This is a genomic window from Streptomyces sp. NPDC056987 (genome assembly GCF_042673865.1).
Lineage (GTDB): Bacteria > Actinomycetota > Actinomycetes > Streptomycetales > Streptomycetaceae > Streptomyces.
In genome coordinates, this window is sequence record NZ_JBHURV010000008.1 from 111,629 (window position 1) to 169,299 (window position 57,671).

Sequence of the window (57,671 nt, forward strand, 5' to 3'; positions counted from 1 at the left end):
CGGCAGTCGATAACCTCGTGTGCATGTCACGTCGTACGCCGCTGCCGCCACCCCCGCCCCCTGAGCATCTGCGCTCCTGGCCCGACCGCGCGGCTCTGCTCGCGGACCGGGCCGGGGTGCTCTCGTATCTCGGCGGTCGCAGCCTCGGGCCGGTCGAGTTGGTGCGCTTCTGGCTGCTGGTGCTGGGGGTGCAGTTCGGGTGGTTTCTGGTCGGCCAGGTGCTGGTCTCGCTCGGCAACGGGGCGGATCCACTCGGCGTTATGTTCGCCGTGCCGTTCCTCGCGATCGGGCTGGGCGTGCTGGTCACGGCCGTGGTCTTCCTCGGGCTGTCGGTCCGCGAGGAGCGTGCGGTGCGCGGGCTGATGACGCGGTGGGCGGCGCTGGACAGCGACCCGGAGGCCGACAGCGGGCTGCGGATGGCGGGGCGCAGCCTGAGCTGGCTGCTGACGTCGTTCGTGGCCGGCGCCGCCGGGCTCTGCATCGCGTTCGTCGTACCGGCCATGGCGGAGCGGGGCGAGGACACGTACGCGGAGGTGGCGTACGCGATGGGCGTGGGCACCATCTTGTGGATCGCCGGACTGATCGGCGTGACGCGGGCGGTGGGGCACTACCGGTGGGCGGTGCGGCTGGTCGCACCGGGGGTGGCCCGCTGAGGCGGCGCATGTCGAGACGGCCCGCTGGGACGGTGCGCCGAGGCGGCCCGCCGAGACGGTGCGCGCACGCCCGGACGGGACCGCTCCCCGTCGCCCCGCTACCCTCTGCCGCATGATCAACCGCCGGTCCCTGCCGCCGCCCCCGCCGCCCGAGGAACTGGGCTCCTGGCCCGATGACGCGGCGCGCCTCGCCGACCGGTCCACGGCGCTGGTGGAGCTGAGCAGGCGTGGCCTGGGGATCGTACGGCTGGTGCTGCTGTGGCTGCTGGGAGCGGTCGCGGTGCTCGGCTGGGCGTGCGTCGGGCTGGCCGTCCAGAGCTTCGGGGAGGTCGGCTTCGACCCGGTGAGCGGGGTCGTGGCGCTGATCCTCGCGGCGGTCCTGTTGGTGCCCGCGGCGATCGCCCTCGGCTTCTGGCTGCACCGGGGCCATGTCGTACGGCGGCGCCTGGAGGCGTGGGCGGCCCTCGACCCGGCGCCCGTGAGCGAGGCGCAGTCCCTGGCGCACCGGAGGTCGGTGCTGTGGCTGCTGCCCTCGGTGGCGCTCTGCCTGGCGGGGGTGGGCCTGGTCGGAGCCGCTCTGGCCGAGGCCTCGTCGCGGACGGCGAAGGTGAGCAGCACGACGTACCTGGTCGGGCTCGGGGCCACGGTCCTGCTCACCGGGGTTCTCGGCCTCGCCCAGTCGTTCTCGCAGCGGCGCTGGTCAGCGCAGTTGCGCCATACCGTCCCGGTCCGCCGGGGCGGAGGCGCGCATCGCTGAGGCTGTTCCTACCGGCGCCGTCCTATCCTGAAGAGGGAACGCATACGCCATTCAGGTGTAAGGGGCGGCCGATGGACTGGCTTTGGTGGATTTTCGTCTTCTTCATCGTGGGCGGGTTCGGCTGGGTGGCCGACACGGGCCGGACCGCCCTCAAGACCCGGCATGAACGAAAAATCGAACGCTTCAAGCTGGCGGAGGGCGAGCGCCAGGCCGAGCGTCAGGCTCTGGAAGAGGCCCAGAAGCTTCCGGAGCCGGTCTGCGGCTGCTCACACCACCTGGCGAAGCACGACCGGCAGGGCAAGTGCCACGAGGACGTCGAGACCCCGACGGAGTGGGACGAGAACAAGAAGCCACTGCGGTACGAGCTCAGGCAGTGCAACTGCCAGCAGTACGTCGGCCCGCAGCCGCTCTCCCAGATCTACGCGGACGAACTGACGGACCTCGGCTGACCGGCCTGATCCGCCGTTCATGGCGTGGCCGGGTGGCCCAGGAGCATGGTCGGGGCGCCTGCCACGCGGGTCAGGAAGACCGTGGCCGTGTGCGGGCCCTTGAGCTTGAGGCGGCGGCGCAGCTCCTCCGGTTCCACCGCCGAGCCGCGCTTCTTCACGGTCAGGACGCCCACCTCGCGGGCGCGCAGCAGGGCCTTCAGCTTCTTGAGGTTGAAGGGGAGTTCGTCGGTGATCTCGTAGGCGGTGGCGTACGGGGTGGGGCGCGGCTCGTCGGTGGTGACGTACGCGATCGTCTCGTCGATCAGCCCCCCGTTCAGCTCCTCGGCGACCTCCGCGACGAGATGGGCCCGGATGACGGCGCCGTCCGGCTCGTACAGGAAGCGGCCGACCGGGCGGACGGGCGGGTCGGGAAGGCCGCGTCCCGCGAGGGTGAGGGGGGCGGTGGGGGAGTTGGTGGTCGTGCGGGGGGAGAGGAGGGTGGCGCGGCGGAGGCCAGGTGTGACGGGGGCGACGGGTGCGGAAGGGGTGGGAGGTTGCGGTGTTCGCTGCCCGGCGTACCAGAGCACCGCCTCCTTGACGTCGCCGCCGTCCGAGATCCACTCCGCCTCGAAGTCGTCCGGGACCAGCTCGTGCGGAATGCCCGGTGCGATCTTGATGGCGCCCGCGCCCACTTGCCGTACCGCCTCCACCGCCCAGGACAGCGGCGGCGAGTACGCCTCCGGATCGAAGATCCTGCCCCGGCCGCCGCGCCGCGCCGGGTCGATGAAGAGGGCGCCGGCCCCGGTCAGGTCGTACTCCAGGACGTCCGCGCGCGTCACCGTCGCGGGCGGGGCGCCGGGGGCCAGGGTGCGTACGTTCGTACGGGCCATCTCGCAGGTCAGCGGGTCGAGATCGACGGCGGAGACGGCGAAGCCCGCCCGCGCCAGTTCGATCGCGTCGCCGCCGATGCCGCAGCAGAGGTCGGTGACCCGGGGCGCGTCCCCGCCCGTCGGCGCCGCGAGGGTGCGGAACCTGGCCGCCCGGTAGGCGGCGACGGAGCCGCGCGTGGCCTGTTCGACGCCGTTCGGCGTGAAGTACATGCGGTACGCGTCCGTCGCGCCGAACTTCGCCACCGCGCGCTGGCGCAGCCGCGCCTGGGCCAGCGCCGCGGAGACCAGTTCGGCCGGGTGGTCGCGGCGCAGCCGGGTCGCGAGGGCGAGTTCGCCGGCCGGGTCGTGGTCGCGCAGCTCGGCGAGGAGGGCCTGGCCCTCGGCGGAGAGCAGCGGCGCGAGAGAAGGGGAGGCGGGGGCGCGGTCGGTCACCCGGTCCATTGTGGGCCAGGCGGGGGATGGTGCGCGCCGGGCGGCGGTGTCGGCCGGGTGGAGGCGCCGGGCGCTGACAGGATGCGGCGCCATGCAGCTAGTAAGACAAAAAGACCAAAAGGAAGTGGTACGGGTACGGGTCACCCCGGAGGCGCCCCGGAACCCCCGGGCGCCCCGGCGGCGCGGCAAGCGGTGCGCGGCCGCCCTGGCGACGCTGCTCGTCGCCGCGGTCGGCTCGGGTTGCGCCGCCGGGACCGGTGACCCGGGGCACTCCGCCTCCGCCGGGCACGACCGGCCCGGTGAACACGGCGAGCACCGCGAGCATGGTGGGCAGGGCGAATACGGTGAGCAGGGCGAGCGCGGCCGGGCGGCCTCCGGCGCGCCCGGCGGGCAGCAGGAGGGCGGTGCGGGGACGCTCTCGTACGCCGAGCAGACGCGCCGTACACAGGCCGCGCGCGCCATCGCGGCGAAGAAGTGGGGACTCGCCGGTACGCCCCTGGCCGCGCCCCCCGCGCCCGCCGTCAAGCCGGAGATCACCAACCGCAAGGGCTTCGAGATCGAGGAAGAGGCGGAGGGCGAGAACCTGCCGCCCGTCTTCACCACCGTTCCGGTCAAGGACCGGGTCGTCTTCCTGACGATGGACGACGGTTCGGAGAAGGACCCCGAGCTGCTGCGGATGATGACCGAGCTGAAGATCCCGTACACCGCCTTCCTCAGCGACTACGTCATCAACGACAACTACGGCTACTTCCAGCAGATGCAGGACCGCGGGGTCACCATCCAGAACCACACGCTCAACCACCCCTACCTGCCCGGGCTCTCCTACGAGGAGCAGCGCACGGAGATCTGCGATCAGCAGGACAAGCTGGGCAAGCGGTACGGGAAACGCCCCACGCTCTTCCGGCCGCCGTACGGCAACTACAACCACGACACGCTGCGCGCCGCCAAGACCTGCGGGGTGCGGGCCGTGCCGCTGTGGACGGCCGAGGCGTACCCCGACCACATGGAGTGGCGCGAGTGGGACCGGGACCTGCACCCCGGCGACATCGTCCTCACCCACTTCCGCGGCCGCGAGGACTGGAAGGGCACCATGCCCGACATGATCCGGCACGTGATGAAGGTGATCACGGACAAGGGGTACGCCGTGGCCAGGCTGGAAGACTACGTATGAGCCCCGGGCACCGGCTGCTGGCCGGAGTGCTGGCGGCCGGTGCGCTCCTCACCGCCGGCTGCGCGCAGTCGGTGGACCCCATCGAACGGCTCGGGCGCAAGGCGGCGCAGCGGGTCGGCCCGCGGGCGTGGCAGGCCCCGTCGATCGCGGGAGTCTCGCGGGGCCCCGGGGTCCCTGGTGTCGCCGGCGCCCCTGGATTCTCCGGTGTCCCTGGAATCACCGGTGTCCCCGGTATTCCGCGGGTGGCGGTTCCGGAGCCCGTCTCGCGGGCCGTCGTCGTACGCCGGAGCTGCGGGCGGTCCGCGCCGCCGGGGCGGACGGGGAAGTGGACGGGAAAGCGGACGGGGAAGCGGACCGCGACGTGCCGGGGGCCGGCGCGCCCGGCCCGTGGGGCGGCCGGTGGCGTACCCGGCACACCGACCCGCGCACCGCGCGCCCCCGGCGCAGCCGACGCACCCGACACGCCCGACACGCCCTGACCGTGCCCGAACTCGCGTCCGGAACCATGCCCTCTCCGCTCGCGTTTCCCTCTCGGGAGTTCACGCCGCGACCATCCGTATTGGCACTCCGCTTGACCGAGTGCTAATCGCGGTCATAGTCTCAGGCCTGGCACTCCCCACTGGAGAGTGCCAAAGCGCGACTGACGGATCCGGCACCCGCGACGACGGGTCCATCTGGTCGCCACCCTCAGACAGTTAACCCCGTGAGATCTCCGAAGGGGGAGGTCGGATCGTGACGACCGCCAGCACCAAGGTTGCCATCAAGCCGCTCGAGGACCGCATTGTGGTCCAGCCGCTCGACGCCGAGCAGACCACGGCCTCTGGCCTGGTTATCCCGGACACCGCCAAGGAGAAGCCCCAGGAGGGCGTCGTCCTGGCCGTGGGCCCGGGCCGTTTCGAGAACGGCGAGCGGCTCCCGCTCGACGTTTCCGTCGGCGATGTCGTTCTGTACAGCAAGTACGGCGGCACCGAGGTGAAGTACAGCGGCGAGGAGTACCTCGTCCTCTCGGCTCGCGACGTGCTCGCGATCATCGAGAAGTAACTCACCGAAGATTTACTTTTGCTTTTGAGCTGCGCCCCTGGCCCCCCTGCGAATGCCGGGTGGACAGGGGCGCAGCTCATTTGAGAGGACAGAGAAGCTCCCATGGCGAAGATCCTGAAGTTCGACGAGGACGCCCGTCGCGCCCTTGAGCGCGGCGTCAACAAGCTTGCCGACACGGTGAAGGTGACGATCGGCCCCAAGGGCCGCAACGTCGTCATCGACAAGAAGTTCGGCGCCCCCACCATCACCAACGACGGCGTCACGATCGCCCGCGAGGTCGAGCTCGACGACCCGTACGAGAACCTCGGCGCCCAGCTCGTGAAGGAGGTGGCGACCAAGACCAACGACATCGCGGGTGACGGCACCACCACCGCCACCGTGCTGGCGCAGGCGCTGGTCCGCGAGGGTCTGCGCAACGTCGCCGCGGGCGCTTCCCCGGCCTCCCTGAAGAAGGGCATCGACGCCGCGGTCAAGGCCGTCTCCGACGAGCTGCTCGCGACCGCCCGCCCGATCGACGACAAGTCCGACATCGCCGCCGTCGCCGCGCTCTCCGCGCAGGACGAGCAGGTCGGCGAGCTCATCGCCGAGGCGATGGACAAGGTCGGCAAGGACGGTGTCATCACCGTCGAGGAGTCCAACACCTTCGGTCTGGAGCTGGACTTCACCGAGGGCATGGCCTTCGACAAGGGCTACCTGTCCCCGTACATGGTGACCGACCAGGAGCGTATGGAGGCCGTCCTCGACGACCCGTACATCCTGATCCACCAGGGCAAGATCGGTTCGATCCAGGACCTGCTCCCGCTGCTGGAGAAGGTCATCCAGGGCGGCAGCTCCAAGCCGCTGCTGATCATCGCCGAGGATGTCGAGGGCGAGGCGCTCTCCACTCTCGTCGTCAACAAGATTCGCGGCACGTTCAACGCCGTCGCGGTCAAGGCCCCCGGCTTCGGTGACCGCCGCAAGGCCATGCTCGGCGACATCGCCACCCTCACCGGTGCGACCGTCATCGCCGAGGAGGTCGGCCTCAAGCTCGACCAGGCCGGCCTGGACGTGCTGGGCTCCGCCCGCCGCGTCACCGTCACCAAGGACGACACGACCATCGTCGACGGTGCGGGTGCCGCCGACGAGATCACCGGCCGCGTCAACCAGATCAAGGCCGAGATCGAGACCACGGACTCCGACTGGGACCGCGAGAAGCTCCAGGAGCGCCTCGCGAAGCTGGCCGGCGGCGTGTGCGTGATCCGCGTCGGCGCTGCCACCGAGGTGGAGCTGAAGGAGAAGAAGCACCGTCTGGAGGACGCCATCTCCGCGACCCGCGCCGCGGTCGAGGAGGGCATCGTCTCCGGTGGTGGCTCCGCTCTGGTGCACGCCGCCAAGGTGCTGGAGGGCAACCTCGGCAAGGAGGGCGACGAGGCCACCGGTGTCGCGGTCGTCCGCCGCGCCGTCGTCGAGCCGCTGCGCTGGATCGCCGAGAACGCCGGCCTTGAGGGCTACGTCATCACCTCGAAGGTGGCGGACCTGGACAAGGGCCACGGCTTCAACGCCTCCACCGGCGAGTACGTCGACCTGGTGAAGGCCGGCGTCATCGACCCGGTCAAGGTCACGCGCTCCGCCCTGGAGAACGCCGCGTCCATCGCCGCGCTGCTGCTCACGACCGAGACCCTGGTCGTCGAGAAGCCGGCCGAGGAAGAGGCCGAGGCGGGCCACGGCGGCCACGGCCACAGCCACTGACGTCCTCCGCGGCCTGACCGCCGCCGCTTCCGCGGAGGCGGTCGCCCGTCGCGGGGATTCCCCGGGCGCGGGCCGCGGTGAGAACGGACCCGAGGTGACAAGCAGCCGGGCCCGGTACCCCCTGGAGGGGTGCCGGGCCCGGCTGTCGCCGTGGTGCCATGTCACTGCGGACCGTACTTGCGCCCCGCCTTCGACGTGATCCCGCCGAGCAGCCCGCGCGGGGCCAGCTTCGCCGCGCCCATCAGCGCCTTGTAGCGCGGATCCGGTACGGACACGGTCTTCCCACGCGCCAGATCCGCCAGCGCGGCCGCCACCAGCTTGTCCGCGTCCAGCCACATCCACCCCGGGATGTTGTCCGTGCCCATCCCGGCCCGGTCATGGAACTCGGTCCGCGTGAAACCGGGGCACAGCGCCATCAGCCGCACCCCCGTGCCGGCCAGATCCCGCGCCGCGCCCTGGGTGAACTGCACGACCCACGCCTTCGAGGCGCCGTACGTCCCCCGCGGCAGGAACGCGGCGACCGACGCCACATTGACGACCCCGCCCCGCCCGCGCGTCCGCATCCCCGAGACACCGGCCGACGTCAGCCGCAGCACCGCCTCGCAGTGCACCTTCAGCATCGTCAGCTCGTCCTCCATCGACACGTCGAGGAAACGGCCCTTGCTGCCGAAGCCCGCGTTGTTGACCAGCAGATCCACCGCGTGAATCCGGTCCGAGAGCCGCTTCTCCACCGCCTCGATCCCGGCGTCCGTGGACAGGTCGGCGGTGAGCACCTCGGCCTCGATGCCGTGCAGATCGTGCAGTTCCGTGGCCTGGTCCCGCAGGCGCTCGGTGTCGCGGGCCACGAGCACGAGATTGTGCCCGTCCGCCGCCAGCCGCCGCGCGAAGGCGGCGCCGATGCCCGCCGTCGAGCCCGTAATCAGAGCAGTCGTCATACGCGCACGGTAATGCCTGTGCCGCGGCGCCCCGGGCCCCGGCGGGGCCCGGGGCCTCCCGTCCGGGTCTCGTCCGGGTCCTGCCGGGCCCGCCCGGTCCGAACGCGGGCCTTACACGAGACCGCCGTGCTTCGCCACATACGCCCGCGCCACCCGCAACTCCTCCCCGTGCAGCGCCTCCCCGGCCGCGAGGACGCGCGGCAGCAGCTCCCGTTCCGTCGTGCTCGCCCGGAACGCCAGGGCCACCGTCACCTCGTGGTCCGGCCGGTGGACCACCTCGATCGGGTCACCCGCGCGGATCTCCCCCGGAGTGATGACCCGCAGATAGGCGCCCGTCACCGCCTGCCGCGTGAAGCGCCTGACCCAGCCCGCCTCGCCCAGCCACGCCTGGAACGTACGGCACGGGATCCGCCCGCTCGTCGCCTCCAGCACCACCTCGGAACCGATCCGCCAGCGCTCCCCGATCAGCGCCTCCGTCATGTCGAGGCCCGACGTCGTGAGATTCTCGCCGAAACTGCCGTTGGGGAGCGGCCGTCCCAACTCCCGCTCCCAGTAGTCGAGATCCTCCCGCGCGAACGCGTACACCGCCTGGTCGCTGCCGCCGTGATGGCGCAGGTCGCAGACCGCGTCACCGGAGAGTCCGCTCGCCCCCTCGCCCTTGGGGCCCGGATCGGCCACCCGGACGGGACCCTCCGCCGGGCGCTTGTCGATACCCGTGAAACCGCCGGGCGTATCCGTGTACTCCACGGACTTCGGGCGTCCCACATTCACGGTCAGAAGCTTCATGCCGCCACGCTAGTCATACCGGCTCCCGTGATCCACTCATCACCGGCGCGCACGGTGCGCCATGAGCCTTCTCGGGCCGGGCACTCGTCCCCCTGTCCCGCACGGGTACGAGAGGCGTGCAGGAACGTTTCTTCCTTTGGGGGGGAGGCTGCGTTCAGTCGCTCTGCTGAGGGTTTCCCGGCCCGGCTCCCGGGGCCGGCCCCGGCCCGGAGCCCGATGTGGCGGAGTGTGCCGTGATCAGCCGGGTGCGCGCCCGTCCCATCAGCTCTTCCCGCTCGTCCTCCGTCAGCCCGCCCCACACTCCGTACGGCTCCCGTACCGCCAGCGCGTGGGCCGCGCACTCCGCGCGGACCGGGCACCGCATGCACACCTCTTTCGCCGAGTTCTCACGCGCGCTTCGTGCCGCGCCCCGTTCCCCCTCCGGGTGGAAGAAGAGCGAACTGTCCACACCGCGACAGGCGGCGAGCAGCTGCCAGTCCCACAGATCTGCGTTCGGTCCGGGAAGGCGGGAGAAATCTGCCATTGCTCATGTCCCCTTGAAACCGTGCTGAGGCGGATACGCGCCGCTTGGACGCCGGGTACGAGCCCGGCGCGTGCCCGCTCCGGTGCTCCCGACCGTACATCTACTATGTAAGTAGATGTAAATATGACTCATTGCGAATCTAGCTACAGACACCAGTAAAAGTGAAGAAAAGCCGCTAAATGGGGCATGGCTCCGATGGGGTACCGAAAGACGTGCGCCGCTCTCCTCCGTGTGCGTCTCCTCACGGGGAGTGCCGAACTGGGCCGTCGGACCCGTAACTCTTTCGAGTGACCGTCGTTGAGTGTGCGAGGCGGTTGAGAGAATGAGCGATCGGGCACATGTCCGAGAGCGTCAATCGCACAGGTGACGACATGTATCCAGCCTGGAGGCCCAAGGTGACGCGCACTAGCTGCGGAGGACGGTCATGACATCCGTCCTCGTCTGCGACGACTCCCCGCTTGCCCGAGAGGCGCTCCGCCGCGCGGTCGCGACCGTGCCCGGTGTCGAGCGCGTGACGACCGCGGCCAACGGCGAGGAAGTCCTCCGCCGCTGGGGTGCCGATCGGTCGGATCTCATTCTGATGGATGTACGGATGCCCGGTCTCGGCGGCGTCGAGACCGTCCGCCGGCTGCTCTCGGCCGACCCCGGCGCCCGGATCATCATGCTCACGGTCGCGGAGGATCTGGACGGGGTCGCGCTCGCGGTCGCCGCCGGGGCCCGCGGCTATCTGCACAAGGACGCCTCGCGCGCCGAGCTGCGCGCGACGGTCACACAGGCGCTCGCCGACCCGACCTGGCGGCTCGCCCCGCGCCGGCTCCGGTCCGCCGAGATGGGCGCCGCGCCGACGCTCACGGCGCGTGAGATCCAGGTGCTCGAAGGCATGAGCCACGGCCGTTCCAACGCCGAGATCGGCCGTGAGCTGTTCCTTTCGGAGGACACGGTCAAGACGCACGCCCGGCGGCTCTTCAAGAAGCTGGGCGCCTCCGACCGCGCGCACGCGGTGGCGCTCGGTTTCCGCTGGGGCCTGGTCCGCTGACGTACGGACGGCCTTGACCCCTCGCCCGCCGGCGTTCTCCGACGGCGGGCGAGGGTGTGTTCGCGGCGCCGCGTACGGTGCTTTCCGGGCGAAGGGTGAGACAACGTACGCCCGTACACACCCGTTTCCCGCGCTATGCCGCATCCTTGAGATGTGGACTTCCACGGGGACGAGTCGGACGAGCGCGAGGGGAGAGCGCAGGAGATGAGTTCTGCCGCACCCGCTCATAACGCTTCGGTGCACAACTACGGACGCAGTGCCACCGATCAACAGCCGCCAAGGCACCATGGACCGATGCGCGAAGACGAGCCCACGGTGATTGGTGCGCTCGTTCACCGCGCCGTCGACGGCGACGAACGGGCGACCCACGATCTGCTGGCCCGCGTGCACCCGCTCGCGCTGCGTTACTGCCGTACGAGACTCAGCCGGCTGCCGGGTGACGCGCGCCACTTCGTCGAGGACCTCGCGCAGGAGGTCTGCGTTGCCGTGCTGATGGCGCTGCCCCGCTACCGCGACACCGGACGGCCCTTCGAGGCGTTCGTCTTCGCCATCGCCGGACACAAGGTCGCCGACCTCCAGCGGGCCGCCATGCGCCACCCGGGATCCACGGCCGTACCGTCCGACGAGATGCCCGAGCGTCCCGACGACTCGCTGGGCCCCGAGGAGCGCGCGCTGCTCAGCAGCGACGCCGAATGGGCCAAGAAACTGCTGGCCAACCTGCCGGAGAACCAGCGCGAGCTGCTGGTCCTGCGCGTCGCCGTCGGGCTCACCGCGGAGGAGACCGGGCAGATGCTGGGCATGTCCCCGGGAGCGGTACGGGTCGCCCAGCACCGCGCGCTGAGCAGGCTGCGGGCCCTCGCCGAGCAGTGAGGCGGAGCCTCCCGGGCGGTGCTCCGGAGCCTCCCGGGCGGTGCGCGCGGTGCCGAGGGGTGGCGCGCGCGGGCACGGGGAGTGCCCGGGGCGGATACGGGGAGTGCCCGGGGCGTACGGGGCCGTTTGCCGTACGAACGTACAAAGCCGGATCGGTGATCTCAAGCGTGGAATGAGAGGCCCGCGGAGGCCGTTAGCATGGACATCCGCACCGATCAAGGCCATTTGGGGAAGGTGTCATGACTGCAAACGTCGACGGAGTGCCCGAGAAGTTCGCGACGCTCGGGCTGACATACGACGACGTGCTGCTGCTGCCGGGCGCCTCGGAAGTGCTGCCGAACCAGGTGGACACCGCGTCTCTGGTCTCGCGGAACGTCAAGGTGAACATCCCGCTGCTCTCCGCCGCGATGGACAAGGTCACCGAGTCCCGCATGGCGATCGCCATGGCCCGCCAGGGCGGCGTCGGTGTGCTGCACCGCAACCTCTCCATCGCGGACCAGGCCAACCAGGTCGACCTGGTGAAGCGCTCCGAGTCCGGCATGGTGACCGACCCGATCACGGTCCACCCGGACGCGACGCTCGCCGAGGCGGACCAGCTCTGCGCGAAGTTCCGGATCAGCGGCGTCCCGGTCACCGACCGCGCGGGCAAGCTGCTCGGCATCGTCACCAACCGTGACATGGCCTTCGAGGCGGACCGTACGCGCCAGGTGCGCGAGGTCATGACCCCCATGCCGCTGGTCACCGGCAAGGTCGGCATCTCCGGCGTCGACGCCATGCAGCTGCTGCGCCGCCACAAGATCGAGAAGCTGCCGCTGGTCGACGACGCGGGCATCCTCAAGGGCCTGATCACGGTCAAGGACTTCGTCAAGGCCGAGAAGTACCCGCACGCGGCCAAGGACTCCGAGGGCCGGCTGCTCGTCGGCGCGGCCGTCGGCGCCAGCCCGGAGGCGCTGGAGCGCGCCCAGGCACTGGTCGCGGCGGGCGTCGACTTCCTCGTCGTGGACACCTCGCACGGCCACAACAGCAACGCGCTGAGCTGGATGTCCAAGATCAAGTCGAGTGTCGGTGTCGACATCATCGGCGGCAACGTCGCCACCCGGGACGGCGCCCAGGCGCTGATCGACGCGGGCGTGGACGGCGTCAAGGTGGGCGTGGGCCCCGGCTCGATCTGTACGACCCGTGTCGTCGCCGGCATCGGCGTCCCGCAGGTCACGGCGATCTACGAGGCGGCCGTGGCATGCCAGGCGGCCGGGATCCCGGTCATCGGCGACGGTGGCCTCCAGTACTCCGGCGACATCGGCAAGGCGCTCGCCGCCGGGGCGAGCACGGTCATGCTCGGCAGCCTGCTCGCCGGGTGCGAGGAGTCGCCGGGCGAGCTGCAGTTCATCAACGGCAAGCAGTTCAAGTCGTACCGCGGCATGGGTTCGCTCGGCGCGATGCAGTCGCGCGGCCAGGGCCGCTCCTTCTCGAAGGACCGCTACTTCCAGGCCGAGGTCGCCTCCGACGACAAGCTCGTCCCCGAGGGCATCGAGGGCCAGGTCCCCTACCGCGGCCCGCTCGCCGCCGTACTGCACCAGCTGATCGGCGGACTGCGCCAGACCATGGGGTACGTGGGCGCGGCGTCCATCGACGAGATGGAGCGCAAGGGCCGCTTCGTACGGATCACGTCGGCGGGGCTCAAGGAGAGCCACCCGCACGACATCCAGATGACGGTCGAGGCGCCGAACTACACGGGCCGCTGAGGCCACGATCGCGGCTCTTCGCCGAGAGGGGGCTCTGATGCTCTACGCCGTGAAGTACAGCGAGGAAGCCGCCCGCGTACGTGACGGACTGCCGGCGGACCGCCGGGCCCTTCTGGAGCGTGGCCTCGCCGTACTGGCGCAGGAGCCCCGCCCGAAGATGTCGGTGCCGCTCTCGGAGGACGAGTCGACGCGCTCGCTCGCGCTGACGCCGAACATCGGAATCGAGTACCTGGTCAGTGATGGCCTCCTCCTCGTACTCGTCGTCCACGTGATCGACTTCACCCAGGTCCTCCTGGAGGAGTGACCGCGGGGATACTGGCACGGCAGACATAGAGGGAAAGGCCACACATCGTGACTGAGATCGAGATCGGGCGCGGCAAGCGCGGCCGCAGGGCGTACGCCTTCGACGACATCGCCGTCGTCCCCAGCCGGCGCACCCGGGACCCGAAGGAGGTCTCGATCGCCTGGCAGATCGACGCCTACCGGTTCGAGCTGCCGTTCCTGGCCGCTCCGATGGACTCCGTGGTCTCGCCGAGCACCGCCATCCGCATCGGCGAGATGGGCGGTCTGGGCGTCCTCAACCTGGAAGGCCTGTGGACCCGGTACGAGGACCCGCAGCCGCTGCTCGACGAGATCGCGGAACTGGACGAGTCGAGCGCGAACCGCAGGCTCCAGGAGATCTACGCCGAGCCGATCAAGGAAGAGCTGATCGGGCTGCGTATCAAGGAGGTGCGGGACTCGGGCGTCGTCACGGCCGCCGCGCTCTCGCCGCAGCGCACCGCGCAGTTCTCCAAGGCGGTCGTGGACGCCGGGGTCGACATCTTCGTGATCCGCGGTACGACGGTCTCCGCCGAGCATGTCTCGGGAGCCGCCGAGCCGCTGAACCTGAAGCAGTTCATCTACGAGCTGGACGTCCCGGTCATCGTCGGCGGCTGTGCCACGTACACCGCCGCGCTGCACCTGATGCGGACCGGCGCGGCGGGCGTGCTGGTCGGCTTCGGCGGCGGCGCGGCGCACACCACCCGTAACGTGCTGGGCATCCAGGTCCCGATGGCGACGGCCGTCGCGGATGTCGCGGCGGCCCGCCGCGACTACATGGACGAGTCCGGCGGCCGGTACGTCCACGTCATCGCGGACGGCGGCGTCGGCTGGTCCGGCGACCTGCCGAAGGCGATCGCCTGCGGCGCGGACTCGGTGATGATCGGCTCCCCGCTGGCCCGCGCGACGGACGCGCCGGGCAAGGGGCGCCACTGGGGCATGGAGGCCGTCCACGAGGACGTGCCGCGCGGCAAGCTGGTGGACCTGGGCATCGTCGGCACGACGGAGGAGGTCCTGACGGGCCCCTCGCACATCCCGGACGGGTCGATGAACTTCTTCGGCGCGCTGAAGCGGGCGATGGCGACGACGGGCTACAGCGAGCTGAAGGAGTTCCAGCGCGTCGAGGTGACGGTCGCGGACTCGCAGCACCGGCGCTGAGCGCGCGCTCTCTTCCTTTTCCGAGCGAACAGGTTCCGAGCGAACAGGTTCCGAGTGAACAGGCCACCTCCTGAGGAGGTGGCCTTTCTCGTGCCCCGCGCTCGCTGTCCGCTCCTGGTGTGGCGCAGATCACTCCGTACCGAGAACCCTTTCGAAAGGCCCGGCGTCTGGCTCGTGTGAGAGCACGCAGGAGAGCACCGCACCAGCTCGACGAGGAACGCCTCGTCCGCCGGGTGAGCAAGGGCGACCGCGAGGCGTTCGACGAACTGTACCGGCGTACGTCGCCGTGGCTGGCGGTGCGGCTTCGCCGCCGCTGCGCGGACGAGCAGATCGTCGCCGAGGTCATGCAGGAGACGTATCTGGCCGTGTGGCGCGCCGCGGGCGCGTTCGCCGGGAGCGCGGTCGACGGGACCGCCGCCGGGTGGCTGTGGACGATCGCGGCACGCCGCCTGGTGGACGCCTTCCGGCGCCGCGCCCACCACGCCGACCTGCCGGCCGAGGTGTTCGAGCAGGCGAGCGCGCCCGCCGCGGAGGAGGTGGCACTGGCCAGGACCGTGGACGGCGATGTCGGTGACGCCCTGCGGCGGCTGGCGCCGGAACTCCGGCAGGTACTGCAGGCCACGGTGCTCGACGGGTTCTCCGTGAGGGAGACCGCCGTACTGCTCGGGCTGCCCGAAGGCACGGTCAAGACCCGGGCCCGCCGCGCCCGGATCGCGATGCGAAAGGCGCTGACATGAGCGTGGAGCACGCTTCCGCACGGCTGATCCACCAGTACGCGCGGGGTGACACCCTGATCGCCACCGACGAGGTGTGGGCCCTGGAGTCGCACCTGGAGGGGTGCGGGTCCTGCCGCGAGCGGCTGGCGGCCGCGGTCGCCACGGAGTCGCCGGAGCTCACGTCCCTGCTGAGCACCGTGCGTTCCGGTCTGGAGCCTCTGCTGGACGAGGCCGCTCCGATGCCGCGCCGGCGCCGGTGGACGCGGCTGTCGGCGTGGCTGACCCCGGTGCTGGCCCCGTGGCTGTTCATGCCCCTGTGCCTGACGCTGATCGCGCTGCTGCTGGAGGCCGTCGCCCCGGACTTCGGGGAGGTGTCGCCGCTGCTGCTGCTGGCTCCCGTCCTCCCGCTGGTCGGTGTCGCCGCTTCCTGGTCACGTCATCTGGACCCGGCGCACGAGCTGACGGCCGCCACACCGAGGGCCGGGCTGTATCTGCTGCTGCGACGCACCACGTGCGTGCTCGCGCTGCTCATCCCCGTACTGCTGGTGGGCGGGATGGTGACGGGGGTCGCCGCCGCGCAGTGGCTGCTGCCCGCGCTGGCCTTCGCCGCGGCGGCGCTGGCGCTGGGGAGCGTCATCGGGGTCAACCGCGCCGTCGTCTCCCTGGGGGCCGTGTGGGGGGCGGTGATCCTGGCGCCCGCCCTGATCACCAGCCGTACGCCGTTCGTCCTCCGGCCGGAACAGCTCCGGGTGTGGGGGCTGCTTCTGGTCCTCGGCGTCGGCCTCCTGATCGCCCGCAGGGGCGTGTACTCCGCACGGGGCGGCTCCCATTGACATGGGGCGGCTCACATCGAACACGAGAAAGGGTCACCGTATGACAGCCGCAGCCGCGGCGAACTCGGCCGACATCGCGCCGAAGACGTATGCGTGGGAAATCCAGGCGAAGGATCTGAAGGTACGGGCCGGGCGGAAGAAGATGGCCGTCGACGGCCTCGATCTCTCGCTCGGCCTCGGGGCCCACGGCCTCCTCGGCCCCAACGGGGCGGGAAAGACCACCCTGATCCGGTCGCTGTCGACCGTACTGCGCCCCGCCGCGGGCGAACTCGCCCTGTTCGGGACCTCCGTGGGCGGGCTGACCGACCTGCGGGCGCTGCGTCGCCGTATCGGCTACCTGCCGCAGGAGTTCGGCTACTACAAGCGCTTCACCGTGCGGGAGTTCGTCGAGTACATGGCCTGGCTGAAGGAGGTGCCGAAGAGCGAGATCCCCGCCGCCGTCCAGCGGGCCGTGGAACGGGTGGGTCTCGCGGACCGCGCCGACCAGCGGATGAAGTCACTCTCCGGCGGCATGGTGCGACGGGCCGGGATCGCCCAGGCCATCGTCAACGACCCCACCCTGCTGCTGCTCGACGAGCCCACGGTGGGCCTCGACCCGGCGCAGCGGCTGCGCTTCCGTGAACTGCTGCAGGAGCTGGGCCGGGAGGCGTGCGTGATCGTCTCCACCCACCTGGTCGAGGACGTCGCCGCCGCCTGCTCCGACGTGGTCCTCTTCGCCGACGGCCGCCTCGTCTTCCAGGGCACCCCGGACGAACTGGCCGCGGCGGGCGACGCGAAGCAACCCGGCGACAGCCCGCTGGAGCGCGGCTACTCGGCGCTGCTCAGCGGCTCCGGGCAGGACTCCGGGCAGGACTCCGGGCAGGAAAGGAACACCTGGTGAACGGCCGCGTACTCCGTATCGAGCTGAGGCGTTCCGCCGCCCCGTGGGCGGGCCTGGTCGTCGTGGCGGGCGCCCTGGGGCTCCTCGCGCTGCTGGACGACCCGTGGTGGGGAGGCACCGCACCGGGTACGTCGCAGTGGACACCGATGGCGCTGCTGACCCGTACCACGCTCTACTACGTCCTGCCGCTCGTCGTGGGTGTCGGGGCGCTGCACGGGATGCGTGACGCCCGCTCCCGTACGACCGAGCTGCTGACGACCACCCCGCGGCCCGCGTGGAGCCGTGCGATGCTCCCGGCGGGCGCGACGGCGATCGCGCTGGTGTCGGGCTTCGGTCTGCTCACCCTGTGGGGCGGCGTCCAGGTGTTCATGTCCGGCACCTCCTACACCCACCTCGGGTGGCTGCCGATCTCCCTCGTCGGGGTGCTGGCCCTGGTGGCGGGGGCCTGGTTCGGCATGGGGGTGGCCCGCGCGCTGCCCTCCGTCCTCACCCCGCCGCTCCTGGTGGTGGCCTGCCTCGCGGCGATCATCCTGACCCAGCAGAACGCGGACGGGGCGCTGCCGTCGGGCGCCGCGCCGAACCGGGTCTCGCTGCTGTCGCCGGCTTCCCCGCAGCCGCGGGAGATGCTGCTGACCCTCACCGGCCAGGTCCACCTGGGCCAGACGCTCTGGCTGCTGGGCCTGCTGGCCACCGGGTTCGCGCTGCTGGTGGCCGTGGGGCGCCGGGCCCGGCTGCTCGCGCTGACCCCCGTCCTGGTGGGCGCCGTCCTCGCCCTGTCCGTGCTCCCGGCCGAACCGCGCCAGTCGTACGTCGTCGACCAGGCCGCCGCGGCACTGGTCTGCGACGGGCCGGTGTGTGTGACGCGGGTGCACCGGGAGGCCCTGGACGAGATGGCGCCGCGGGGCGAGGAGGCGCTGCGCGTGCTGCGCCAGGCACTGGGCGACCGGGCCCCGGACTCCGTACGGGAGGAGACCGCGCTGCGCGGGTCCCTCGACACCCGGAAGCCGTCGGCCGACACGGTGCTCGTGGACTTCGACGACCCGCTCCTCGCCGGACGCGAGGGCAAGGACCTCACCCGCTATCTGGTCGCGCAGGGGCTGGCGCCGAACTGCTACGCGCGCTCCGTCCGGGAGAGCGGCACTGTGGGGGACGTCGTCACCCAGAGCGTGGCCGCCGGCTGGGCGCTCGGGGACCGCGCGCTCGTACCGCTGGAGAAGGCGACGGAGGACGCGTACGCGAAGGAGGCATGGAAGGAAGGGGAGGCCGCGTGGGACAGCCTCTCCGTGGCCGGGCCGGCCGAGCAGCGCGCGCGGATCGCCGCGATGCGCAAGGAATCCCTGGCCTGCTCGTTCGACGGTATGAAGGCGCTGAAGGGGGGCGCGTCCCGGTGAGATGGCTCCTCCTCCACGCGCGGGCGCGGCAGGCACCGGCGTCGGCCGCCGCCCTCGCGCTCACCGCGCTGCTGGTCCTCTATCTCGCCCCGGGGGACGGGGACGCGGCCGTCGACCCGCGCGTGCCGCTCCTCGCCATCGGCCTGGGAGTGGCCGCGGCCGCCGTCGGGCTCGGCGGTGCCGACGTCGCGCTGGAGCGGACGGCGGCGATCCGGTGGGCGGTCCGCCGGGCGGCGCATGTGCTCCTGATCGCCGCGCTCGTCAGCGCGGTGCTGATGCTCTCCGGGGTGGCGGGGCCGGGACTCGCGCCCGTCGAGTCGGTCGTCCGAGGCAGCGCCGGGCTGACCGGTCTGGCGGCCCTGGGGGCGACACTGTGCGGGTCGGTCCACGCGTGGGCCCCGCCGATGGGCTGGCTCGGTTTCACCCTCTTCCTGCCCGCTCCGTCCGGCACCGTGGGGGAGATCGCCGGCTGGATGCTGCTGCCGCCGGGTACGGAGGTGGCCACCTGGACCGCGTCGCTTCTGCTGGCGGGGGGCACCGCGCTCTACGCCGTGGTGGGGGAGCGGCGGTGACGCGGGGGACGGTGACGCGGGGGCGGTGCGGCGGTGCCGCCCCCGGGGCCGGTGACGCGGCCTCAGAGGCGGTACGCCGCCCCGGCCGGGCTCGCGCCGCGCGTGTCCAGCAGGAGCTGCGCCTTGACCGCCAGGCCCTGGAGGTCGTACGTGCGGTGGTGCTGGAGAAGCACCGTCAGGTCCGCGTTGGCGGCGGCCTCGTAGAGGGAGTCCGCGCGGGGCACGGGCTGTTCGCGTACGCGCCAGTCGGGGACGTACGGATCGTGGTAACTGACCGCCGCGCCCAGGTCCATCAGCCGGCAGGCGATCTCCGTCGCCGGTGAGCTCTGCTGGTCGGCGAGGTCCGGCTTGTAGGTGACGCCCAGCAGCAGCACCCTGGCCCCGCGCGCCGACTTGCCGTGCTCGTTGAGGAGGGCGGCGCAGCGCTGGATGACGTACTGCGGCATCCGGTCGTTGATCTCCTGGGCGAGGCCGACCATCCGCAGCGGATGGCCGGGCGTACGGCCCGCGTGCGGCAGATAACCGGGGTCCATCGGTACGCCGTGGCCGCCGACGCCCGGTCCCGGCCGGAACGCCTGGAACCCGAAGGGCTTGGTCTCCGCGCAGCGGATGACGTCCCAGAGGTCTACGCCGAGGTCGTGGCAGAGCACGGCCATCTCGTTGACGAGGGCGATGTTGACGTGCCGGAAGTTGGTTTCGAGGAGCTTGACCGTCTCGGCCTCGCGCGGGCCGCGGGCCCGTACGACCTTGTCGGTCAGCCGGCCGTAGAAGGCGGCGGCGGACTCGGTGCAGGCGGGGGTGAGGCCGCCGATCACCTTGGGGGTGTTGGCGAAGCCGTGGGTGCGGCTGCCGGGGTCGAGCCGGCCCGGCGAGTACGCGAGGTGGAAGTCGCGGCCGGCGCGGAGCCCCGAGCCCTCTTCGAGGAGGGTGCGGAGGAAGCCCTCCGTGGTGCCGGGCGCGGCGGGTGACTCCAGCAGCACGGTGGTGTGCGGGCGCAGCCGGGCGGCGAGGGCGCGGGCCGCTGTACCGAGGGCGGTGAGATCGGGGGTGCGGTCGGCGCCGAGGGGGGTGGGCGCGCAGATCACGGCGGTACGGACCCGGCCCAGCTCGGCCGGGCTGGTGGTGGGCCGGAAGCCGCCGGCGAGCATCCGGCGGACGTCGGAGGCGGTGAGCGGGCCGTCGACGGGGGTGTGGCCGGCGGCGAGTTGCGCGACGGGGCGCGGGTCGGTGTCGAAGCCGACGGTCTGGATCCCGGCGGCTACGGCGGCCTGGGCGAGGGGCAGTCCGAGATGACCGAGTCCGATGACGGCGAGATCTGCGGGCATGGCGGTGGCCGTCCTTCCCTTAGCCGGAGTGGACAGTGAGCGCAAGCCCTGTGGACAGAACGAGCGAGCGCACTGTCAGACTAGGCGTAAATATGACCGTTATGCGGCATTGCGTGGCCGGGGAGTCGCGCCGTTCGTGGCGGTGTCCGCCCGTCGGTCGTACGCCACCGGCATCTCGTTCGTACGGCACCGGCATCCCGTTCGTACGGCGCCCGCTTGCCAGTCGTACGGCGTCGGCTTCGCGAGGACGGGTCCGGCCGGGGTTATCCACAGCCGGTGGCTGAAGTCGGTGAGTGCGGACAGAATCGAGATGTGAGCCCGACCACGTGGGGGACGACGGGAGGCAAGCGGTGAGGACAGCGACACTGGGACCCGCGGAGCGTGTCCAAGCGCTCGCGGCGATGGCCGAGCGCGAGCTGGACGTACTGGTCGTGGGCGCGGGTGTGGTCGGAGCGGGGACCGCGCTCGACGCCGCGACCCGCGGTCTGGCGACCGGACTCGTGGAGGCGCGGGACTGGGCCTCCGGCACGTCGAGCAGATCGAGCAAGCTGATCCACGGCGGTCTGCGCTATCTGGAGATGCTCGACTTCGCGCTCGTGCGGGAAGCCCTCAAGGAACGGGGGCTGCTGCTGGAGAAGCTGGCGCCCCACCTCGTGAAGCCGGTGCCGTTCCTGTATCCGCTGAAGCACAAGGGCTGGGAGCGGTTCTACGCGGGCTCGGGCGTCGCGCTGTACGACGCGATGTCCGTCTCGTCCGGGCACGGCCGGGGCCTGCCGGTCCACCGCCACCTCTCCCGGCGGGGCGCCCTGCGCGTGGCACCCTGCCTGAAGAAGGACGCCCTGATCGGCGCCTTGCAGTACTACGACGCCCAGATGGACGACGCGCGCTTCGTGGCCACCCTGGTCCGCACGGCGGCCACGTACGGCGCGCATGTCGCCAGCCGGGCGCGCGTCACCGGCTTCCTGCGGGAGGGGGAGCGGGTGGTCGGTGCCAGGGTGCGGGCCGTCGACGGGGCCGTGGCCGGCGGGGAGTACGAGATCCGGGCGAAGCAGGTCGTGAACGCGACCGGGGTGTGGACGGACGACACCCAGGCACTGATCGCCGAGCGCGGGCAGTTCCATGTCCGCGCGTCCAAGGGCATCCATCTCGTCGTCCCCAAGGACCGGATCCATTCGACCACGGGGCTGATCCTGCGGACGGAGAAGTCGGTGCTCTTCGTCATCCCCTGGGGCCGTCACTGGATCGTGGGCACCACGGACACCGACTGGGACCTGGACAAGGCCCATCCCGCGGCCTCCAGCGCCGATATCGACTACCTGCTGGAACATGTCAACGCGGTGCTGCACACGCCGCTGACGAGGGACGACGTCCAGGGGGTGTACGCGGGGCTGCGTCCGCTGCTCGCCGGCGAGTCCGACGCGACGAGCAAACTGTCGCGCGAGCACACGGTCGCGCATCCGGTGCCAGGCATGGTCGTCGTCGCGGGCGGCAAGTACACGACCTACCGGGTGATGGCCAAGGACGCGGTGGACGAGGCGGTGCACGGCCTCGACCAGCGGGTGGCGGAGTGCGTCACGGAAGACGTGCCGCTGCTCGGCGCCGAGGGGTACCACGCGCTGTGGAACGCGCGGGCCAGGATGGCGGCGCGCACGGGTATCCACGTGGCGCGCGTGGAGCACCTCCTGAACCGCTACGGGACCCTGGTCGAGGAGGTGCTGGAGCTGATCGCCGCGGATCCGGGACTCGGCGAACCGCTGGGCGGCGCGGACGACTATCTGCGCGCGGAGGTGGTGTACGCGGCGTCGCACGAAGGGGCCCGCCACCTCGACGACGTACTGACGCGGCGGACCCGGATCTCGATCGAGACCTTCGACCGGGGGACGCGCAGCGCCCGGGAGTGCGCGGAGTTGATGGCGCCGGTGCTGGGGTGGGACAAGGGCCAGATCGAACGGGAGGTGGAGCACTACGAGAAGCGGGTGGAGGCGGAGCGGGAGTCGCAGCGGCAGCCGGACGACCAGACGGCGGACGCGGCGCGGCTGGGCGCGCCGGACATCGTGCCCACCTGATTTCGGGGAGTTTCAACCGTTGCAGAAGTGACGGGAGCAACGGGAGTTGAGTCATCGGCAGCTCTCCGCCGTACTGACCACAAGCGCGTGTGGGCAGCGCGCGCCGTGGGTGGTCGGGTGTGTCAACTCGCCCTCGATTGAGACGGGAGGGGGGACATGGGAGATACTCCCGTAACTCCCCTCGGGCTCCACACGTCACATCATGCTCAGCCGTTACCGGGCATCTGTTCCGTTTTCCGAACGGGTGCCTGACCGGCGGGGTGCTGGGCCGGGCCCGGGGTAGTGGCAGGGTGGGGGCCCGGGAGCAGTCGTCGTCCCGGAGTGAGGGACAATGAAGGCTCTGCCAGGGCGCGTTACGGCACCGCGTGGTGAGGGCAGTCGCGGGCCAGGATCAGGGATCGCAGAGGGGACGCATGTCGGAGTCGGAGCAGTCGCGGGACACGGCGGAGGAACCTCGGCAGGACGCGGGGAAGAGCGCCGCCGGCAGCCCGGAAGGGCGCCTGCTCGCGGGCAGGTACCGGCTCGGCGGGGTGCTCGGGCGCGGTGGCATGGGCACGGTGTGGCGGGCGCTCGACGAGACGCTCGGCCGCACGGTCGCGGTGAAGGAACTCCGCTTCCCCTCCAGCATCGACGAGGACGAGAAGCGCCGGCTCATCACCCGCACGCTGCGTGAGGCCAAGGCGATCGCCCGGATCCGCAACAGCGGCGCGGTGACGGTCTTTGACGTCGTGGACGAGGACGACCGGCCGTGGATCGTCATGGAGCTGGTCGAGGGCAAGTCGCTCGCCGAAGCCGTGCGCGAGGACGGGCTGCTGACGCCAAGACGGGCCGCCGAGGTCGGGCTCGCCATTCTCGACGTGCTGCGCTCGGCGCACCGCGAGGGCATCCTGCACCGCGATGTGAAGCCGTCGAACGTACTGATCGCCGAGGACGGCCGTGTCGTCCTCACCGACTTCGGGATCGCGCAGGTCGAGGGCGACCCGTCGGTCACCTCGACCGGCATGCTCGTCGGCGCCCCGTCCTACATCTCCCCGGAGCGGGCCCGTGGCCACAAGCCGGGTCCCGCCGCCGACCTCTGGTCGCTCGGGGGACTGCTGTACGCGTCGGTGGAGGGCAGCCCGCCGTACGACAAGGGCTCGGCGATCGCCACGCTGACCGCCGTGATGACCGAGCCGCTCGACCCGCCGAAGAACGCGGGCGCGCTCACCGAGGTCATCTACGGGCTGCTCGCCAAGGACCCCGAGCAGCGGCTCGACGACGCGGGCGCGCGGGCCCTGCTGGAGGACATCGTCCAGGCGCCGGAGGCGGAGCCCGAGCCGCCGCTCGACGCCACCCGGGTCGTCCCGATGCCGGTGCTGCCCGAGGAGCCGGCCGAGCGTCCTGCCCGTAAGCCCGCCGGAGAGTCGGCGGGCGACCGGGTGCGCGGCGCGCTCCGCCCGGCGCGGAAGACCCCGGTGCCGGCCTCGGCCGCGGCGGTCTCCGTCGGCTCGGCGGCCACCGCCTCGGCGTCCGCGGGGCCGGCACCGGAGCCCGCGGCGGCCCCGTACCGGCCGGCCACGCAGCGCGCCTCCATCACCGACGTGGTGCCCCGGCGCACGCTGGTGATCATCGCGGTCGTCGCCGCGGTCGCGCTGATCTCCACGGTCCTGATGGTCGCCCTGACCGGCGGTGACGAACAGGACGCGGGCGCGGGCCAGGCAGGCGACCGTAACAGCGAGGCGCCGGCCGTCCCCAAGGCCGCCGGTGCGAGCGGCAGTCCGGACGACGAGGGCAAGAGCACGGCCGAGAAGGGCAAGGACGCCGTCGCCACGGGTGGTTCGCACTCCGACGACGACTCCGACTCCAACTCCGGCAAGGGCTCGTCCGACGACTCCGACGACGACGGGAAGCACGGCGACGGCAAAGAGGACGACGGCGACGGCTCGGAGGCGGGGCTGCCCGACGGGTACACCACCGTGAGCGACGGCCGGTTCCGCTTCACGATGGCGATGCCCGAGGACTTCAAGCGGACCGCGATAGCCGGCGCGAACTCCGGTGGCATCTACAACGCGTCCGAGGGCGCGTTCCCGCGCGTCCAGGTCGACTTCAACGCCAAGCCCACGGACGACGCCGCGGCCGCGTGGCGGGGGGCCGAGCCGGCGGTCGCGGGCAGTAGCAGCAACTACAAGCTCCTCGGCATCAAAGAAGTCGAGTTCAACGGCTACCCGACCGTCGCGGACTGGGAGTTCGAGCGTCAGCAGGGCGGCGAGCGGATACGGGTGCTCAACCGGGGCTTCAAGATGGACGGCACGCACGGTTACTCGATCATGGTGAGCTGCAAGGCGAGCGAGTGGGACGACACGGAGTGCAGGACCCTCCGCGAAACCGCGCACGCCACATTCGCGTCCAAGGACTGAGCGGGACGAACGGACGGGTGAGTTCCGGCGGCGGACGGGAAGGATGCGGAATACCGGATGCGAACGTTCCGCAGCGGGTTGCCGAGACCCTGCGGCATGTTCCCCCGCCGCCACGTATCGTGAGAACTCGCGAACCGTACGCATCCACAATGAGCCGGTAAACGACCGGAATTGGCGGTTACGCGGGTCTCCGTGACCAGGAGACGGCCTGTTTGTGGGGAGGCGTCGTGGACGAATACGCGGGTCGAGTGCTCGCAGACCGCTATCGCCTGCCGTTGCCGCCCTCCGACGAGTACGAACTCGTCGAGACGCGCGCGTTCGACACGTACAGCGGACAGGAAGTCCTCGTCAGGCAGGTGCCGCTGCCGGAGGTCGTGGAGGCCGAGGTCGTGGAGACCGACGGCGGAGCGTCCCGGCGCGTCCACGGGCGTTCCTCGGCACGAAGGCATACGGATCCGGCGGTACGGCGGGCCATCGAGGCCGCGCAGAGCGCCGCCCAGATCCCCGATCATCCGCGCCTCGACCAGGTCTTCGACGTCTTCGCGGAGTCCGGTTCGCTGTGGATAGTGAGTGAACTGGTCGCCGCCAGGCCGCTGGCCGCGCTGCTCGCCGAGAAGCCGCTCAATCCCTACCGGGCGGCCGAGATCGCCTCCGACGTGCTCACGGCCGTACGCGTGGTGCACGCGCACGGCTGGACGCACCGGAACATCACCGTCCGTACCGTGCTCGTCTGTGACGACGGGCGGGTCGTGCTGACCGGGCTCGCGGCGGGCGCGGCCGAGGAGGCCCTGTGCGGCTACGCGCCGGTGCCGGAACCGCCGGATCCCGATCCGGAGCCCGCCCTCGAACCGGATCCTGACGCCTACTCGGGGCAGGCGCAGGGGCAGGATTCCGATCCGGTCGACGGGACGGGACGGCTGGGCGCCCAGGGGCACTTCGGCCCGGACGGGCAGCTCGGCTCCGAGGGGCGGCTCGGGCTGCCCGAAGGGTTCGCGCCGTCCGGCGCGGTGCCCGGTGCCACCGGCCAGGGACCGGCGTACGAGCCGGGGCCGACGGCGGGCCTGCCCGGCTCCTCCGGGCGCGCCGAGCTGGAGAAGGCGCGCCCCGACTCCCCGTACCGGGAGGGTGGCTCGTCCGGTACGTCCGGTGCTTTTCCCCGGCCGCAGGGCGCGACCCCGGGGGTGCCGGCCCCGTTCGGCGGCCAGCCCGCGCTGCCGAGCGGTAACGCCTCGGGGGACATCCGCGCCGCGCGCGCCGGCGCCATCGCCGCGTACCGCGCGGGCGCCCGCGCCGCCGCGCGGGCCGGCGAGGACCAGAACACCGGCAGGACCGTGGTGCCCCCGCTTCCCGAGCCCGGCACCGGCACCGGTACCGGCTCCGTGGGTACCGGGACCGTGGGTACCGGGACCGGCGCGGATTCCGGTGCGGGCGGAACGGCGGACAGCGGCACGCGGAACGGGCCCCAGGTGGCGCCGCGCGGGGCCGGTCCCGAACCGGACTGGTGGGCCCAGCCGCGCGGCTTCTCGGCCGCCGATCCGGACGGTGACGCAGACGCGGACGAGGACGACGACCCGCCCACCCCCTACCGCCCCCAGCTCGCCGGGACGTGGCGCGACGGCCCGGCGTCCTGGAACGACGCCTCGGGCTCCGTACCCGCCGGCGGCGGAGGTCTTCCGGGGGGCGGCCTCCCGGGTGGCGGCCCAGGGCCGTACGGCACGGGCGGCGCCGCCTCCGGGCTGCCCGCGCACGGCGACGCGGACCACCGGCCCGGTACCGACCTGGTCATGGCAAGCGGCGGCGACACCCCGTACTCCGGCACCGGTCCGGGTACCGGCGCGGGCTCCCCGGCAGGCTTCGGGCCCGGCGCCGGGGCGGGCGACGTCGGGGCGGCCCGGACGAGCCTCGGCACCGGCCGGTGGGACGAGGTCATGTCGAACAGCGCCTCGCCCGCCTACCGCGGCCCGGCCACGCCCCTCGCGGCCGAGCGCGCCCGGCAGGCCCGGATCGCCGTCGTCGGCGCCGTCACGGAGCGCTGGTCGCCTGAGCAGGCCGGTCCCGTACACGAGAACTGGCAGCTCGCGCCGCCGATCGGACCCGCCACCGACCTGTGGGCGCTCGGCGCGCTGCTCTACCGCGCGGTGCAGGGTCATGCCCCGTATCCGGAGGAGAGCGCCATCGAGCTGGTGCAGCTCGTCTGCGCCGAGCCGCCGGCGTTCGCCGAGGAGTGCGGCCCGCTGCGGCCGGTCGTCGAGTCGCTGCTGCGTCAGGACCCCACCGAGCGGCCGGATTTCGAGGAGCTGCGCGGCTGGCTGCGCTCGCTCGTGCGCTCCGCGCCCGAGCCGGAGGCAGGGCTGGACGTCGTCCCGCTGCTGTCCGAGGACGCCACGCGGCTGCCGATAAAGCGGCGCAGGGGCGAGCTGGTCCGCCGGCGCCGGCGCCGGGACCTGGGGCGGCACCGCCAGAAGAAGGGCAACGAGCGCAAGGAGAAGGCGGGGAGGGCGGAGAAGGCCGGGAAGTTCGAGACGGCGGGCAGGCCCGCCAGGGGCGACGCCGAGGAGCTGAGGCGGTACGAGGCGCCGCTGGGGCCCGGGACCGAGGAGCTCTTCCACCGGCAGGACCGGCAAGGCAGGCAGGACCGGAACGACCGCTTCGACGACCGCTCTCCGGACGGCGGTCTGGACAGCATGCTGAACGCCGGGTCCGACGACCGGCCGGGCGGCCGGTCGGGAAGCCGGCGGGACCGTGACGACAAGAGGCGCGGCCCGCGCTCCCTGGGCCGCAATCTGCTGGTGCTGATACTGCTCCTCGTCGTCGGCGCCGTCGTGTACGCCGTGATGTTCCTGCCGAAGGCCGATACGACCCAACAGCAGGGGCAGCGCGTCAGCGAGGCGTCCCCGGGCGCCTCCTCCGCGCCGCGGTCCCCGGATCCCACCCCGACCGGCGAGGCGTCCTCCGGCACCCCGACGGGCAGCCCGAACACCTCCGCGCCACAGACCTCGGGCCCCGCGGACAATGTCGCCGACGGTTACGAACTGCGGGACGACACCGAGGGTTTCCGCACGGCGGTCGACAAGGACTGGCAGCGGCGCCCCATCAACGACAGCGGCCAAGTCCGCTACGTTGGAGGAGACTTCACCCTGATCGTCGTCCCCGGCCGGGACAGCGTGGCGGACAACGGCGACGACCCGCTCGCCTATCAGCGTGACAAGGAGCGTGAGCTCCAGCCGTTCCGCGACTCCTCCTGGTCCAGCGCCACCGGACTGCGCCGGATCGACGTGGGCAGCCAGGCCATGGCGGAGGGTCAGTACACCTGGCAGGACAGCAGCGGACGCCAGGTCTACGTACGGAACTTGGCGATGATCATCCAAGGCCGCTACCACATAGTGCAGGTCATCGGCCCGGACGACCAGCGTGACAAGGTCTCCGAGATATACCAACAGGCCACCGGTACCTACCGTGTGACGGGCTGAGAGGACCCGAGCTTCCCGTCACAGTGTTCCCTCCGTACCCTGTGGTCCCAAGGAACGGGGCTGGGACGTGGAGCATTCGCAGAGTATGAGCGCGGACACAGGCACGGGCGCGGCTACGGGTACGGAGGCGCCCCGGGCGGGCATCGAGAACGGGCCGGTGCTCGCCGGGCGTTACCGGCTGGGCGACGCCATCGGCAGCGGCGGCATGGGCAAGGTGTGGCGCGCGCACGACGAGGTGCTGCACCGCACGGTCGCCATCAAGGAACTGACCGCGGGGCTCTACGCCTCCGAGGCGGACCGGGCCCTGCTCCACCGCCGCACCCAGAAGGAGGCGCGCGCCGCCGCCCGGATCACCCACCCGGCCGTCGTCACCGTCCACGACGTCCTCCACCACGACGACCGGCCGTGGATCGTCATGGAGTACGTCGACGGCCCCTCCCTCGCCGACGCCACGAAGGACTCCGGCCGGCTCGACCCCCGCGAGGTGGCCAGGATCGGCCTCGCGGTCCTCGGCGGGCTGCGCGCCGCGCACTCCGCCGGGGTGCTGCACCGCGATGTGAAGCCGGGCAACGTCCTGCTCGCGCGGGACGGCCGCGTCCTGCTCACCGACTTCGGCATAGCGGCGATCGAGGGCGACGCGACGATCACCAGGACCGGCGAAGTGGTCGGCTCCATCGACTATCTGGCGCCCGAGCGGGTACGGGGCAAGGACCCCGGCCCCGCCTCCGACCTCTGGTCGCTGGGCGTCACCCTCTACACGGCCGTGCAGGGGACCTCGCCGTTCCGCCGCAGTTCGCCGCTGACCACGATGCAGGCGGTCGTCAGCGACGAGCCGGCCCACGCCGACCGGGCCGGCGCCCTCGCCCCGGTCATCGCGGCGCTGCTCCGCAAGGACCCGGTGGGGCGGCCGGACACCGCCGAGTGCGAGCGCATGCTCCGCGAGGTGGCCGGGGGGCGGAACCCGGACGGGACCGGGGCCCCGGGGGCACCCGACGACCGGGGCGAGGCACCGACGTACGTGGCGACGCGCGTCGTGCCGACGGGCACCGACAAGCACGACAAGCACGTTGAACACGTCGGGCCCGCCGAGCACGCCGCGTACCCGGGGAGCCCCGGCCGGCCCGTCGACTCCGGTCGCCCGTACGGCAGTTCCGCCACCGCGCACGTGCCCCGGGCCGAGCCGATGCCCGCCGCCGCGCCCCCGCCCGTACCGAGGCCGGCGCCGACCCCGGGCCCGGCCGCGACGGCCCCGGGCCGCCAAGGGCGCCGCCGCTGGCGCACGGTGGCCGTGGCGGTCGTCGCGGCGGCGGCCCTCGGCGGTGGCGCCGGCTTTGTCGCCCTCCAGCTCTCGGGCGGCGGCTCCGGCACGGCGGACGGCGCGACCGGGACCAACACCTCGGCCGGGCAGTCGGACGGCGGCGCCGCCGACGAAGACGACGAAGGCTCCACCGGCGGCTCCGTCGCCAAGGGCTGGAAGCGCGTCACGGCGCCGGAGGGCTTCAGCATCAACGTGCCCAAGGGCTGGACGCGGCTGACGGACAGTACCCAGATCGACTACAGCCCGGACGGCGGAGTGACGCTGCTGCGGATCAGCATAGGGGCGCCGGACTTCGAGACCCCGATGCTGCACGCGCAGAGCATGGAGCAGAGCCTGCGGGAGCGGCTGGACTACACCCTGATCGAGCTTCAGCCCAACCGGTACCGGGACCAGGCGCAGGCCGCGCTCTGGGAGTTCACCTGGATGGAGACGGGCGACCGTCCGGGCAAGCGGCACGCCATCGACCAGATCTACTACTCGGACGACAGCTCCACGGAGTACGCGATCTACATGTCGGGCCCTGAGAAGGGCTGGGCCAAGACCCGCAAGCAGTTCGACGCCGTCCTGCGCAGTTGGACGGAGCCGCCGGCAGGATCCGGCGATGCGAGTGCGACCGGTGCATCCGGCGCGTCCGGCGGCTGAGGCGGAAGCTGACAGTACGCGGCAGTACGCAGCAGTGCGCGGCCGGCGGCGGACACGGCGTACACGGCGCACGGCACGCGGAGGACACGGCATGTACGGCCCCGCCTCCGGGCCGGATCCCGCGCCCCGATTGGCTGTTACTGCCGGGTATTCAAAGCCTCGTCCACGGAATACGCTCGGTGCCATGACGGACTCGCAGGCCCCTGCCCCCACCTCCGCCGCCGATTCCGGCTCCGGCACCGCGCCCGACACCACGACCGGGGCCGCGACCGGCACCAACCCGGTGGCGCCCGTCCCGGCCGGCGTCCGTACGGCGGCCGATGTGGTGACCCCCGAGGTGGTCGCCCAGCTCACCCGCGGCGTCGTCGGCTCGGGCCGCACGGCCGGCCACACCCCGTTCACCGGGGAGAAGCTCGCGGACCTGCCCGAGTCCACCCCCGAGGACGTGGCGACCGCCTACGAGCGGGCCCGCGCCGCCCAGCCCGTCTGGGCCGCCCTCCCGGTGCGGCGGCGGGCGGCGGTGCTGCTCCGCTTCCACGATCTCCTCCTCCAGCGCCAGGCCGAGGTGCTCGATCTGATCCAGCTGGAGACCGGCAAGGCCAGGCTGCACGCCCACGAGGAGGTCCAGGCGGTCGCCGTGGCCGCGCGGCATTATGGGCGCAGGGCCGCCTCGTATCTGCGTACGAAGCGCCACACCGGCGCCGTGCCGCTGCTGACCCGGGTCAGCGAGGCGCGCCTGCCGCGCGGGGTCGTCGGCCAGATCGCGCCGTGGAACTATCCGCTGGAACTGACCGTGGGGGACGCGCTGCCCGCGTTCGTCGCGGGGAACGCCGTCGTCATGAAACCCGACACGGAGACCGCGCTCACCGCGCTGTGGGCCCGTGACCTGCTGATCGAGGCCGGGCTGCCCGCCGAGGTCTTCCAGGTCGTCCTCGGGGAGGGGCCCGTCATCGGCCCCGAGGTGGTCCGGCACGCGGACTACGTCTCGTTCACCGGGTCCACCAGGACGGGCCGCGAGGTGGCCAGGGGCGCCGCGGACCGGCTGGTCGGCGTCTCCCTCGAACTGGGCGGCAAGAACGCCATGCTGGTGCTGGCCGACGCGGACGTGGAGAAGGCCGCGGCGGGCGCGGTGCGCGCCTGCTTCTCGTCGGCCGGCCAGCTCTGCATCTCCATCGAGCGGCTGTACGTGCACGAGTCGGTCGCCGACGCGTTCGTGGAGCGGTTCGCCGCCCGGACGAAGGCGATGCGGCTCGGCAGCTCGCTCGCGTACGGCGCCGACATGGGCTCCCTCGCCGGGGAGCGGCAGCTGGCGGCCGTCGTGCGCCATGTCGAGGAGGCCGTCGCCAAGGGCGCCACCGTCGTCGCGGGCGGCGCCGCGCGCCCCGACATCGGGCCCTACTTCCATGAACCGACCATCCTCGAAGGCGTCGAGGCGCCCATGGCGGTCTGTGCCGAGGAGACCTTCGGCCCGGTCGTCTCGCTCTACCGGTTCGGCGACGAGGACGAGGCGATCGACCTCGCCAACAGCACGCCGTACGGACTGAACGCGAGCGTCTGGACCCGGGACGCGCGCCGTGGCCGCGCGGTGGCGGCCCGGCTGCGCACGGGCACCGTCAACATCAACGAGGGGTACGCGTCCGCGTACGGCAGTGTCCAGGCACCGATGGGCGGAATGAAGGAATCCGGTCTCGGCCGGCGCCACGGCGCCGAGGGCATCCTCAAGTACACCGAGGCCCGGACGGTGGCGGAGCAGCGGATCATTCCGATGGGGCCGTCCTTCGGGATGGACGACGAGAGGTACGCGGCCTTCATGAGCCGGAACCTGCGAGCGATGAAGGCGCTGCGGCTGCGCTGACGAGGAGAGCCGGTGGAACGGAAGAAGGACGCATACGACCCCGACCATGACCATGACGCCGGGTACGACTACGACGTGATCGTCGTCGGCTCCGGCTTCGGCGGCTCGGTCTCCGCGCTGCGGCTGACCGAGAAGGGGTACCGGGTCGGAGTCCTGGAGGCGGGCCGGCGCTTCACCCGTGAGACGCTCCCGAAGAACTCCTGGGACATCAGGAACTATCTCTGGGCCCCGGCCCTCGGCCTGTACGGCATCCAGCGCGTCCATCTGCTCGGCAACGTGATGGTGCTGGCGGGCGCCGGGGTCGGCGGCGGCTCGCTCAACTACGCCAACACGCTGTACGTGCCGCCCGCCGCCTTCTTCGAGGACCCGCAGTGGGCCGCCATCACCGACTGGGAGCAGGAGCTGAAGCCGTACTACGACCAGGCACGGCGCATGCTCGGCGTACGGCTCAATCCGACGACGACCCCCTCGGACGTCCACCTCAGGGCGGCGGCCGAGGCGATGGGCGTGGGCGACAGCTTCCGTCCGGCCCCGGTCGGCGTCTTCTTCGGGGACGGCGCGGACGCGGCCGGTACGGCCACGGCCCGCCCCGGGGCGACGGTGGACGACCCGTACTTCGGCGGTACGGGACCGGCGCGCCGCGCCTGCACCGAGTGCGGGGAGTGTATGACGGGCTGCCGGCACGGCGCGAAGAACACCTTGACCGAGAACTACCTGTACCTGGCGGAGCGGGCCGGAGCGGTCATCCACCCCATGACCTCGGTGACCGCCCTCACGGAGGACGAGGCGGGCGGCCTCCGCGTCACCACCGTGCCGACGGACCAACGGCGCGTGGGGCGTACAACAAGCCGTTCACGTCGTACAACAAGCCGTTCGAAGGGGGGAACGGGCGGCCCCGGAAAAGAGTTCCGGGCCCGTCATGTCGTGGTCGCGGCCGGTACGTACGGCACCCAGACCCTGCTGCACACGATGCGCGACGGGGGCCTGCTGCCACGCCTCTCGCCCCGGCTCGGGGCCCTGACCCGTACCAACTCCGAGGCACTGGTGGGCGCGCAGACCCTGGACCGGCGCTACCGCGCACGCCACGGCGCGCCGAGGGTCGACTTCACCCGGGGCGTCGCCATCACGTCCTCCATCCACCCGAACCCGACCACGCACATCGAGCCGGTGCGGTACGGCAAGGGGTCCAACGCCATGGGCGCGCTCAGCATCCTCCAGGTGCCGTACGGCGACCACCGCGTCCGGAACTGGCTCGGGAACGCCGTGCGCCATCCGGTCCAACTGCTCCGGTCGTTCTCGTACCGCAGATGGTCGGAACGGACGATCATCGGACTGGTCATGCAGACGCTGGACAACTCCCTCACCACCTACCGCAGACCGGGTGGCCTGGGCAAGGGCCTGCTCACCGCCCGTCAGGGCCACGGCGCCCCCAACCCGACCCAGATCCCCGAGGCCACGCGCGCCGCGACCCTCGTGGCCGAGGAGATCAACGGTTTCCCCGGCAGCAACGTGGGCGAGCTGATGGGCACCCCGCTGACCGCGCACTTCCTGGGCGGTTGCGTCATCGGGGCATCGGCGGAGGAGGGCGTGATCGACCCGTACCACCGGTTGTACGGGCACCCCGGGATCTCCGTGGTCGACGGCTCGGCGGTCTCGGCGAACCTGGGCGTCAACCCGTCGCTGACGATCACGGCCCAGGCGGAACGCGCGATGTCCTTCTGGCCGAACAAGGGGGACCGCGATCCGCGCCCGGAGCAGGCCGCGGGGACGCCGTACGTGCGGCCCGCCGCCGTGGAGCCGCGGTCACCGGTGGTCCCGGCGGGGGCGTTCGGCGAGCTGAGGCTGCCGTTCCTGGGGATACCGACGGTCCCGCCCCGAAAGAACTGACGAGGACGCAGAGAGGCGCTGCACCCCCCTCCGAGTGCAGCGCCTCCCCAGCTTCAGCGGTTCCGTTCCGCCCGCGGGTGTTACGCGGCGGCGTCCCCGTCACGACGGCGCTTCATCGCGAACACCACACCGGCACCGGCGACGACGGCGATCCCGCCCACCATGCCGATGACGGGAACCGTCGAGGAGGAACCGGTCTCCGCGAGGTGGCCCTGCGGCTTGATCTCGGTGTTGCCGACCGGCTTCGCCGGGATCGGCTTCTTGCCACCGGTCTGCGGCCGCGGCTGCGGCTGCGGCGTGGCCTCGCCGGGGTTGCCCGCGTCCGTACCGGCGGCGGCGATGTCGAACTCGTACGACGCGAAGTCGTCCGCCAGGACGCAGTTGCCCTTGTCGTCGGCGTAGACGCCGACGCCGATGACGTAACCGAAACCGGCCGGGGCGGACTTGTCCACGCTCAGGCGCAGGTCGACGGAGAACGACTCCTTCGCCCGGATGTCGGTGTAACCGACGTAGCCGGCGCCCTCGTCGTTGTCGTCCAGGGAGATGTTGATCCACTGGCCCGACACCGGGTCCTTGTACTGGAGCGTCAGGTGGCTGGAGGTGTCCTCCCAGGTCTTCTCGTCGATCTGGGAGGCGAAGACGGCGAGGTCGACGCGGGTGTAGACGTTCTTGCCCTTGTTCGACACATTGAACTTGAACCCGTGGAAGCCACTGCCCGCGACGATCCGCTCCGGCAGGCCGGTCAGGCTGGTCTTGAGGTTCTCGTCGAACGCGAGCTCGCTGTCGTCGTCGCACTCGATCGGGCCGGCGGGGGCCTCGCCGGTCGAGGTGGCGGACGGTGCGGCCGCCGGCGAACTCTGCGAGGCGCTGGGCGAGGGCTTCCCCGCCTCGGGAGCGCCCTCCTCCTCGGGCTCGGTGGGCGGAGTGGCCGGGGTCTCCTCCTCGGTCTCCGGCGGTGCCGGGGCCTCGTCGGTCGGCGGTGTTTCCACGACGGGCGGCGTCTCGCCGGTCTCACCGGCGCCGGCCTCGGGCGTTTCGGTGTCGGGCATCTCGGACCCGGGTGTCTCGGCGGAGGTCTGCGGGGTGGCGGGGTCGCCTTCGGTCGCGAACGCGGCGGGCGCCGCGAAGAACGCGGCGGGGGCGATGACGGCGGTCGCGGCTGCGACCGCCATGGCGCGGCGGAGCTTCATGAAAGACCTCAGCGAAATTCGGCGCACCGGCAGGATGCGGTGCGGAGTCGTTGGGCCCTCCCAGATGATGTGGGGTCACGGGTGAGGCCGTTGTTTCGCATGCAAGACCTGTGACCCATGGGAATGGTTGCAGCGGTCTTCACGGAATCTTTATGTGGCCTGCGTCACAGAGCGTGGCCGCGAGGCCGGTCCCGGGCGTCCCCGGAACCGGCCGTTCCTCCGGTGACCGGGCGGCTGTCCCCTGCCGGCCGGTCACGGGCGCCGGGGCGAGGTCCCACGCCGTATCCGTCGCACGCCCCGGCGGAGCCACGCGGTCCTTCTCCCGACTGCGACGAAGTGCGCTGCGTGCCCGCACGGCCCAACGAACGGGCCCCGTGGGCGGTCACGGGTGCTGTACGGGTGCTGTACGGGTGAGAAGAAGGGACAGCGGCGGTCAGACGCGGCCCCGGCTCAGCTCCAGCAGCGTCATCGCCAGCGCGGTGCCCGGTTTGCCGAGGGCGTCCCGGTAGCGCGCGAGGATCTCCATCTCCCGGGAGAGATTCACGCGCCGCCCCCCGGAGGTGATCCGGGCGTCCTGGATCACGGCCGAGATCGCCATCCGTTCCTGGACGAGGCCGATGATGCGGTCGTCCAGCGCGTCGATGCGTTCCCGCGCGCCGCCGATGAGCGAGGCGGCCTCGGTGGTGCGGGCGCCGGTGTCCTCCTGGCGCGTGGTCGTGCGCGTGGTGGTGGTGCCGGTGGTGGCGCTGGTGGTGGTGTCGGGTGCCATGACGGGTTCCTTGTCGGTTCGGGGGCCCTGAGCCGTACGGCCCCGAACGCGACAGACGCCCCGGGCCTTGTCGGCCCGGGGCGCCTGGGAAGTCGCTTGTCAGCTCAAGCAGCACGACCATGGCAGCCGGACGGGCCGGTGCCATAGGTAAAGACGAAGGTGAGCTGCTTGCGCATGGGCACAGTATGGACCCGGTTCCCGGGCGGACCGCAAAGCGGGGCCGGATGGTGAGACGGGGCGGGCCGCGCTCGTCTCCGTCCGCCTCCGTTCAGGGACCGCCCCTCACCCGGCACCGCCCCCGTTAGACTCGGGAGATACAGCACCGTGCTGTCCGTCAGCACGGTGTGAACGTCCCACCTCCGCCGGAAGGCCGCCCCCAGTGCCAGCAGCACCCCCCGCCGCCCCCGACGTCGTACTCGTCGTCGACTTCGGCGCGCAGTACGCCCAGCTCATCGCCCGCCGCGTCCGCGAGGCCCGGGTCTACAGCGAGATCGTCCCGTCCACGATGCCCGTGGCCGAGATGCTGGCCAGGAAGCCCAAGGCGATCATCCTCTCCGGCGGCCCGTCCTCCGTGTACGCGGAGAACGCCCCGAGCGTCGACCGCGCGCTCTTCGAGGCCGGTGTCCCCGTCTTCGGCATGTGCTACGGCTTCCAGCTCATGGCGACCACGCTCGGCGGGACCGTCGACAACACGGGGGCGCGTGAGTACGGCCGTACCTCCCTGCGCGTCTCGAAGACCGGCTCCACCCTCTTCGAGGGGACCCCGGCCGAGCAGGCCGTCTGGATGTCGCACGGCGACGCCTGCTCCGCCGCGCCCGAGGGGTTCACGGTCACCGCGTCCACGGACGTCGTGCCGGTCGCCGCGTTCGAGAACGACGAGAAGAAGCTGTACGGGGTGCAGCACCACCCGGAGGTCATGCACTCCACGTACGGCCAGCAGGTCCTGGAGCACTTCCTCTACCGCGGCGCGGGCATCGAGCCGACCTGGACCACCGCCAACGTGGTGGACGAGCAGGTCGCGCTCATCCGTGAGCAGGTCGGCACCAAGCGCGCCATCTGCGGGCTCTCCGGCGGCGTGGACTCGGCGGTGGCCGCGGCGCTGGTGCAGCGGGCCGTCGGATCCCAGCTCACCTGCGTGTATGTCGACCACGGTCTGATGCGCAAGGGCGAGACCGAGCAGGTCGAGAAGGACTTCGTCGCCGCGACGGGCGTGCAGCTCCGGGTGGTCGACGCCGAGGAGCGCTTCCTCACCGCGCTGGCCGGGGTCTCCGACCCCGAGCAGAAGCGGAAGATCATCGGCCGGGAGTTCATCCGGGTCTTCGAGCAGGCCCAGGCGGAGATCGTCGCGGAGGCGGGCGCGGAGGGCGAGGACGTCGCGTTCCTCGTGCAGGGCACGCTCTACCCGGACGTGGTGGAGTCCGGCGGCGGCACCGGCACCGCCAACATCAAGTCGCACCACAATGTCGGCGGGCTTCCCGACGACATCGAGTTCCAGCTCATCGAGCCGCTGCGCAAGCTGTTCAAGGACGAGGTCCGGATGGTCGGCCAGCAGCTCGGGCTGCCGGACGAGATCGTCCAGCGCCAGCCGTTCCCGGGCCCCGGCCTGGGCATCCGTATCATCGGCGAGGTCACCCGCGAGCGCCTCGACCTGCTGCGGGACGCGGACGCCATCGCCCGCGAGGAGCTGACGGCGGCGGGCCTGGACCGCGAGATCTGGCAGTGCCCGGTGGTCCTCCTCGCCGACGTGCGCTCCGTGGGCGTCCAGGGCGACGGCCGGACCTACGGCCACCCGATCGTGCTGCGGCCGGTCTCGTCGGAGGACGCGATGACCGCGGACTGGACGCGGATGCCGTACGACGTACTGGCGAAGATCTCCACCCGCATCACCAACGAGGTGGCCGACGTCAACCGCGTGGTCCTCGACGTGACGAGCAAGCCCCCGGGCACCATCGAGTGGGAGTAGCCTCCCCGTGCTGGTCAACGCCGACGCCGTCGCTCATTCGTTTGGGCGGCGGCGTTGTCGTATCGCCTGGGTAGGCTGCTGGTAGGGGTCAGACTCCGTCCTATGGGAGTAATCATGAGCGCCGCACCTGAGCACGGGCTGGAACCGCGATACCAGTGGCCGATCCCGCCCGCCGGGGGTTGGACCGCGGACGACCTCGACCGGATTCCGGGCCTCCCGCCGCACACTGAGCTGATCGACGGGAGCCTCGTCCTCATGAGTCCGCAGCGGAAGTTCCACACACGCATGATGTGGCTGCTGGAATACGCTCTTCTGTCGCAGGTGCCGGACGGCTTGGACATCGACCGTGAGATGACCATCAAGATCGACTCGAAGAATCGGCCGGAGCCGGACCTCATCGTCTACCGGGCCGAGGCGGACACCGGACTTGAGCAGACCTGGTACGACCCCGAGGACGTTGTCCTCGCCGTCGAGGTCGTCTCCGACGACTCTCTGGAGCGCGACCGCGAGGTCAAGCCGCGCAAGTATGCCGCCGCGGGGGTGCGCTGCTACTGGCGGGTCGAGAAAGAGGGTGATCATCCCGTGGTCTACAGCTACGAACTCGACCCGGCCACCCATGTCTACGTCCCGACCGGCATCCACCGCGAACGGCTGGAGCTGAAGGAGCCGTTCGCCATCAGCGTCGACCTCACCGCGATCAACCGGCGCCGCCCCGCGGAGGACTGAGCCCGGTGGTCCAACGGGTCGGCGGGGCAACACCGTAACGATGTTGTCACCCGCACCGACCCGGCAAACTTCGCATACCCCTCCCTTCGTGCGGGACAATTTCCTTGCGATGCAAGGAAGTTCATCCGGGCGGGACCCGGGCTGAGGCGCGGGGCGGGGAAGGCGGCAATCGGCGTGGCGGTGCAAGAGGTGCGGCAGGGCGTGCACAGCGGTGGCTGTGCGTGCGGGGACTGTCCGCACGGGGCTCGGGAAGGGCACCGGAGAGCCGTGGCCGCGTTCCTGGCGAAGCGCGACGAACTGGCCGCCGGGCAGGGGCTGCCCGCCGCTGTCGCGCACTCCGTGGGTGCCTCCCGGCAGTGGGTGTCCGACGAACTCACCCAGTCCGCCCGCGCGGTGGCGGACCGCAGCCGTGAGGCGGGGGACGCCTGGCTGCACACCGTCTGGCGGCACACCCTGTTCGCCGCCTGGGGCTGCGTCGTCCTGCTCCTGCTGGCGCAGGCGGTGACCGCGATCGGTACCGGCTGGACCCTCGCCCGGACGGCCGGGCTGGTCGCCGCCGTCCTCTGTGCCGCGCTGCTGACCGCCGCCGCGTGGCTGCACCGCGCCCGCGGCGGGCTGCTCGCGCCGCTGATCGGCGAGGACAACCGGCTCTCGACCTCACGGACCGTCGCCTCCGCCTGGGTGCTGCTCGTCGTCTACGCCGTGCTCGTCCTCGCCTTCGAACTCGCCGGCGCCTCCGGGCACCGCCGCCGCGACGAACTGATCGCCGGTCTCGAACTGGCCCGGGGCGCGGGTCTGGTGAGCGTCCTCGCCGTGGTGTGCGCCATCGCCGTCGTCGTGCGCCGCGTGGTGTCCGTACGGGTGCTGGGCCAGCGGCTCCAGAAGGTACGCGCCGACCGGCCCCGCCTCGCCGACCTGCTCTGCGACGACGGCGGACGCGGCAGCTTCACCGATGTGCAGTACACGCTGGTGAATGCCGTCGCCGTCGTCTTCGCCGCCGTACGGCTCGCCCGGCGCCCCGAGCAACTGCCCGATCTGCCCTGGGCGCTGGCCCTGCTCGTCGGGGTCTCCGCCGCCACCTACTTCGCGGGGAAGTACGCCGAGGGCGGGCGGCCCGTCGTGCTGTCCGTCGTACGGGCCAGGGAGGCGGGCGATCTCGACGCCCCCATCCGGACCGGCGACGACATCGAGATCCGCGGCGCCGGATTCGTCCCGCCCGGCGCCGGCACCCCGGACCGGCTGGCCCGGATGGTCGTCCGGATCGGCGCGGTCCACGTCCATGTGCCGCTGGTGCCCGTCCCCGGCGGATTCGCCAACCCGGCGGACACTTCACTCACCGTGCCCGTACCGGTGGAGGTGGAGCCCGGAGCCGTCGAGGTGCAGGTGGTCACCGCGGCGGGCATCGAAACCAACCGCGTGATCATCGAAGTCATGGACTGAGCGAATTCGGCCGATTGTTGCTCCTGTTTCGATGAAGAGTTTCCACGTCTTTTCCGAGTAGGCCCGTCCCGCGCTGCCCAACGGCTGGTTCACTGAGCGCCGGATGTGTTCACTGCGTATGCAGGGACAGGGCACGCGGAGGCAGCCGCCTCCGCGGCAGCGGTGCGGGACAGGGAGAGGCGGACCCGGCGATGACACACGGCTACCGGACGGACGGTTACGGAGTGCTCGGCGGCGAGCGCCCCGGCCTGCGGGAGAGCGCCACGCGCCACGCACTCCTGCCGCTGAGGATCTTCCTCGGCGTCACCTTCATCTACGCGGGCATCGACAAGCTCACCCAGAGCGGCTTCTTCTCGGCCACCGGCAGCGGCTCCGTCGGCGAGATGATGCGGGGCGTCCGCGACAGCTCCGCGATCCCCGCCCTCGTCGACCTGGCCCTCAAGAACCCCGCCGGCTTCGGATACGCCATCGCCATCGGTGAACTCGCCGTCGGCCTCGGCGCCCTCTTCGGCCTCCTCACCCGGATCGCCGCACTCGGCGGCGCCCTGATCTCGCTCAGCCTCTGGCTCACCGTGAGCTGGCAGGCCACGCCGTACTACTACGGCAACGACCTCCCCTATCTCATGGCCTGGCTGCCGCTCGTGCTCGCCGGAGCGCCGACGTTCTCCCTGGACGCCGTCCTCGCCGACCGGCGCCGGCGTATGAGGTAGTGGCCCAAAGTCACCACGGCCGCCAGGAACAGCCCGAAGAAGACCAGGGGCAGCGCCGCGAACCAGGGTGTGTGCCAGGCGTCCGCCGCGTCGCCCGCGTACGCGGCGGACGCCGTCAGCGCCGTCAGCCCCGCGATCAGCCGGCCCGGCCGGAACTCATGAAGCAGCACGGGTCACCTCCACCTGTCCGAGCCCGACCTTCAGTGTCAGCAGCAGCGTCCCCGCCGGAGCGCTGCCCGCGGCCGGCGCCAGCACACGCCCCCGCGACTGGTCCGGTGATATGTCCACATCGTTCGGCGGCTCACCCGGCAGCCTGATGTCCCCGAGACCGGCCTTCGCCGTCATCTTCACCGTCACTCCCTCCGGTACGACGACCTTGAGCTGTCCCGCGCCGACCTCGGCCGACGAGGTGACCGTCCGCCCCTTCGGAATGGAGAGCCCGCCCAGATCGAGGGTGCCGATGCCCGACCCCAGTTCGTAGCGCGGCTGCACCGCCGTCGCCGACACCGGCGCCCACTCCCGGCGGGCCCACTCCGTCGTGATGTTCTGCGGCAGGGCCGCGCTCCCGGCGAGCAGCCCCGCCGTGACCACCGTCAGCAAGACGGTGCCCGCCCCCGTACGGCCCAGGAAGCTGCTGACCGCGATCCCGAGCCCGAACACCGCGAGCGCGGCGGTCAGCCCGATCTCCAGGCTCGCGCCCAGCGGCCGGCTCTCCCAGGACAGCCCCGTCCCGAGCCCGCCCGCCAGCAGCGCCAGCAGGAAGACGATCCCGGCGATCCCCCGCGGGCCCCGGGGGCGGGACTCCCGTATCCGGGCACCGGCCCGGCTCCGGTCGCCCGCTCCGTCCCCGCCGTCCTTGTGCCACTCCCACGGCCGCGCCTCCACCCGCGCGTCCTCCGGCCCCCACATGTAGTCCGTCCCCACGAGGCCTGTGGAACCGTCCTTCACGATCGGGTCCCGCCACCACGACGGGGTGCCCGGCGTCGGCGGCGCCTTCGTCTCCGGAGGAGCGTCCGCCACCATGTGCGCCGTCGCCGGATCGAGCGGCCCGCCGTCCGGCAGCGTCCCCCGCCGGTGCTGCGACCAGACCGCCGACCCCACGACCGCGATCGACAGCATCGCGGCGAAACTCAGCGTCTCCCCGTTGTCCAGCATCGACAGGAAAAGACCGCACCCCGCCAGCGCCATCAGCACGGCGATCAGCGACGCGCCGTCCACCCGCCCCGACAGCAGCCTGCGCGCCTCGTTCTCCTCCTCGCCCTCCAGCGGGAGCAGCAGCCAGGCGAACCCGTAGAAGATCAGCCCGAGCCCGCCCGCGGCCGCGAGGACACCGAGCACGATCCGGAAGATGACGGGGTCCACATCGCAGTACCGCCCGAGCCCTCCGCACACCCCCGCGAACACCTTCTGACGGGAACTGCGCTGCAGGGGCGCGGACGCGCCCGGGACCGCGTCCGCGCCCGACGGCGGAGGTGACGCGTCGGACGGCGCGGTCGGCGAGGACGGCGGCTGAGTTGGCGGCTGGGTCATACGCCCATGGTGACGGTGCGAGGGCCCGGTCTCCACCGGCGACGACCCCGGTCTGACCCTGATATTGGCCCCGCCCCGCCCCCGGGAACGGATCAGGGTCGCGTCAGGGGTACGACCCTGATGCCCTGCCGCACCCCGCCGTGTGACCATCGATGGCATGCCAGCCGCTCCGCCTCGCCCCGCCGCGCCGCCGCACTCCCGCGCCCCCGGGCCCGAGGAGCTGCCGCCGCGCAAGCTGTACCGCAGCGCGGACGGCCGGCTGCTCGGCGGCGTCGCGCGCGGGCTCGCCGGCCATCTCGGACTGCCGGTGGTCTGGGTCCGCCTCGTCTTCCTCCTCTTCTTCTTCTCACAGGGCCTGGGCGCCCTGCTCTACGCCGTGTTCTGGATCGTCGTCCCGCTCGGCGTCGGCGGCCGGGCCGTCGAGTCGCGCCCGCTCTTCGAGATCAGCTCCGACGGCAGACGCCGGCTGCGCAAGCCCGACAAGGGACAGCTCTTCGCCCTGCTCGCGCTGGTCGTCAGCGCGGCCACCTTCATCGGCAACGTCAGCCTGGGCCGCAGCCACGCCGACCGTTACATCTGGCCGATGCTGCTGATCGGCGTCGGAGTCGTCCTCGTCTGGCGACAGGCGGACAACGCGCGCCGTGCCCGCTGGACCGAGATCGGCCGCCGCCACCGCATATTCCAGCTGGTCCGGAGCCTCGCCGGCGTCGCGCTGGTCGGCCTCGGCCTCGCCGTCTTCGTGGTGGTGCGCGGCTCGGCGGCCCAGTTCGGCAATGTGCTGACGGGCGCGATAGCCGTCGTCGCCGGGACCGCCCTGCTCGCCGGGCCCTGGCTCGTCCGGATGACCCAGGACCTCTCCGAGGAGCGGCTGATGCGGATCCGCGCCCAGGAGCGCGCCGAGGTCGCCGCGCATGTCCACGACTCGGTCCTGCACACCCTGACGCTCATCCAGCGCAACGCGGACGACGGGGGAGAGGTCCGCCGCCTCGCCCGTGCCCAGGAGCGCGAGCTGCGCGCCTGGCTCTACAAGCCGGAGGGCACCGGCAAGGACGAGGCGGACGAGCCCACCACCCTTGCCGACGCGGTGAAGCGGACGGCGGCCGAGGTGGAGGACTACCACGGGGTGCCGATCGAGGTCGTGGTCGTCGGCGACTGCCCGCTCGACGAGAAGCTGTCCGCGCAGATGCAGGCCGCGCGCGAGGCGATGGTCAACGCCGCCAAGTACGGTGGCGAGGGCGGCGCCGTCCAGGTGTTCGCGGAGGTCGAGGGGCGTACGGTCTTCCTCTCCGTGCGCGACCGCGGCCCGGGATTCGACCTGGACGCCGTGCCGGACGACCGGATGGGTGTCCGCGAGTCGATCATCGGCCGGATGCAGCGCAACGGGGGCACGGCCCGGCTGCGCGCGGTGCCCGACGGCGGCACGGAGGTCGAGTTGGAGATGGAGCGCGCCGACGACTGACGGACGGGGCGTGCCGGCAAGGGCCGGCCAAGGGTCGTCCAACGGTCGGCCGAGGAGTGGGAGCACGCCGACCCACAGGGGATGGACCGGTCGCCGGGCGGGGACCGTACGGTACGAGAGCCGCGCAGACCGCGGCGGAGCGACGAGGGCGAGGGGCACAGACCATGAGCGAGGGCGTACACGCCGAATCCACTCCCGCGGCGAGCGGGGACCCGGCGGGGGACGGCCGCCGGGTCCGCGTCGTGCTCGTCGACGACCACCGGATGTTCCGTACGGGCGTCCAGGCGGAGATCGGCCGCACGGAGGAGACCGGCGTCGAGGTCGTCGGCGAGGCCGCCGATGTCGACCAGGCGATCACCGTGATCACCGCGACCCGTCCCGAGGTCGTCCTGCTCGACGTCCATCTGCCGGGCGGCGGCGGGGTCGAGGTGCTGCGCCGCAGCGCCCCCATGATGGCGGCGGCGGAGAACCCGGTGCGCTTCCTGGCGCTCTCGGTCTCGGACGCGGCGGAGGACGTCATCGGCGTCATCCGGGGCGGCGCCCGCGGCTATGTCACCAAGACGATCACCGGCACGGACCTGGTCAACTCGATCTTCCGGGTCCAGGAGGGCGACGCGGTCTTCTCGCCCCGGCTGGCCGGCTTCGTCCTGGACGCCTTCGCCTCGACGGACGCGCCTCCGGTGGACGAGGACATGGACCGGCTCACCCAGCGCGAGCGCGAGGTGCTGCGGCTCATCGCCCGCGGATACGCCTACAAGGAGATCGCCAAGCAGCTCTTCATCTCGGTGAAGACCGTGGAGTCCCATGTCTCGGCGGTCCTGCGCAAGCTCCAGCTCTCCAACCGGCACGAGCTGACCCGCTGGGCGACGGCCCGCAGGCTGGTCTGACGGCCCACGGCCCACGGCTCACGGCTGACGGCTCACGGCCGCCCGGCGGGCCGGACGGCTACGAGCAGTGCCACCCGGTGACGTACAACCGCCCCCGGTGGTCCAGCACGCCGCGGATGCATTCGCCGGGCAGGGTGTCGATGACGCCGGTCAGTTCGGCGCGGCCGTGCCGGGTGCGCTGCGTGCCGAACCAGCCGGGGAAGGCCGTGAGCCGGGCGTCCTTGCGCTGGTAGCCGAGGCGTACACGAATTTCGGGCTCGTCCCCGTGGCGTACGTACCGCGTGGTGAAGGGGCCCGCGCCGCCGATCGGGCCCTCGACGCAGAGCCGGCCGCCGGAGAGATCCCCGCAGCCTTTCGGGGTGACCCCCACGGGGGCCAGGACGAACAGCGCGCCGGCCACGAGGGCCGTTGCCCTGACAGTGGTGGCTCGTCTCACGACCGCCCCTCTCCGATCACCCCGCCGTTGCCGGCCCGGCGTACCCCGTCTCACCTCGCGGGCCGATGAGCGGACCGCTTGCTGCACATCGTGACCCGCAACCGAGGGCGGGGCACTCCGGCGTGGGCCGTCAGGGGCGGTCGGAGACCGACGACGCGTGGACGGACCGGAAAGGGCGTCAGACGGACGCTAGAGCGGTCGGGCGGCGCCCGCGAACGGCATCTCGTCGACCGGCGCGAGCCGGACCGCCGTACCGGGCCTGGGCGCGTGGATCATCTGTCCGCCGCCCACATAGATCCCGACATGGCTGATGCCCGAGTAGAAGAACACCAGGTCACCGGGGGCCAGTTCGGAACGGGCGACGCGCCGGCCCGTGTTGATCTGCGTGTAGGTGGTGCGGGGCAGGGCGACCCCGGCGGCACGCCACGCGGCCTGGGTCAGCCCTGAGCAGTCGAAGGAGCCGGGACCGGTCGCGCCCCACACGTACGGCTTGCCGATCGCGCCGTACGCGAAGGCGACGGCGGCCTCGGCCCGCGCGTTCGGCGCCGCTGCCGTGCCGCGTGGCGTCCCCCGGTCCGCGCGGGCCGGGTCCCCGCCGTCCTGTCGCCCCGTTCCGCCCCGCCCCTCGTACCGGTCGCGCTCCTCGGCGGTGAGCTCGTCGAGCAGCCGCTGGGCGGAGCCGATCTTCCGCTGGATCGTGGACTTGTGCCGGGCCAGCTCGGCACGGCGGGCCGTGAGATCGGCGAGCTGGGTGTCCGCCCGCGAGCGCAGCCCGGCGATCCGCGACAGCTCCCGGCGGATCCCCGCGACGGTGGCGGCCTGCCTGCTGCCGGCCCGCTCGGCGACACCGGCCTGCTCCAGGTAGTCCTCGGGCCGGGAGCTGAGGGCGAGCTGTACGGCGGGGTCAAGGCCACCGCTGCGGTACTGCGCGGTGGCGATCGAGCCCAGCTCGGCGCGCGAGGTGTTGAGCCCGTCGGTCCTGCGCGCGGCCTCGTCGCGCAGCTCGGTGAGCGAGGCACGGGCCTCGTCCGCCTTCACCTTCGCCCCGTTGTACTGCTCGGTGGCCGTCTCCGCCTGCGCGTACAGCGTGTCGACCTGGGCCTTGATCTGCGCGGGGGTGAGCCGGGGCTCGCCCTGCGCGGGGCCCGTGGCGGTGGCGGTCGCGGCTCCCGCGAGCGCGAGCGTCGCCGCGGTGCGGCCGGCCTGGCCGGTGAACAGCCGCTGTCTGGGCTTTCGGTGGATTCGGTGGTTTCGGTGCGCTGCCACGGGGGCGGGGTCCGTTTCCTTCGGTTCCGTTGACTCCGTGCGGTACGGCCGCCCGGTACGGCCCCGTGAGGGCCGTACGCAGGACGTTAGGGCGCACGGTCACAGCCCGGCCTCGACATGGCGGGTATTGGCGGGAGGTGAAGGTTCCGGAGCGTTTCACGATCATGATGGCCCGGCGGAGCGCGCTTTTCCGGACGGACCCGACTGATAGCGGAAGTAAGCCCCACCTCACCGAAGGCGGGTGATATGGGCCGGGCTACGCTCCCGGCATGGACGTACTGATCAATGTCTTCGTCGCCCTGCACATCATCGGCATAGCCGCCCTGCTCGGCGGTTTCCTGACCCAGATGAAGGCGATGAGCGCCGGTACGGCGCGCTTCACCCCGGCGATGCTGCACGGCGCTCTCACCATGCTGATCACGGGAATGGTGCTGGTGGGCCTCAACCAGGCCGACGACCAGCCCCTCAACAACATCAAGATCGGCGTCAAGCTGGCCGTCCTGGTCGTGATCCTGGGCATCGTCTACGTGAAGCGGGACGACGAGGCGGCCGAGAAGCCGCTGTTCGGCGCGGTGGGCGGGCTGACTGTGGCCAACATCCTCATCGCCACGCTCTGGACCTGACCCCGGCCCCCGACGGACCCGACCCCGGTGAGGTCGGGTCCGCCGGGTCCGCGGGGCGCCGAGACGGAGTCCGCGGGGCGCCGCGACCGGGTCAGGCCGGGCGGACGCTGCCGTAGATCGGCAGGTAGTAGATCGATTCCTCACGCACGTTCGCACCCGGCTTGGGCGCGTGGATCATCATGCCGTCGCCGATGTAGATGCCGGCGTGGCTGATGTCGTCGTAGAAGAAGACCAGGTCGCCGGGGAGCAGATCATCGGTGGTGACGCGCGTGCCCGTGTCCACCTGGTCGCTCGTGCTGCGCGGCAGCTCGACACCGGCCGCCCGCCACGCCGCCTGGGTCAGGCCCGAGGAGTCGTACGAACTCGGCCCCGAGGCGCCCCACACGTACGGCTTGCCGATCTGGGTGCGTGCGAAGGCGAGCACCTTCGCCGCCTTGGCCGCGTAGATGCCGGCGGGGTCACCGCCGGTCACGGCCTCCAGTCCGGTGCCGCCAGCCGTTCCCGCGTTCGCACCTGCGACCGTTGCCGCGTCGGTGCCCGTTCCCGTGCCTGATCCCGTGCCCGTGCCGGGGTCGGCCGACGGAGCCTGGGGCTGCGACCGGGGCAGGATCAGCTCCGCCTCGCGCCGGCGCTCCGCCTCGGCGTCGGCCTCCGCCTTGTCGCGGGCCTCCGCCTTGGCCTGCGCCTCCGCCGTGCGGCGGGCCGCTTCTTCCTTCTTGCGCTCCAGCGCGGCCAGCCGTGCCTGCTCCTCCGCGGTGAGCCGCGCCAGCAGCGCGCGGGCCTCGGCCAGCTTCTTCTGGATCTGCTCCTTGCTGGTCCGCAGGGACTCCTGGGACTCGTCCGGCGACTCCGGGGCGCGGGTGTCCGCCCGGGAGCTCCAGTGGTCGGCGACGGGGCTCTGCTGACGGTCGGTCAGCCGCTCCGTCATCCCCGTCTGCTCGACGTACGTCTGCGGGCTGTCCGCGAACAGTACGGCGGCGGGGGCCGTGGCAGGCATGGCGGGAGCCGTTGCGGGCATGGCGGGAGCGGTGGCAGGCATCGCCGGTACAACAGGAGTGACAGGGGCGACAGGGGCGACAGGTGGGGCCGGGGCTGCCGGGGTGACGGAAGCGGCCGGGGCGACAGGGGCGCCCGCAGGGGTGCCCGCGCCGCCCCCGGACTGCGCGGACGTGTAGGAACCGAGCGTACGGCGGGCCTCGTTCAGCTTGTCCGCGCTCTTGGCCACACCGTCGATGACCCGGTCGACCGTGCGCTTCTGCTTGGCCGTCGCCTCCTTCGTCCTGGCGGACCTCTGCGCGTCACCACCGGCCTGGCGGTACAGGTCGCTGACCTTTTTCTCCACCTCTTCGACCGACGGCGAGGACTTCGATTCCGTGGGCGCGGCGTCCGCGCTCTGCGTCGACAGCAGCGTGACCGAGGCGAGGGCGGCCGTCGTGATCCCGACGGCAGGGGTGTTGGTGCGTACCCCGCTACGGCTGCGCGCCTTGCGATGCGACGCCAAGTTCGGCATCTCCTTCCGTGGACCGCCTACCGGGTTAGCTGTCGGGTTCGGGCGGAACGGAAGGCTGCCCTACGGGCGTTGTACGTACGGCGAACGTACGGCCCGATTCACCCCGGTCTTGCAGAGTGGGTCCCCGGTTCCGAACTTCCCGCTGGAAAGCCCGGATTCGGCGTGGGCCGCCCGCTCGGCGCGGATCGCCTTCAGAGGTACGGGCTGCCTGATCGAGCACGCTAGCCAAGATGTGGCGCTGATGTGAAGGTGGATGGCCGATATGCCCGATACATTTCTGTGACCATTTGCTCGTGCGGAGTGCAGGGAGCCGTAATAGGGGGTATAGCGTTACGCTCCGTGTGTAATCCGGAACCGTCCGCCTTCCGGGGTGGATCCGCCGGACCGGCTTCGCCGGGCGGGCTCCGACTGTCGGTGCGGCGGCCTAGACTCGTTAAGCGATGAGCAGCCTCTTTGACGACAGTTTCCTGGCCGACCTCCAGCCCTCCGGCGACGAGCACCCCCCGCCGCCCGAGGACCTGGACGAACACGCCCCGGAGCAGGTGCCCGACGACCTGTTCCAGGGGGCGTACGACGTGCCTCCGGCCCGGGATCCGTACCACCGCAACGGGTCGGCCCGTACGGTCATCGACCCTGCCTCGCTCCTCGAAGGGCTGAACGAGGAGCAGAGCGCGGCCGTCGTGCACACGGGGTCGCCGCTGCTCATCGTCGCCGGGGCCGGATCCGGCAAGACCCGGGTTCTGACCCACCGGATCGCCCATCTCCTCGGCACCCGCAGCGTCCACCCCGGCGAGATACTGGCGATCACCTTCACCAACAAGGCCGCGGGCGAGATGAAGGAGCGCGTCGGGCAGCTCGTCGGCCCGCGCGCCCAGGCGATGTGGGTGCTGACCTTCCACAGCGCCTGCGTGCGGATCCTGCGGCGCGAGTCGAAGCGGCTCGGGTTCACCTCGTCGTTCTCGATCTACGACGCCGCCGACTCGAAGCGGCTCATGGCCCTGGTCTGCCGCGATCTGGACCTCGACCCCAAGCGCTATCCGCCGAAGTCCTTCAGCGCCAAGATCTCCAACCTCAAGAACGAGCTGATCGACGAGGAGACCTTCGCGGGACAGGCCGTCGACGGCTTCGAGAAGACGCTCGCCGAGGCGTACCGGATGTACCAGGCACGGCTGCGCGAGGCCAACGCCCTGGACTTCGACGACATCATCATGACCACCGTCCACCTGCTCCAGGCGTTCCCCGACGTCGCCGAGCACTACCGGCGCCGCTTCCGGCACGTCCTGGTGGACGAGTACCAGGACACGAACCACGCGCAGTACACCCTCGTACGCGAGCTGGTGGGCCCCTCCGGCGAGGGCGAGGACCCCGCGGAGCTCTGCGTCGTCGGCGACGCCGACCAGTCGATCTACGCCTTCCGCGGCGCCACCATCCGCAACATCCTCCAGTTCGAGGAGGACTACCCGGACGCGACGACGATCCTGCTGGAGCAGAACTACCGCTCCACGCAGACGATCCTCAGCGCCGCCAACGCGGTCATCGAGCGCAACGAGAGCCGCCGCCCGAAGAACCTCTGGACCAAGGCCGGCGCCGGCGCCCAGATCACCGGTTACGTCGCGGACACGGAGCACGACGAGGCGCAGTTCGTCGCCGACGAGATCGACCGGCTGACGGACGCGGGCGAGGCCAAGGCGGGTGACGTCGCCGTCTTCTACCGGACGAACGCGCAGTCCCGCGTCTTCGAGGAGATCTTCATCCGGGTCGGCCTGCCGTACAAGGTCGTCGGCGGAGTGCGCTTCTACGAGCGCAAGGAGGTCCGTGACGTCCTGGCCTACCTGCGGGTCCTCGCCAATCCGGAGGACAACGTACCGCTGCGCCGGATCCTTAATGTGCCCAAGCGCGGCATCGGGGAGCGGGCGGAGGCCATGATCGACGCTCTCGCGCTGCGGGAGAAGATCACCTTCCCGCAGGCGCTGCGGCGCGTGGACGAGGCGTACGGCATGGCGGCGCGCTCCGCCAATGCCGTCAAGCGCTTCAACACGCTGATGGAGGAGCTGCGTACGATCGTCGAGTCGGGTGCCGGGCCGGCACTGGTCCTGGAGGCCGTGCTCGAACGGACCGGCTATCTGGCGGAGCTTCAGGCCTCGACCGACCCGCAGGACGAGACCCGGATCGAGAACTTGCAGGAACTGGCGTCGGTGGCGCTGGAGTTCGAACAGGAGCGCAGCCAGGCCGCCGCGGGCGCCGACGCCGGTGACGGCGCTGATGGCAATGACGGAACGGCCGGCGCGGAGGCCGCCGCTCCGGCCGTGGCCGCGACGCCGACCCTCGCCGAGTTCCTGGAGAAGGTCGCACTCGTCGCCGACTCCGACCAGATCCCCGACGAGGACGAGGACGGCTCCGGCGTCATCACGCTGATGACGCTGCACACCGCCAAGGGCCTGGAGTTCCCGGTGGTCTTCCTCTCCGGCATGGAGGACGGCGTCTTCCCGCACATGCGCGCCCTCGGCCAGACGAAGGAGCTGGAGGAGGAGCGCCGCCTCGCGTACGTCGGCATCACGCGCGCCCGTGAACGGCTCTATCTGACGCGGTCGTCGATGCGCAGCGCCTGGGGGCAGCCCTCGTACAACCCGGCCTCGCGCTTCCTGGAGGAGATCCCGGAACGCCACCTGGAGTGGAAGCGGACCGGCGCGCAGATCCCGGCGGGCCCGACGTCCGGGATCACGTCGTCGCTCTCCTCCACCGCAGCGCGCTCGCGGTCGGGCGGCGGGCCTTCGGGCTTCGCCACGCGGCGCACGAGCGACAAGCCGGTGATCACGCTGGCGGTGGGAGACCGGGTCACGCACGACCAGTTCGGGCTCGGCACGGTCATGGAGGTGACCGGCGCGGGCGCGGACGCACAGGCGACGGTCGACTTCGGGGACACCAAGCCCAAGCGGCTGCTGCTGCGGTACGCGCCGGTCGAGAAGCTGTAGGCCCGGGAGGGGCGGGTGCCCTGCCGGGTGGCAGGGCACGGGCACGTACGGCAGGTGCGGCACGTACGGCCTGGCGGGAGGTCGTACGCGCCGGGTTTACGTCGGGTCGAGGCCGTGGCTGCGGAGCCAGGCCAGCGGGTCGATCGCCGCGCCGCCGCCGGGCCGTACCTCGAAGTGCAGGTGCGGACCGGTCGAGTTGCCCGAGTTGCCCGAGTAGGCGATCACGTCACCGGCCTTGACGGAACCGGAGCGGAGCTTGGTGGTGCTGAGGTGGCAGTACCAGGTCTCCGTGCCGTCGGCGGCGGTCACGATCGCCATGTTGCCGTACGCGCTGTTGTACTGCGTGCGTACGGTGCCGTCGGTCGCCGCCATGACAGGCGTGCCGTACGACACGGGGAAGTCGATCCCGGTGTGCATGGACATCCAGTTGACGCCGGCCTGGCCGTACTGGGCGCTGAGTCCGTTCTGCGAGACGGGGAGGGCGAACTTGGGGCGGAGCGCCTCCTTGCGCGCCGCCTCTTCCTTGGCGCGCTGCCGCTCCGCCTCCTTCCGCTCCTGAAGGTCGATCCGCTCCTGTGTGCGGCTGGCGCGGTCGCCGAAGTCGCGGGCGTCGGCGCTGAGCGCGGCGAGCTGTGTGTCCAGCTTGTTGTTGGCGGCCGCGGTGACGGGCTTGGTGGAGGCGGTGTCCTCGGCGGAGGCCGTGGTGGTGGAGTCGTCCTTGGCGTCCTCGCCGGTGAGTCCGCCGACGGAGGCCGCGGCGATGCCGGCGACGCCCATCACGCAGGCGGAGGGAACGGCGACGGTGAGGAGGGCCGAACGCTTGGCGGGGGTGCGGCGGCGGCCCCGGCTGCCGCCGCCACTGCCGCCGGCCCGGCGCACGGGGCGGGGGACGGCTGTCACGGCGGGGGTGGCCATCGTCGGCGCCATGTGCAGCGCGTCGGGGTCGTCATCCGGAGTGCCGGGCTCCGCGGGGTTCTCGGAGTCCTTGGTGAAGTCGACGGCCGGCGTGGGACGTTCCGCCCCGGCCGCCGGTCCGGTCTCCGGTGCGGCGTGGGCCTCGGTGGCGACGGTCTCGTAGCCCTGCTCGGTCTCGTAGCCCTGCTTGGCTTCGTAGCCGTGCTCGGTCTCGTGGTCGGGCTCCGTGCCGAAGGCCCGTTCAGGCTCGGGGCCGGGGGCGCCGTACGCGTACGACGTGTCCTCGTGCGGTGCGGTGGCCCCGTTCCAGGCCGTGGCGTCGTACGAACCGGTGTCGAACGTGGACGCGGTCCACTGAGCGGTCGCCTCGTACTCGAACGGTGCGGCTTCGAACTGCGCTGCCTGTGCCGCCTCGAACTGCTCTGCCTCGAACGGTGTTGCCTCGAACTGTGCCGCCTCGAACTGCGCGGTTTCGAGTTGAGCCGCCTGCGCGGGATCGAACGCGGCGGTCGCCGTCGCCCCGGGAGTGTCGTAACCGTACGAGGCGCCGTTGAACTGCGTGCTGTCGAACTGGCCCGTTCCGTCAGGGCTGTTCGGCTGGACGACCTGGTGCCACGCGCCGGAACCCCACTCGCCTGTGGCGTCCTGCGGATAGCCGCTGCCGTCGGTGGGGGCGGGCGGGGCGACGGTGGGCCATTGGCCGCTGGTGTCGTACGCCTGTGTGCCGTACGTGTCGTACCCGGTGGCCTGGTGATGGGCGCCGGTGTCCCACTGACCACTGTCGTAGTGGTCGGCCTGCACGGTCGCGTACTGGCCGGTGGAGGCGGAAGCGCCGCCGTATCCACCCGCGCCCGCGGAACCGTCCGGCAGGGAGCCGAAGAGGGGATCTGTCTCGAAGCTGCCGTTCTGGTAACCGTCGTATGCGGTGTACCCGGCGTGGGCGTGCTGGTCGTTCACCAACTTCTCTCTCGCCTCGGCAGCAGAACCAGGGTCTGGGAAATCCGGCCGTTGATGGAAGGAATCCCAGAGGGAAAGCAGTGGCCGCGACTGTACCCGGCGGTATGCGACGGCGACAATCTTCCGCGAGTTTCGTGCTTTGCGGAAACGGGCATTCGGCCGTGTTTCGGCGAACTGTGGGCGCAGGCTTGGCCATATGTTCGAAACGTGTTCGAGTGCGAGGCTCGTGCGAGCCCCTCGGGGCGGGGCGTCGGGCGCGGGGTTCAGGCGACGGAAATGGACCCGGATCCGTCCTCCGGCGGCGCCGGTTCGGAGCCTTCGCCGGAACCGGAGCCGCCGAGCGCGTGCCGGATCCCCGCGGCGACCCCCGGGTGGACCGGCAGGGCGAGATGGCCGACACCGCTCACCAGCACGTTCTCCACGAGAAGGTCCGGGTGTTCGATCCTGGCCGTCGAGACGGGCGCCATCAGCGGGTCGGCATCGCTCCAGAAGCTCACGAACCGCGTACGGCAGCCGGGCGCGGGCAGCCGCAACTCCTCGATGACCGGCGATCCGGGGCGCATCTGCCGTACGACGGGGTGGGCGTCGGCGAGCGGCACGGCCGTGGTGCCCTCGTGCGGTGTGCCCAGCGTGATCAGCGTACGTATCCGGCTGTCACCGCCCAGGCGCTGTACGTAATACCGGGCGATCAGGCCGCCCAGACTGTGGCCGACGACATCGACCCGGCGGTGGCCGGTGCGGGCGCAGATCTCCTCGATGTGGCGGCCCAGCAACTCGGCGGCCGTACGGATGTCGCAGGTCAGCGGCGAGTAGTTGAGGGAGGCGAGATGGTGCCAGCCGTGCCGGGCGAGGGAGCGGCGCAGCAGGACGAAGACGGACCGGTTGTCCACGAAGCCGTGCAGCAGCACGACGGGCGGGTGCGTGCGGCCCTCGGTGGGCAGCGGGGAGGCCTCCGGTGGCAGGGGAGCGGCGCGGCGCTCCTGGATGATTCCGGCCGGATACAGGAGGAGATGCCCGGTGAAGATCGCCAGGTCGAGCGCGCCGGCCCGCACGGGGGCGGTGACGCGCAGGGGGAGGGCGGCCGGGCCCGCCGTGCGTACGCGGCTCACCTGGCGCAGAACGGGCGACAGGAAGGGCGACAGGAAGGCCGGGCACGAGAGGGGCGACGAAAGCGATGACAGTGACCGGAGCGACCAGAGCGACCACAGTGATGTGAGTGATGCGAGCGATGAAAGCGGTCCGAACGGCGAGAGTGGCGCGAACGGCGTGACCTTCATGGCCGACCTCCGAACGGCATACGGGAGGCGGCTCTGTCCCCCGTATGCCCTCATGGGGCGCCACGGCGACATGCCGGGAGCCGTCGGGTCGTGACGGCTCCGTCCGCGGCTCCCCTTGCGGTCGTTCCTGCCCGGCCAGGTGGGGCCGGGTGGTGACGGAACGGCGCAAAGCGAACATGTCCCATGTGTGATTTCCCCCTCGGCGGCCTCCGCGAAACGGCTGGTTGCGGGATGCTGTGGATAACGTTCGTTCACTACTCCGGGCCTTGGCGGGCGCGGGGGGCCGTGCCAATGACAGCGCAAGTCGGTAGGTGGAGGCAGTGATGGGTGTGACAGGTCCGATCCGTGTGGTGGTCGCCAAGCCGGGACTCGACGGGCACGACCGTGGGGCCAAGGTGATTGCCAGGGCCCTGCGGGACGCGGGGATGGAGGTCATCTACACGGGGCTCCATCAGACGCCCGAGCAGATCGTGGACACCGCGATCCAGGAGGACGCCGACGCGATCGGCCTGTCCATCCTCTCCGGCGCGCACAACACGCTCTTCGCCAAGGTGATCGAGCTGCTGAGGGAGCGGGACGCGGCCGACATCAAGGTCTTCGGCGGCGGCATCATCCCGGACGCGGACATCGCCCCGCTGAAGGAGCAGGGCGTCGCGGAGATCTTCACCCCGGGGGCGACGACGGCGTCGATCGTCTCCTGGGTCGAGGCCAACATCCGTCAGCCCGCGGGGGCGTGACGGGTTCCGCTGCCCGGATCAGGGCGCAGGGTCTGATGGCCCCAGGTGTTCCGGCCTCGTACCGGGCGGAGTGGTCGGCGGCTCCGGTATTCGTGCCGGTGCCGGTATTCGCTCCGGTGCTGGTGCCGGCTCCTGGGCCGGTTCGCGCACCGGGTCCAGTTCGGCGAGCATCAGGGCGCGCAGGCGCAGGGTGGACACCAGGCGCTGGAACGCCTCCGACCAGTAGCCGCCCGCGCCCGGTGACGCGCCCTCCGGTTCGTCCGGGGTCGCCGTGAGCAGTTCCAGCCTGTTCACCTCCACCGGGTCCAGGCACCGTTCGGCGAGGCCCATGACGCCGCTGAAGCTCCAGGGGTAGCTGCCCGCGTCCCTGGCGATGTCGAGTGCGTCCACGACCGCCCGGCCGAGCGCGCCCGACCAGGGCACGGCGCAGCAGCCGAGCAACTGGAACGCCTCCGGCAGGCCGTGCGCGTCGATGAACGCGGCCACCCAGTCGGCCCGTTCCGCCTCGGGCAGCGTGGCGAGCAGTTTCGCGCGCTCGGCGAGCGAGGTCGCGCCGGGACCGGTGTCGGACGGGGTCGCGGGCGGCCCCAGCAGCGCGGCCGACCAGCGCGCGTCCCCCTGCCGTACGGCCGCCCGGCACCACGCTGCGTGCAACTCGTCCGCCCAGTCGTCCAGGACGGGCAGGGCGAGGATCTCCTCGGGCGTCCGGCCGCCGAGCCTGGCCGGCCAGCCGGAGAGCGGGGCGGCCTCCACCAACTGCCCCAGCCACCACGACCGTTCGCCCCGGCCGCCGGGCGGCGCGGGGACCACTCCGTCGCGCTGCATGTCCGCGTCGCACTCGTGCGGCGCCTCGACCGCGATGACCTGTCCGCCGCCGGTGCGGTCCATGCCGACGCAGGTGGCCGCGCGGGCCGCCATCCGGCCCGCGAGGGCGGATCCTGGCAGCGCCGACAGCAGTTCGGCGGCGGTGGAGCGCACATTGCGGCTGCGGTCCGACAACGCCTGTTCGAGAAAGGGCTCATCGGCCCCGGAGAGCCCGTCGCGCAGGGAGTCGAGGAACATCAGCCGGTCCTCTGCGCGCTCGCTCGGCCAGGTCGAGGCGAGCAGCGTCCGCGCCGCCTCCGCGTCCCTGGCCCGTACGGCGGAGAGCAGGGCGACCCGCTCGGCGAACAGGCCCTCCTCCCACAGGCGTCGTGTCGCCTCCCCGTCCTCGGCCGCGGGCAGCACGGCGCCGCCGGAGGCCCCGCGCAGCGCGAACTTCCACTCCGGGTTGAGCCGGGCGAGCCAGAGCCCGCGGGGCCCGGCGAAGGCCAGGGCCTGCGGCCGCAGGTCGGTGCGCGCGCGGGCCGCGTCCAGCAGGGCGGGCAGCACCGGGGCGGGGGCCGCGTAGCCGCGCGCGTTGGCCACGGCGAGCCACTGCGGCAGCAGCTCCGTGAGGTCGGGTGCCGTACCGCGACGGCCTCCGCCGCTCGTGGGCGCCGCCCGGTCGGCCAGCAGCTGCCCGAGCCGCCGCCCCGCCGCCTCGGGCAGACGTGCGCGGCCGTCGTGGGCCGCGGGCGCCGGGGGCTCGGCGGCGGGCGCCGGGCGCAGCCCCGCCCTGCGCCGTACGGTGTGCAGCGCTGCGGCGTCCAGCAGGGCGACCGGGGCGTCCTTGCCGACGGCGAGGACCTCCGCGGGCGGAGTGCGGCGGTCGGTGCCGAGCAGCGCCGAGGTGACGAGCCCTTCCCAGGAGGACTCCCAGGGCGCCCCCGTCCCCGCGGTGTTCGTGAGGGTCCGCGCCGTCGTGTCCTGGGTGACGTGCGTGTCATTCGTGTCGTGCGCGCTGTGGGTGGCGCGCCGGTCGGGCGTGCTGAGCGAGTTGGACGTGCTGGAGGTGCTGGACGTGCTGGGCGAGTTGGACGTGTTGGGCTTGCTGGTCATCAGGATGTACTCCGTCCGTACGTCGCATCAGGTCTGCGGGTGCGTGCGCGAGTTCAGGTGAGCGGGACCGTCCCCGGGGCCTCCGCCGACCAGGCGGTGAGGGGCCGGAAGCCGCGGTGGCCGCATTCGCCGAACACCGTGACCGGGCCGCCGCCGGAGAGTGCGGCCAGCTTCCACAGCCCGGGGTGGCCGAGCGAGACCGGCGCGACCGGCAGCGCGGAACCGCCGTCGGCGTCGGCCAGTTGCCAGCCGCCGCCCGCCCCGGGCACCGGGACGACGTCGCGGAGCGTCACCGGGCACGCCTCCAGCCAGGGATCGGCGCGCAGCGCGGCGCCGTACGCCTCGATCGCCGCCGTCACGGAGCCACCCGGCGGCGGCTCCTCCATCGGGACCGGGGCGCCGAACCGCTCACCCCAGTCGGCCCGCGACTGCCCGGCGCCCGGGTGCGGAACGATCTCGGCGTCGATCATCACCCCCACCGGCAGCGCCAGTTCCGGCGCGCGGCCCGCGGCGCCGAAGGAGAGCAGCACCGCCGACCGCCCCGAGTCCCGCCCGTACAGCCGGA

The 57,671-nt window shown here is 72.0% G+C and carries 47 protein-coding genes and 1 riboswitch (1 of these 48 cut by a window edge); of the genes, 32 read left to right on the forward strand and 15 right to left on the reverse strand.

Features of this window, described 5'->3' with window-relative positions; all coding sequences use genetic code 11:
* Window positions 1–23 precede the first annotated feature (23 nt).
* From ACFTZC_RS12160 to ACFTZC_RS12170, 3 genes are all read left to right on the forward strand, one after another.
* Window positions 24–653, forward strand: a complete 630-nt coding sequence (locus tag ACFTZC_RS12160) for a hypothetical protein (RefSeq protein ID WP_382888703.1) — start codon at window positions 24–26, stop codon at window positions 651–653.
* 112 nt (window positions 654–765) lie between these two features.
* Entirely contained in the window at window positions 766–1,410 is a 645-nt protein-coding gene (locus ACFTZC_RS12165; protein WP_382888704.1) for a hypothetical protein, read from the forward strand.
* A 71-nt stretch (window positions 1,411–1,481) separates the two neighbouring features.
* Window positions 1,482–1,859, forward strand: a complete 378-nt coding sequence (locus ACFTZC_RS12170; RefSeq protein ID WP_382888705.1) for a hypothetical protein — start codon at window positions 1,482–1,484, stop codon at window positions 1,857–1,859.
* A gap of 17 nt (window positions 1,860–1,876) precedes the next feature.
* On the opposite strand, the gene ACFTZC_RS12175 is transcribed toward ACFTZC_RS12170, so the two are convergent.
* A complete protein-coding gene (locus tag ACFTZC_RS12175; protein ID WP_382888822.1) occupies window positions 1,877–3,169 on the reverse strand; it encodes an SAM-dependent methyltransferase in 1,293 nt (430 codons plus the stop codon).
* A gap of 82 nt (window positions 3,170–3,251) precedes the next feature.
* Between ACFTZC_RS12175 and ACFTZC_RS12180 the strand changes: the two genes are divergently transcribed.
* The 4 genes from ACFTZC_RS12180 (at window position 3,252) to groL (ending at window position 7,100) form a co-directional block, all read left to right on the forward strand.
* Window positions 3,252–4,331, forward strand: coding sequence for a polysaccharide deacetylase family protein (locus ACFTZC_RS12180; protein WP_382888706.1), 1,080 nt, complete (start codon window positions 3,252–3,254; stop codon window positions 4,329–4,331).
* Window positions 4,328–4,810, forward strand: coding sequence for a hypothetical protein (locus tag ACFTZC_RS12185; RefSeq protein ID WP_382888707.1), 483 nt, complete (start codon window positions 4,328–4,330; stop codon window positions 4,808–4,810). The genes ACFTZC_RS12180 and ACFTZC_RS12185 overlap by 4 nt, the downstream gene beginning before the upstream one ends.
* Window positions 4,811–5,063: 253 nt before the next feature.
* On the forward strand, window positions 5,064–5,372 hold the full coding sequence (gene groES / locus ACFTZC_RS12190) for a co-chaperone GroES (protein ID WP_023539274.1): 309 nt from the start codon (window positions 5,064–5,066) through the stop codon (window positions 5,370–5,372).
* A 102-nt stretch (window positions 5,373–5,474) separates the two neighbouring features.
* On the forward strand, window positions 5,475–7,100 hold the full coding sequence (gene groL, locus ACFTZC_RS12195; protein ID WP_382888709.1) for a chaperonin GroEL: 1,626 nt from the start codon (window positions 5,475–5,477) through the stop codon (window positions 7,098–7,100).
* Between the two features lie 161 nt (window positions 7,101–7,261).
* On the opposite strand, the gene ACFTZC_RS12200 is transcribed toward groL, so the two are convergent.
* The 3 genes from ACFTZC_RS12200 to ACFTZC_RS12210 form a co-directional block, all read right to left on the reverse strand.
* A complete protein-coding gene (locus ACFTZC_RS12200) occupies window positions 7,262–8,035 on the reverse strand; it encodes an SDR family oxidoreductase (RefSeq protein WP_365807149.1) in 774 nt (257 codons plus the stop codon).
* A 111-nt stretch (window positions 8,036–8,146) separates the two neighbouring features.
* Complete coding sequence (locus tag ACFTZC_RS12205) at window positions 8,147–8,821, reverse strand: MOSC domain-containing protein (RefSeq protein WP_382888711.1); 675 nt, start codon at window positions 8,819–8,821, stop codon at window positions 8,147–8,149.
* A 154-nt stretch (window positions 8,822–8,975) separates the two neighbouring features.
* Window positions 8,976–9,344, reverse strand: a complete 369-nt coding sequence (locus ACFTZC_RS12210; RefSeq protein WP_382888712.1) for a WhiB family transcriptional regulator — start codon at window positions 9,342–9,344, stop codon at window positions 8,976–8,978.
* A gap of 424 nt (window positions 9,345–9,768) precedes the next feature.
* On the opposite strand from ACFTZC_RS12210, the gene ACFTZC_RS12215 reads away from it, so the two are divergent.
* From ACFTZC_RS12215 to ACFTZC_RS12260, 10 genes are all read left to right on the forward strand, one after another.
* The gene (locus ACFTZC_RS12215; RefSeq protein WP_003948568.1) at window positions 9,769–10,380 is read left to right on the forward strand and encodes a response regulator transcription factor; all 612 of its coding nucleotides are present in this window, start codon (window positions 9,769–9,771) and stop codon (window positions 10,378–10,380) included.
* Window positions 10,381–10,674: 294 nt separating this feature from the next.
* Window positions 10,675–11,250 (forward strand): sigma-70 family RNA polymerase sigma factor, encoded by a 576-nt coding sequence (locus tag ACFTZC_RS12220; protein WP_382888713.1) that lies wholly within the window; start codon window positions 10,675–10,677, stop codon window positions 11,248–11,250.
* Between the two features lie 239 nt (window positions 11,251–11,489).
* Window positions 11,490–12,992, forward strand: coding sequence for an IMP dehydrogenase (guaB, locus tag ACFTZC_RS12225; protein WP_382888714.1), 1,503 nt, complete (start codon window positions 11,490–11,492; stop codon window positions 12,990–12,992).
* Window positions 12,993–13,029: 37 nt separating this feature from the next.
* The gene (locus tag ACFTZC_RS12230) at window positions 13,030–13,296 is read left to right on the forward strand and encodes a hypothetical protein (protein ID WP_382888715.1); all 267 of its coding nucleotides are present in this window, start codon (window positions 13,030–13,032) and stop codon (window positions 13,294–13,296) included.
* 47 nt (window positions 13,297–13,343) lie between these two features.
* Window positions 13,344–14,468 (forward strand): GuaB3 family IMP dehydrogenase-related protein, encoded by a 1,125-nt coding sequence (locus tag ACFTZC_RS12235; RefSeq protein WP_365807158.1) that lies wholly within the window; start codon window positions 13,344–13,346, stop codon window positions 14,466–14,468.
* A gap of 176 nt (window positions 14,469–14,644) precedes the next feature.
* On the forward strand, window positions 14,645–15,205 hold the full coding sequence (locus ACFTZC_RS12240) for an RNA polymerase sigma factor (RefSeq protein WP_382888716.1): 561 nt from the start codon (window positions 14,645–14,647) through the stop codon (window positions 15,203–15,205).
* Window positions 15,202–16,017: a zf-HC2 domain-containing protein gene (locus ACFTZC_RS12245; RefSeq protein ID WP_382888717.1), complete on the forward strand. Its 816-nt coding sequence runs from the start codon at window positions 15,202–15,204 to the stop codon at window positions 16,015–16,017. Before ACFTZC_RS12240 ends, ACFTZC_RS12245 begins: the two co-directional genes overlap by 4 nt.
* 40 nt (window positions 16,018–16,057) lie before the next feature.
* Entirely contained in the window at window positions 16,058–16,897 is an 840-nt protein-coding gene (locus tag ACFTZC_RS12250; protein ID WP_382888718.1) for an ATP-binding cassette domain-containing protein, read from the forward strand.
* Window positions 16,894–18,288: a hypothetical protein gene (locus ACFTZC_RS12255; protein WP_382888719.1), complete on the forward strand. Its 1,395-nt coding sequence runs from the start codon at window positions 16,894–16,896 to the stop codon at window positions 18,286–18,288. Before ACFTZC_RS12250 ends, ACFTZC_RS12255 begins: the two co-directional genes overlap by 4 nt.
* Window positions 18,285–18,860: a hypothetical protein gene (locus tag ACFTZC_RS12260; RefSeq protein WP_382888720.1), complete on the forward strand. Its 576-nt coding sequence runs from the start codon at window positions 18,285–18,287 to the stop codon at window positions 18,858–18,860. Before ACFTZC_RS12255 ends, ACFTZC_RS12260 begins: the two co-directional genes overlap by 4 nt.
* A 62-nt stretch (window positions 18,861–18,922) precedes the next feature.
* On the opposite strand, the gene ACFTZC_RS12265 is transcribed toward ACFTZC_RS12260, so the two are convergent.
* The gene (locus ACFTZC_RS12265) at window positions 18,923–20,185 is read right to left on the reverse strand and encodes a nucleotide sugar dehydrogenase (protein ID WP_382888721.1); all 1,263 of its coding nucleotides are present in this window, start codon (window positions 20,183–20,185) and stop codon (window positions 18,923–18,925) included.
* Window positions 20,186–20,535: 350 nt separating this feature from the next.
* On the opposite strand from ACFTZC_RS12265, the gene ACFTZC_RS12270 reads away from it, so the two are divergent.
* The 6 genes from ACFTZC_RS12270 (at window position 20,536) to ACFTZC_RS12295 (ending at window position 33,819) form a co-directional block, all read left to right on the forward strand.
* Window positions 20,536–22,251, forward strand: coding sequence for a glycerol-3-phosphate dehydrogenase/oxidase (locus ACFTZC_RS12270; RefSeq protein ID WP_382888722.1), 1,716 nt, complete (start codon window positions 20,536–20,538; stop codon window positions 22,249–22,251).
* Between the two features lie 413 nt (window positions 22,252–22,664).
* Window positions 22,665–24,647, forward strand: coding sequence for a serine/threonine-protein kinase (locus ACFTZC_RS12275; protein WP_382888723.1), 1,983 nt, complete (start codon window positions 22,665–22,667; stop codon window positions 24,645–24,647).
* A 227-nt stretch (window positions 24,648–24,874) separates the two neighbouring features.
* Window positions 24,875–28,117, forward strand: coding sequence for a protein kinase (locus ACFTZC_RS12280; RefSeq protein WP_382888724.1), 3,243 nt, complete (start codon window positions 24,875–24,877; stop codon window positions 28,115–28,117).
* An 85-nt stretch (window positions 28,118–28,202) separates the two neighbouring features.
* Window positions 28,203–30,077, forward strand: coding sequence for a serine/threonine-protein kinase (locus tag ACFTZC_RS12285; RefSeq protein ID WP_382888725.1), 1,875 nt, complete (start codon window positions 28,203–28,205; stop codon window positions 30,075–30,077).
* A 184-nt stretch (window positions 30,078–30,261) separates the two neighbouring features.
* Window positions 30,262–31,932 (forward strand): succinic semialdehyde dehydrogenase, encoded by a 1,671-nt coding sequence (locus ACFTZC_RS12290; RefSeq protein ID WP_382888726.1) that lies wholly within the window; start codon window positions 30,262–30,264, stop codon window positions 31,930–31,932.
* Window positions 31,933–31,944: 12 nt separating this feature from the next.
* Complete coding sequence (locus ACFTZC_RS12295) at window positions 31,945–33,819, forward strand: GMC oxidoreductase (RefSeq protein WP_382888727.1); 1,875 nt, start codon at window positions 31,945–31,947, stop codon at window positions 33,817–33,819.
* A gap of 80 nt (window positions 33,820–33,899) precedes the next feature.
* On the opposite strand, the gene ACFTZC_RS12300 is transcribed toward ACFTZC_RS12295, so the two are convergent.
* Together ACFTZC_RS12300 and ACFTZC_RS12305 are read right to left on the reverse strand one after the other, a co-directional pair.
* Window positions 33,900–35,009 (reverse strand): LAETG motif-containing sortase-dependent surface protein, encoded by a 1,110-nt coding sequence (locus ACFTZC_RS12300; protein WP_382888728.1) that lies wholly within the window; start codon window positions 35,007–35,009, stop codon window positions 33,900–33,902.
* A 433-nt stretch (window positions 35,010–35,442) separates the two neighbouring features.
* Window positions 35,443–35,778 carry a chorismate mutase gene (locus tag ACFTZC_RS12305; RefSeq protein WP_382888729.1) on the reverse strand — a complete coding sequence of 112 codons (336 nt, stop codon included), beginning with the start codon at window positions 35,776–35,778 and terminating at the stop codon, window positions 35,443–35,445.
* Window positions 35,779–36,157: 379 nt separating this feature from the next.
* Here ACFTZC_RS12305 and guaA point away from each other — a divergent pair, with 379 nt between their 5' ends.
* The 4 genes from guaA to ACFTZC_RS12325 all read left to right on the forward strand — a co-directional run bounded on the left by guaA (window position 36,158) and on the right by ACFTZC_RS12325 (window position 40,617).
* Entirely contained in the window at window positions 36,158–37,741 is a 1,584-nt protein-coding gene (gene guaA / locus ACFTZC_RS12310) for a glutamine-hydrolyzing GMP synthase (RefSeq protein ID WP_382888730.1), read from the forward strand.
* A 114-nt stretch (window positions 37,742–37,855) separates the two neighbouring features.
* Window positions 37,856–38,467: a Uma2 family endonuclease gene (locus ACFTZC_RS12315; RefSeq protein WP_382888731.1), complete on the forward strand. Its 612-nt coding sequence runs from the start codon at window positions 37,856–37,858 to the stop codon at window positions 38,465–38,467.
* A 174-nt stretch (window positions 38,468–38,641) separates the two neighbouring features.
* Window positions 38,642–39,907, forward strand: coding sequence for a hypothetical protein (locus tag ACFTZC_RS12320; RefSeq protein ID WP_382888732.1), 1,266 nt, complete (start codon window positions 38,642–38,644; stop codon window positions 39,905–39,907).
* A gap of 191 nt (window positions 39,908–40,098) precedes the next feature.
* Complete coding sequence (locus ACFTZC_RS12325) at window positions 40,099–40,617, forward strand: DoxX family protein (RefSeq protein ID WP_382888733.1); 519 nt, start codon at window positions 40,099–40,101, stop codon at window positions 40,615–40,617.
* Between the two features lie 156 nt (window positions 40,618–40,773).
* On the opposite strand, the gene ACFTZC_RS12330 is transcribed toward ACFTZC_RS12325, so the two are convergent.
* Window positions 40,774–42,147 (reverse strand): PspC domain-containing protein, encoded by a 1,374-nt coding sequence (locus tag ACFTZC_RS12330; protein ID WP_382888734.1) that lies wholly within the window; start codon window positions 42,145–42,147, stop codon window positions 40,774–40,776.
* Window positions 42,148–42,304: 157 nt separating this feature from the next.
* Here ACFTZC_RS12330 and ACFTZC_RS12335 point away from each other — a divergent pair, with 157 nt between their 5' ends.
* On the forward strand, window positions 42,305–43,606 hold the full coding sequence (locus ACFTZC_RS12335; RefSeq protein WP_382888735.1) for a PspC domain-containing protein: 1,302 nt from the start codon (window positions 42,305–42,307) through the stop codon (window positions 43,604–43,606).
* A gap of 164 nt (window positions 43,607–43,770) precedes the next feature.
* Window positions 43,771–44,493 carry a LuxR C-terminal-related transcriptional regulator gene (locus ACFTZC_RS12340; RefSeq protein WP_382888736.1) on the forward strand — a complete coding sequence of 241 codons (723 nt, stop codon included), beginning with the start codon at window positions 43,771–43,773 and terminating at the stop codon, window positions 44,491–44,493.
* Window positions 44,494–44,551: 58 nt separating this feature from the next.
* On the opposite strand, the gene ACFTZC_RS12345 is transcribed toward ACFTZC_RS12340, so the two are convergent.
* On the reverse strand, window positions 44,552–44,929 hold the full coding sequence (locus tag ACFTZC_RS12345; RefSeq protein WP_382888737.1) for a hypothetical protein: 378 nt from the start codon (window positions 44,927–44,929) through the stop codon (window positions 44,552–44,554).
* Between the two features lie 189 nt (window positions 44,930–45,118).
* Window positions 45,119–46,195: an NlpC/P60 family protein gene (locus ACFTZC_RS12350; protein ID WP_382888738.1), complete on the reverse strand. Its 1,077-nt coding sequence runs from the start codon at window positions 46,193–46,195 to the stop codon at window positions 45,119–45,121.
* A gap of 269 nt (window positions 46,196–46,464) precedes the next feature.
* Between ACFTZC_RS12350 and ACFTZC_RS12355 the strand changes: the two genes are divergently transcribed.
* The gene (locus tag ACFTZC_RS12355) at window positions 46,465–46,818 is read left to right on the forward strand and encodes a hypothetical protein (RefSeq protein WP_382888739.1); all 354 of its coding nucleotides are present in this window, start codon (window positions 46,465–46,467) and stop codon (window positions 46,816–46,818) included.
* A 91-nt stretch (window positions 46,819–46,909) separates the two neighbouring features.
* On the opposite strand, the gene ACFTZC_RS12360 is transcribed toward ACFTZC_RS12355, so the two are convergent.
* Complete coding sequence (locus tag ACFTZC_RS12360; RefSeq protein WP_382888740.1) at window positions 46,910–48,319, reverse strand: NlpC/P60 family protein; 1,410 nt, start codon at window positions 48,317–48,319, stop codon at window positions 46,910–46,912.
* Between the two features lie 7 nt (window positions 48,320–48,326).
* Window positions 48,327–48,501: riboswitch (cyclic di-AMP (ydaO/yuaA leader) on the reverse strand.
* A gap of 267 nt (window positions 48,502–48,768) precedes the next feature.
* Between ACFTZC_RS12360 and ACFTZC_RS12365 the strand changes: the two genes are divergently transcribed.
* The gene (locus tag ACFTZC_RS12365; protein WP_382888741.1) at window positions 48,769–51,300 is read left to right on the forward strand and encodes an ATP-dependent DNA helicase; all 2,532 of its coding nucleotides are present in this window, start codon (window positions 48,769–48,771) and stop codon (window positions 51,298–51,300) included.
* Window positions 51,301–51,396: 96 nt separating this feature from the next.
* Here the strand turns inward: ACFTZC_RS12365 and ACFTZC_RS12370 are convergent, their stop codons facing one another.
* Both ACFTZC_RS12370 and ACFTZC_RS12375 read right to left on the reverse strand, forming a co-directional pair.
* Window positions 51,397–53,172, reverse strand: a complete 1,776-nt coding sequence (locus ACFTZC_RS12370; RefSeq protein WP_382888742.1) for a peptidoglycan DD-metalloendopeptidase family protein — start codon at window positions 53,170–53,172, stop codon at window positions 51,397–51,399.
* A gap of 263 nt (window positions 53,173–53,435) precedes the next feature.
* Complete coding sequence (locus tag ACFTZC_RS12375) at window positions 53,436–54,281, reverse strand: esterase/lipase family protein (RefSeq protein ID WP_382888743.1); 846 nt, start codon at window positions 54,279–54,281, stop codon at window positions 53,436–53,438.
* Between the two features lie 491 nt (window positions 54,282–54,772).
* Here ACFTZC_RS12375 and ACFTZC_RS12380 point away from each other — a divergent pair, with 491 nt between their 5' ends.
* The gene (locus ACFTZC_RS12380) at window positions 54,773–55,186 is read left to right on the forward strand and encodes a cobalamin B12-binding domain-containing protein (RefSeq protein ID WP_382888744.1); all 414 of its coding nucleotides are present in this window, start codon (window positions 54,773–54,775) and stop codon (window positions 55,184–55,186) included.
* Between the two features lie 18 nt (window positions 55,187–55,204).
* Here ACFTZC_RS12380 and ACFTZC_RS12385 read toward each other — a convergent pair whose 3' ends face one another.
* Window positions 55,205–57,106 carry a DUF5691 domain-containing protein gene (locus tag ACFTZC_RS12385; RefSeq protein ID WP_382888745.1) on the reverse strand — a complete coding sequence of 634 codons (1,902 nt, stop codon included), beginning with the start codon at window positions 57,104–57,106 and terminating at the stop codon, window positions 55,205–55,207.
* A gap of 53 nt (window positions 57,107–57,159) precedes the next feature.
* A protein-coding gene (locus ACFTZC_RS12390; protein WP_382888746.1) for an SWIM zinc finger family protein crosses the window boundary here: on the reverse strand, window positions 57,160–57,671 show its end. 850 nt of this gene lie beyond the right edge of the window; the window shows 512 of its 1,362 coding nt (coding positions 851–1,362); the start codon falls outside the window, past its right edge; the stop codon is at window positions 57,160–57,162.

Bases quoted from the DNA above. Each gene is read 5' to 3' on its own strand.
- ACFTZC_RS12325 (WP_382888733.1), top strand. From the start codon at position 40,099: ATGACACACGGCTACCGGACGGACGGTTACGGAGTGCTCGGCGGCGAG.
- ACFTZC_RS12250 (WP_382888718.1), top strand. From the start codon at position 16,058: ATGACAGCCGCAGCCGCGGCGAACTCGGCCGACATCGCGCCGAAGACG.
- ACFTZC_RS12210 (WP_382888712.1), bottom strand. From the start codon at position 9,344: ATGGCAGATTTCTCCCGCCTTCCCGGACCGAACGCAGATCTGTGGGAC.
- ACFTZC_RS12200 (WP_365807149.1), bottom strand. From the start codon at position 8,035: ATGACGACTGCTCTGATTACGGGCTCGACGGCGGGCATCGGCGCCGCC.
- ACFTZC_RS12275 (WP_382888723.1), top strand. From the start codon at position 22,665: ATGTCGGAGTCGGAGCAGTCGCGGGACACGGCGGAGGAACCTCGGCAG.
- ACFTZC_RS12165 (WP_382888704.1), top strand. From the start codon at position 766: ATGATCAACCGCCGGTCCCTGCCGCCGCCCCCGCCGCCCGAGGAACTG.
- ACFTZC_RS12175 (WP_382888822.1), bottom strand. From the start codon at position 3,169: ATGGACCGGGTGACCGACCGCGCCCCCGCCTCCCCTTCTCTCGCGCCG.
- ACFTZC_RS12170 (WP_382888705.1), top strand. From the start codon at position 1,482: ATGGACTGGCTTTGGTGGATTTTCGTCTTCTTCATCGTGGGCGGGTTC.
- ACFTZC_RS12205 (WP_382888711.1), bottom strand. From the start codon at position 8,821: ATGAAGCTTCTGACCGTGAATGTGGGACGCCCGAAGTCCGTGGAGTAC.
- ACFTZC_RS12215 (WP_003948568.1), top strand. From the start codon at position 9,769: ATGACATCCGTCCTCGTCTGCGACGACTCCCCGCTTGCCCGAGAGGCG.
- ACFTZC_RS12185 (WP_382888707.1), top strand. From the start codon at position 4,328: ATGAGCCCCGGGCACCGGCTGCTGGCCGGAGTGCTGGCGGCCGGTGCG.
- groL (WP_382888709.1), top strand. From the start codon at position 5,475: ATGGCGAAGATCCTGAAGTTCGACGAGGACGCCCGTCGCGCCCTTGAG.
- ACFTZC_RS12315 (WP_382888731.1), top strand. From the start codon at position 37,856: ATGAGCGCCGCACCTGAGCACGGGCTGGAACCGCGATACCAGTGGCCG.
- ACFTZC_RS12330 (WP_382888734.1), bottom strand. From the start codon at position 42,147: ATGACCCAGCCGCCAACTCAGCCGCCGTCCTCGCCGACCGCGCCGTCC.
- ACFTZC_RS12245 (WP_382888717.1), top strand. From the start codon at position 15,202: ATGAGCGTGGAGCACGCTTCCGCACGGCTGATCCACCAGTACGCGCGG.
- ACFTZC_RS12355 (WP_382888739.1), top strand. From the start codon at position 46,465: ATGGACGTACTGATCAATGTCTTCGTCGCCCTGCACATCATCGGCATA.
- ACFTZC_RS12380 (WP_382888744.1), top strand. From the start codon at position 54,773: ATGGGTGTGACAGGTCCGATCCGTGTGGTGGTCGCCAAGCCGGGACTC.
- ACFTZC_RS12290 (WP_382888726.1), top strand. From the start codon at position 30,262: ATGACGGACTCGCAGGCCCCTGCCCCCACCTCCGCCGCCGATTCCGGC.
- ACFTZC_RS12180 (WP_382888706.1), top strand. From the start codon at position 3,252: ATGCAGCTAGTAAGACAAAAAGACCAAAAGGAAGTGGTACGGGTACGG.
- ACFTZC_RS12160 (WP_382888703.1), top strand. From the start codon at position 24: ATGTCACGTCGTACGCCGCTGCCGCCACCCCCGCCCCCTGAGCATCTG.
- ACFTZC_RS12300 (WP_382888728.1), bottom strand. From the start codon at position 35,009: ATGAAGCTCCGCCGCGCCATGGCGGTCGCAGCCGCGACCGCCGTCATC.
- ACFTZC_RS12385 (WP_382888745.1), bottom strand. From the start codon at position 57,106: ATGACCAGCAAGCCCAACACGTCCAACTCGCCCAGCACGTCCAGCACC.
- guaB (WP_382888714.1), top strand. From the start codon at position 11,490: ATGACTGCAAACGTCGACGGAGTGCCCGAGAAGTTCGCGACGCTCGGG.
- ACFTZC_RS12335 (WP_382888735.1), top strand. From the start codon at position 42,305: ATGCCAGCCGCTCCGCCTCGCCCCGCCGCGCCGCCGCACTCCCGCGCC.
- ACFTZC_RS12305 (WP_382888729.1), bottom strand. From the start codon at position 35,778: ATGGCACCCGACACCACCACCAGCGCCACCACCGGCACCACCACCACG.
- ACFTZC_RS12285 (WP_382888725.1), top strand. From the start codon at position 28,203: ATGAGCGCGGACACAGGCACGGGCGCGGCTACGGGTACGGAGGCGCCC.
- ACFTZC_RS12365 (WP_382888741.1), top strand. From the start codon at position 48,769: ATGAGCAGCCTCTTTGACGACAGTTTCCTGGCCGACCTCCAGCCCTCC.
- ACFTZC_RS12220 (WP_382888713.1), top strand. From the start codon at position 10,675: ATGCGCGAAGACGAGCCCACGGTGATTGGTGCGCTCGTTCACCGCGCC.
- ACFTZC_RS12265 (WP_382888721.1), bottom strand. From the start codon at position 20,185: ATGCCCGCAGATCTCGCCGTCATCGGACTCGGTCATCTCGGACTGCCC.
- ACFTZC_RS12340 (WP_382888736.1), top strand. From the start codon at position 43,771: ATGAGCGAGGGCGTACACGCCGAATCCACTCCCGCGGCGAGCGGGGAC.
- ACFTZC_RS12230 (WP_382888715.1), top strand. From the start codon at position 13,030: ATGCTCTACGCCGTGAAGTACAGCGAGGAAGCCGCCCGCGTACGTGAC.